At 26.7% G+C, this 57,671-nt stretch carries 55 protein-coding genes (2 of these 55 cut by a window edge); 47 read left to right on the forward strand and 8 right to left on the reverse strand.

Annotation, left to right across the window (positions count from 1 at the left end):
• The 6 genes from BN346_RS07635 to trxA form a co-directional block, all read left to right on the forward strand.
• On the forward strand, positions 1–175 hold the 3' end of the coding sequence (locus tag BN346_RS07635; RefSeq protein WP_040327602.1) for an L-threonine 3-dehydrogenase. The gene continues 776 nt to the left of window position 1, outside the view; the window shows 175 of its 951 coding nt (coding positions 777–951); its start codon lies beyond the left edge, outside the window; it ends in the stop codon at positions 173–175.
• 369 nt (positions 176–544) lie between these two features.
• On the forward strand, positions 545–1,975 hold the full coding sequence (locus tag BN346_RS07640; RefSeq protein ID WP_040327603.1) for a potassium/proton antiporter: 1,431 nt from the start codon (positions 545–547) through the stop codon (positions 1,973–1,975).
• A gap of 114 nt (positions 1,976–2,089) precedes the next feature.
• Entirely contained in the window at positions 2,090–3,133 is a 1,044-nt protein-coding gene (gene citC, locus BN346_RS07645) for a [citrate (pro-3S)-lyase] ligase (protein ID WP_040327604.1), read from the forward strand.
• 5 nt (positions 3,134–3,138) lie between these two features.
• On the forward strand, positions 3,139–3,669 hold the full coding sequence (citX, locus tag BN346_RS07650; protein WP_051540155.1) for a citrate lyase holo-[acyl-carrier protein] synthase: 531 nt from the start codon (positions 3,139–3,141) through the stop codon (positions 3,667–3,669).
• 481 nt (positions 3,670–4,150) lie between these two features.
• Positions 4,151–5,431, forward strand: a complete 1,281-nt coding sequence (locus tag BN346_RS07655) for a hypothetical protein (protein ID WP_040327605.1) — start codon at positions 4,151–4,153, stop codon at positions 5,429–5,431.
• 41 nt (positions 5,432–5,472) lie between these two features.
• Entirely contained in the window at positions 5,473–5,784 is a 312-nt protein-coding gene (gene trxA, locus BN346_RS07660; protein WP_040327606.1) for a thioredoxin, read from the forward strand.
• An 82-nt stretch (positions 5,785–5,866) separates the two neighbouring features.
• On the opposite strand, the gene BN346_RS21580 is transcribed toward trxA, so the two are convergent.
• On the reverse strand, positions 5,867–6,031 hold the full coding sequence (locus tag BN346_RS21580) for a hypothetical protein (protein ID WP_158644463.1): 165 nt from the start codon (positions 6,029–6,031) through the stop codon (positions 5,867–5,869).
• A gap of 119 nt (positions 6,032–6,150) precedes the next feature.
• On the reverse strand, positions 6,151–7,128 hold the full coding sequence (locus tag BN346_RS07665; protein WP_040327607.1) for a hypothetical protein: 978 nt from the start codon (positions 7,126–7,128) through the stop codon (positions 6,151–6,153).
• Between the two features lie 304 nt (positions 7,129–7,432).
• Between BN346_RS07665 and cdaA the strand changes: the two genes are divergently transcribed.
• The 28 genes from cdaA (at position 7,433) to BN346_RS07780 (ending at position 38,878) form a co-directional block, all read left to right on the forward strand.
• Positions 7,433–8,281 (forward strand): diadenylate cyclase CdaA, encoded by an 849-nt coding sequence (gene cdaA, locus BN346_RS07670; RefSeq protein ID WP_040327608.1) that lies wholly within the window; start codon positions 7,433–7,435, stop codon positions 8,279–8,281.
• Positions 8,251–9,498 carry a CdaR family protein gene (locus BN346_RS07675; protein ID WP_040327609.1) on the forward strand — a complete coding sequence of 416 codons (1,248 nt, stop codon included), beginning with the start codon at positions 8,251–8,253 and terminating at the stop codon, positions 9,496–9,498. The genes cdaA and BN346_RS07675 overlap by 31 nt, the downstream gene beginning before the upstream one ends.
• Positions 9,479–11,083: an NAD(P)/FAD-dependent oxidoreductase gene (locus BN346_RS07680; protein WP_040327610.1), complete on the forward strand. Its 1,605-nt coding sequence runs from the start codon at positions 9,479–9,481 to the stop codon at positions 11,081–11,083. The genes BN346_RS07675 and BN346_RS07680 overlap by 20 nt, the downstream gene beginning before the upstream one ends.
• Before the next feature lie 128 nt (positions 11,084–11,211).
• Positions 11,212–12,309 carry a butyrate kinase gene (gene buk / locus BN346_RS07685; protein WP_040327611.1) on the forward strand — a complete coding sequence of 366 codons (1,098 nt, stop codon included), beginning with the start codon at positions 11,212–11,214 and terminating at the stop codon, positions 12,307–12,309.
• A 57-nt stretch (positions 12,310–12,366) separates the two neighbouring features.
• A complete protein-coding gene (gene ptb, locus BN346_RS07690) occupies positions 12,367–13,272 on the forward strand; it encodes a phosphate butyryltransferase (protein ID WP_040327613.1) in 906 nt (301 codons plus the stop codon).
• Positions 13,273–13,290: 18 nt separating this feature from the next.
• Positions 13,291–14,361 (forward strand): butyrate kinase, encoded by a 1,071-nt coding sequence (buk, locus tag BN346_RS07695; protein ID WP_040327615.1) that lies wholly within the window; start codon positions 13,291–13,293, stop codon positions 14,359–14,361.
• A 20-nt stretch (positions 14,362–14,381) separates the two neighbouring features.
• Complete coding sequence (locus tag BN346_RS07700; RefSeq protein ID WP_040327617.1) at positions 14,382–15,065, forward strand: nucleotide-binding protein; 684 nt, start codon at positions 14,382–14,384, stop codon at positions 15,063–15,065.
• A 441-nt stretch (positions 15,066–15,506) separates the two neighbouring features.
• On the forward strand, positions 15,507–15,716 hold the full coding sequence (locus tag BN346_RS07705; RefSeq protein WP_040327618.1) for a 4Fe-4S binding protein: 210 nt from the start codon (positions 15,507–15,509) through the stop codon (positions 15,714–15,716).
• 15 nt (positions 15,717–15,731) lie between these two features.
• On the forward strand, positions 15,732–16,805 hold the full coding sequence (locus BN346_RS07710) for a 3-methyl-2-oxobutanoate dehydrogenase subunit VorB (RefSeq protein ID WP_040327619.1): 1,074 nt from the start codon (positions 15,732–15,734) through the stop codon (positions 16,803–16,805).
• A complete protein-coding gene (locus tag BN346_RS07715) occupies positions 16,805–17,554 on the forward strand; it encodes a thiamine pyrophosphate-dependent enzyme (protein ID WP_040327620.1) in 750 nt (249 codons plus the stop codon). The genes BN346_RS07710 and BN346_RS07715 overlap by 1 nt, the downstream gene beginning before the upstream one ends.
• A 2-nt stretch (positions 17,555–17,556) precedes the next feature.
• Complete coding sequence (locus BN346_RS07720; RefSeq protein WP_040327622.1) at positions 17,557–18,087, forward strand: 2-oxoacid:acceptor oxidoreductase family protein; 531 nt, start codon at positions 17,557–17,559, stop codon at positions 18,085–18,087.
• Between the two features lie 329 nt (positions 18,088–18,416).
• Positions 18,417–19,262 carry a polymer-forming cytoskeletal protein gene (locus tag BN346_RS07725; RefSeq protein WP_040327625.1) on the forward strand — a complete coding sequence of 282 codons (846 nt, stop codon included), beginning with the start codon at positions 18,417–18,419 and terminating at the stop codon, positions 19,260–19,262.
• A 242-nt stretch (positions 19,263–19,504) separates the two neighbouring features.
• Positions 19,505–20,296, forward strand: a complete 792-nt coding sequence (locus tag BN346_RS20475; protein ID WP_051540156.1) for a polymer-forming cytoskeletal protein — start codon at positions 19,505–19,507, stop codon at positions 20,294–20,296.
• A gap of 380 nt (positions 20,297–20,676) precedes the next feature.
• A complete protein-coding gene (glmM, locus tag BN346_RS07735) occupies positions 20,677–22,023 on the forward strand; it encodes a phosphoglucosamine mutase (protein ID WP_040327627.1) in 1,347 nt (448 codons plus the stop codon).
• 1,170 nt (positions 22,024–23,193) lie between these two features.
• A complete protein-coding gene (gene glmS / locus BN346_RS07740; protein ID WP_040327628.1) occupies positions 23,194–25,020 on the forward strand; it encodes a glutamine--fructose-6-phosphate transaminase (isomerizing) in 1,827 nt (608 codons plus the stop codon).
• 1,137 nt (positions 25,021–26,157) lie between these two features.
• Entirely contained in the window at positions 26,158–26,691 is a 534-nt protein-coding gene (locus BN346_RS07745; protein ID WP_040327629.1) for a Tn7-like element transposition protein TnsE, read from the forward strand.
• A 22-nt stretch (positions 26,692–26,713) separates the two neighbouring features.
• The gene (locus BN346_RS07750; RefSeq protein ID WP_040327631.1) at positions 26,714–28,789 is read left to right on the forward strand and encodes an ATP-dependent nuclease; all 2,076 of its coding nucleotides are present in this window, start codon (positions 26,714–26,716) and stop codon (positions 28,787–28,789) included.
• 1 nt (position 28,790) lies between these two features.
• Entirely contained in the window at positions 28,791–30,539 is a 1,749-nt protein-coding gene (locus BN346_RS07755; protein ID WP_040327633.1) for a UvrD-helicase domain-containing protein, read from the forward strand.
• Positions 30,540–30,556: 17 nt separating this feature from the next.
• Entirely contained in the window at positions 30,557–30,928 is a 372-nt protein-coding gene (locus tag BN346_RS20480; RefSeq protein ID WP_051540157.1) for an AbiJ-related protein, read from the forward strand.
• Positions 30,912–31,676, forward strand: a complete 765-nt coding sequence (locus tag BN346_RS07760; protein WP_051540159.1) for a hypothetical protein — start codon at positions 30,912–30,914, stop codon at positions 31,674–31,676. The genes BN346_RS20480 and BN346_RS07760 overlap by 17 nt, the downstream gene beginning before the upstream one ends.
• A gap of 29 nt (positions 31,677–31,705) precedes the next feature.
• A complete protein-coding gene (locus BN346_RS07765; protein ID WP_040327635.1) occupies positions 31,706–32,437 on the forward strand; it encodes a hypothetical protein in 732 nt (243 codons plus the stop codon).
• A complete protein-coding gene (locus BN346_RS07770) occupies positions 32,412–33,467 on the forward strand; it encodes a hypothetical protein (RefSeq protein ID WP_040327636.1) in 1,056 nt (351 codons plus the stop codon). The genes BN346_RS07765 and BN346_RS07770 overlap by 26 nt, the downstream gene beginning before the upstream one ends.
• A gap of 473 nt (positions 33,468–33,940) precedes the next feature.
• On the forward strand, positions 33,941–34,063 hold the full coding sequence (locus BN346_RS22210; RefSeq protein WP_278245506.1) for a hypothetical protein: 123 nt from the start codon (positions 33,941–33,943) through the stop codon (positions 34,061–34,063).
• 297 nt (positions 34,064–34,360) lie between these two features.
• Positions 34,361–34,483: a hypothetical protein gene (locus BN346_RS22215; protein ID WP_278245507.1), complete on the forward strand. Its 123-nt coding sequence runs from the start codon at positions 34,361–34,363 to the stop codon at positions 34,481–34,483.
• A 328-nt stretch (positions 34,484–34,811) separates the two neighbouring features.
• A complete protein-coding gene (locus BN346_RS07775; protein WP_040327639.1) occupies positions 34,812–36,659 on the forward strand; it encodes a radical SAM/SPASM domain-containing protein in 1,848 nt (615 codons plus the stop codon).
• Positions 36,660–36,709: 50 nt separating this feature from the next.
• Positions 36,710–36,835 carry a hypothetical protein gene (locus BN346_RS22220; protein WP_278245508.1) on the forward strand — a complete coding sequence of 42 codons (126 nt, stop codon included), beginning with the start codon at positions 36,710–36,712 and terminating at the stop codon, positions 36,833–36,835.
• 140 nt (positions 36,836–36,975) lie between these two features.
• Entirely contained in the window at positions 36,976–37,101 is a 126-nt protein-coding gene (locus tag BN346_RS22225) for a hypothetical protein (RefSeq protein WP_278245509.1), read from the forward strand.
• 28 nt (positions 37,102–37,129) lie between these two features.
• Positions 37,130–38,878 (forward strand): ABC transporter ATP-binding protein, encoded by a 1,749-nt coding sequence (locus BN346_RS07780; RefSeq protein ID WP_081770956.1) that lies wholly within the window; start codon positions 37,130–37,132, stop codon positions 38,876–38,878.
• Between the two features lie 137 nt (positions 38,879–39,015).
• Here BN346_RS07780 and BN346_RS07785 read toward each other — a convergent pair whose 3' ends face one another.
• Entirely contained in the window at positions 39,016–39,915 is a 900-nt protein-coding gene (locus tag BN346_RS07785; protein WP_040327643.1) for an AraC family transcriptional regulator, read from the reverse strand.
• 206 nt (positions 39,916–40,121) lie between these two features.
• On the opposite strand from BN346_RS07785, the gene BN346_RS07790 reads away from it, so the two are divergent.
• The 6 genes from BN346_RS07790 to BN346_RS07815 all read left to right on the forward strand — a co-directional run bounded on the left by BN346_RS07790 (position 40,122) and on the right by BN346_RS07815 (position 47,177).
• A complete protein-coding gene (locus BN346_RS07790; RefSeq protein ID WP_040327645.1) occupies positions 40,122–41,078 on the forward strand; it encodes an Rpn family recombination-promoting nuclease/putative transposase in 957 nt (318 codons plus the stop codon).
• Positions 41,079–41,241: 163 nt separating this feature from the next.
• Entirely contained in the window at positions 41,242–42,123 is an 882-nt protein-coding gene (locus BN346_RS07795) for an alpha/beta hydrolase (RefSeq protein WP_040327647.1), read from the forward strand.
• Positions 42,124–42,272: 149 nt separating this feature from the next.
• Positions 42,273–43,505, forward strand: a complete 1,233-nt coding sequence (locus BN346_RS07800) for an alpha/beta hydrolase (protein WP_040327648.1) — start codon at positions 42,273–42,275, stop codon at positions 43,503–43,505.
• 159 nt (positions 43,506–43,664) lie between these two features.
• On the forward strand, positions 43,665–44,837 hold the full coding sequence (locus BN346_RS07805) for an AI-2E family transporter (protein WP_040327650.1): 1,173 nt from the start codon (positions 43,665–43,667) through the stop codon (positions 44,835–44,837).
• Between the two features lie 137 nt (positions 44,838–44,974).
• Positions 44,975–46,210, forward strand: a complete 1,236-nt coding sequence (locus BN346_RS07810) for an MFS transporter (RefSeq protein WP_040327651.1) — start codon at positions 44,975–44,977, stop codon at positions 46,208–46,210.
• A 148-nt stretch (positions 46,211–46,358) separates the two neighbouring features.
• On the forward strand, positions 46,359–47,177 hold the full coding sequence (locus BN346_RS07815) for a histidinol-phosphatase HisJ family protein (RefSeq protein WP_040327652.1): 819 nt from the start codon (positions 46,359–46,361) through the stop codon (positions 47,175–47,177).
• A gap of 473 nt (positions 47,178–47,650) precedes the next feature.
• On the opposite strand, the gene BN346_RS07820 is transcribed toward BN346_RS07815, so the two are convergent.
• Positions 47,651–48,076, reverse strand: a complete 426-nt coding sequence (locus BN346_RS07820) for a hypothetical protein (RefSeq protein WP_148361087.1) — start codon at positions 48,074–48,076, stop codon at positions 47,651–47,653.
• Positions 48,077–48,174: 98 nt separating this feature from the next.
• Positions 48,175–48,654, reverse strand: a complete 480-nt coding sequence (locus BN346_RS07825; protein WP_040327656.1) for a hypothetical protein — start codon at positions 48,652–48,654, stop codon at positions 48,175–48,177.
• A gap of 572 nt (positions 48,655–49,226) precedes the next feature.
• Here BN346_RS07825 and BN346_RS07830 point away from each other — a divergent pair.
• From BN346_RS07830 to BN346_RS07840, 3 genes are all read left to right on the forward strand, one after another.
• Positions 49,227–49,718: an NUDIX hydrolase gene (locus BN346_RS07830; protein WP_040327658.1), complete on the forward strand. Its 492-nt coding sequence runs from the start codon at positions 49,227–49,229 to the stop codon at positions 49,716–49,718.
• A 355-nt stretch (positions 49,719–50,073) separates the two neighbouring features.
• A complete protein-coding gene (locus BN346_RS07835; RefSeq protein ID WP_040327660.1) occupies positions 50,074–50,307 on the forward strand; it encodes a DUF6199 family natural product biosynthesis protein in 234 nt (77 codons plus the stop codon).
• A 17-nt stretch (positions 50,308–50,324) separates the two neighbouring features.
• Entirely contained in the window at positions 50,325–50,798 is a 474-nt protein-coding gene (locus BN346_RS07840; RefSeq protein WP_242838405.1) for a GNAT family N-acetyltransferase, read from the forward strand.
• A 217-nt stretch (positions 50,799–51,015) separates the two neighbouring features.
• Here BN346_RS07840 and brnQ read toward each other — a convergent pair whose 3' ends face one another.
• Complete coding sequence (gene brnQ, locus BN346_RS07845; RefSeq protein ID WP_040327664.1) at positions 51,016–52,311, reverse strand: branched-chain amino acid transport system II carrier protein; 1,296 nt, start codon at positions 52,309–52,311, stop codon at positions 51,016–51,018.
• A gap of 486 nt (positions 52,312–52,797) precedes the next feature.
• On the opposite strand from brnQ, the gene BN346_RS07850 reads away from it, so the two are divergent.
• The 4 genes from BN346_RS07850 (at position 52,798) to BN346_RS07865 (ending at position 56,532) form a co-directional block, all read left to right on the forward strand.
• Positions 52,798–53,682 (forward strand): metallophosphoesterase, encoded by an 885-nt coding sequence (locus tag BN346_RS07850; protein ID WP_040327665.1) that lies wholly within the window; start codon positions 52,798–52,800, stop codon positions 53,680–53,682.
• Positions 53,683–53,879: 197 nt separating this feature from the next.
• The gene (locus BN346_RS07855) at positions 53,880–55,082 is read left to right on the forward strand and encodes an HD-GYP domain-containing protein (RefSeq protein WP_040327666.1); all 1,203 of its coding nucleotides are present in this window, start codon (positions 53,880–53,882) and stop codon (positions 55,080–55,082) included.
• A 158-nt stretch (positions 55,083–55,240) separates the two neighbouring features.
• Entirely contained in the window at positions 55,241–56,029 is a 789-nt protein-coding gene (locus tag BN346_RS07860) for a response regulator (protein WP_040327667.1), read from the forward strand.
• A 68-nt stretch (positions 56,030–56,097) separates the two neighbouring features.
• Positions 56,098–56,532, forward strand: a complete 435-nt coding sequence (locus BN346_RS07865; RefSeq protein ID WP_040327669.1) for a hypothetical protein — start codon at positions 56,098–56,100, stop codon at positions 56,530–56,532.
• A gap of 84 nt (positions 56,533–56,616) precedes the next feature.
• On the opposite strand, the gene BN346_RS07870 is transcribed toward BN346_RS07865, so the two are convergent.
• Together BN346_RS07870 and BN346_RS07875 are read right to left on the reverse strand one after the other, a co-directional pair.
• The gene (locus BN346_RS07870) at positions 56,617–57,525 is read right to left on the reverse strand and encodes a polysaccharide deacetylase family protein (RefSeq protein ID WP_051540161.1); all 909 of its coding nucleotides are present in this window, start codon (positions 57,523–57,525) and stop codon (positions 56,617–56,619) included.
• 120 nt (positions 57,526–57,645) lie between these two features.
• Positions 57,646–57,671: the 3' end of a 50S ribosomal protein L11 methyltransferase gene (locus tag BN346_RS07875; RefSeq protein WP_040327670.1), read on the reverse strand. It continues 841 nt past the right edge of the window; only the last 26 of its 867 coding nucleotides appear in the window; the start codon falls outside the window, past its right edge — the gene reads right to left on this strand; its stop codon occupies positions 57,646–57,648.

Below are 57,671 nucleotides of genomic sequence, written 5' to 3' on the forward strand. Positions count from 1 at the left end.
AAAAGATTTCGAGATAACATTTGAAGTTGATCCAGTAAGACAAGCAATAGCAGATTCTTGGCCAGATTGTATAGATTGTACAGCAGCTAAGGAAGAATGGGGATTTAAAGCTGAGTATGATTTAGAGAAAATGACTAAAGATATGTTAGAAAAATTAAAAGAAAAAGGTATATAGCTTATATAACTATAAGTTTATATAAAATAAAAATTCTTCCTAGAATGACTAACTAAGCTAAATGCTTAGTTAGTTTTTCTTCGCCTAAAATAAACTGAAAATTATAAAAACATTGACACAAATGTTTAATTCCAGCTATAATTTATATGTGGGGAATTAAGATATTATTTAAATTTATTTATTGTATCAAAAATTACGTTTGATTATTGAATTTAATATATCTTCCTTTTAAGTATATAAAAAATAAATATACTCATATTAATTTTTATATAAACAGCATACTAAGTAATCAAATTTCAAATCATATTTATAAATGACAATTCAATTATTAAGAAAAAACTAAATTTTAAGAAAGGGATGATAATATTTATGACAGTACCCTTAATTTTATGTTCTCTAGTTTTGCTAATATGCATATTCTTTAGCAAAGCACTTTACAAATTTGGAGTTCCATCATTACTAATATTCTTAGTAATAGGGATGCTTTTTGGTTCAGATGGAATTGTTGGAATTAAATTTGAAAATTATGAATTAGTGCAGCAAATAGGTTCTATTGGATTAATTTTCATTATGTTTTATGGTGGTTTCAGCACAAATTGGAAAGCGGCAAAACCTGTAGCAACAAAATCTGTGCTTATGTCTACACTAGGTGTTATTATAACATCAGTACTAACAGGAGTATTTTGTAAATTTATATTAAAAACGTCTACTCTTGAAGGATTATTAATTGGTGCAGTAGTTGGCTCAACGGATGCAGCATCAGTATTTTCAATTTTACGTTCAAGAAAATTGAACTTAAAGAATGGATTAGCATCATTGCTTGAAGTTGAAAGTGGAAGCAACGATCCAATGTCATATATGCTCACTATAACTATATTAAGTTTTATGAGTAATGAGGCTAAAAAACAGTCTATTTTCATTTTAATATGCTCTCAAATTATTTTTGGAGTTTTAGTTGGTATTGTATTAGCTAAAATTGTTTCTGCTATATTAAAGAAAGTTAATTTTGAAGTTGAGGGAATGTACCCTATATTTGTTATGGCAATAGCTGTATTATCTTATTCGCTTAGTGAATGGATTGGGGGAAATGGCTATTTAAGTGTATATATTTGTGGAATAATTATAGGAAATAGTAAAATAAAACATAAAAGGAGTTTGGTAAGTTTTTTTGATGGTATATCATGGCTTATGCAAATTATGTTGTTTTTCATACTAGGATTGTTATCATTCCCATCAAAAATGCCAGATATAATATTCCCTGCTGTATTAATATCTTTATTTTTAATATTTATTGCTAGACCTATTGCTACATTTGGAATATTAACATGGTTTAAAGTGCCATTAAAGGAGCAAATATTTATATCATGGGTTGGACTGAGAGGTGCCGCATCTATAGTTTTTGCAATCTTTGCAGTTACTCATAAGGCAATTATAGAAACAGATATATTTCATATTGTGTTTTTTATAGCTTTATTTTCGGTTTCAATTCAAGGTACATTAATTCCAGCGTTAGCTAAAAAATTAGATTTAGTAGATGATGATATGCCAGTTTTAAAAACATTTAATGACTATAAAGATGATTTTAATGAAAGATTAGTAGAAGTTAGAGTAACAAAGGAAAATAAATGTGTTAATAAAGCGATAGTTGACTTAGAGATACCTGATGATATTCTTGTAGTTTTAATAAAAAGAAAGAATATGATAGTACATCCGAGAGGATCTACTGTAATTGAAGATGGAGATGTTCTTGTTGTTGGATGTAATAATTTAGATAAAAACTATATGGAATGTTTTGATTAAAAATGTAAGGAGAGTGCAATTTTCTGTGCTCTCCTTAATTTTATTACAATATTTTAAAAATTTAATGTATAATTAAGAGTGAATTTTGAAATTATTATGGTGGTGACTTAGAGAATGTATGAATTAAATGTAGAAAAAGTAAATTTAAATAGAGAACGTGACGTAAAGGAAGTTAAAAAATTTCTAGAAAAGTTTGAGTTGGATTTAGACAAAGATGTTGATTATACAGTAGTGATAAGAGTAGATGATGAAATAAAGGCTACATGTTCTAAATCTAAGAGTGTATTTAAATGCTTTGCAGTAGATGATGATTTAAGAGGCGAAGGGGTCTCAGCCAAGCTTTTAAATGCTTTAAATGATAAATTATTTGATGAAGGAAAATATCATAGCTTTATTTTTACAAAACCTAAAAATGTTGAAATATTTTCAGGTCTTGGATATAAGTTAATAGAAAAAGGTGAGAAAGTTGCACTTTTGGAAAATGGAATTTACAATATAAATTCTAAACTTGATAAAATTATGAAAGAATATAACTTAGATGAAATAAAAAACAGGGCAGCATTAGTAATGAATTGTAATCCATTTACTTTAGGTCATTTATATTTAATAGAGAAAGCTGCTAGTGAAAATGAAGAGGTTTTAGTGTTCATAGTAGAAGAAAATAAATCACTATTCCCAGTAGAAGATAGATATAATTTAGTTAAAAAAGGTTGTGAACATCTTAAAAATGTTAAAGTAATAAAAGGAACAGAATATATAATATCATCAGCTACGTTCCCATCTTACTTTCTACGTAAGAAAGATGATATATTAAGTGCATACACAACTTTAGATGCAACTATTTTTGGAAAGTACTTTGCTAAAAAGTTTAATATAAAGAAAAGATATGTGGGTAGTGAGCCTTATTGTGAAGTTACTAATGCATACAACAAAACTTTAAAAGATATATTACCAGGTTTTGATGTAGAAGTTGTGGAAGTTGAAAGAAAGACAGAAAAAGACAGTGCAATTAGTGCATCAAGAGTTAGGGAACTTATAAAAAATGATAGTATAACTGAGTTTAATGAATTAATACCTAAAGTTACAATAGATTTTTTAAATAGCGAAAAAGGGAAGGAAATAGTGGAGAATATAAAAAATAGCAATTCTGCACACTAAGAGTTATGGATAGAGAAGAAATATTAAAAGCAAATGCAATACTAGAATCAAGAGAAGAACGAGTTAATCTTATAGAAAAGGTAGCAAGTGAGTATAAAGGTACAATTATTGTAGCTAGAGTAAACTATCCAGGTGTAAATAAAGAAAATGATATAAGTGAATTCATTATAAATGAAGGTAGAGAAGAACTTATAAAAATATTTAATAATAGGATAGAATACATATTAGATAAAAAGTCTGCGGAAGGTCCATATATAATTATGGCTATAAATGATGATAATTACGATGTTAAAAGAAAAACTGTATCATTAGAAAATGAACACAAGCTAGGTAGATTTTGGGATATAGATGTATATGAAACTACTGATGGCGAATTTTTAAAATCTATAAGTAGGGAAACTGTAGGATGCGAGAAAAGAAAATGTTTTATATGTGATAACTATGCTCATATTTGTATAAGAAGCAAAAATCATACAGTAAAAGAAGTAGAGGACTTTTTAATAAATAAGGTTAGAGAATATACTGATATTAATTGAAAATGAAAAATTGAAAATGAAAAATTGATAATGGAAAGTGAATGTTAAAGTAGTTCTATTTTAAAATGTCATTACCATCTTTGTAGGCTAGAATTCATTCTTACAAAATATCATTTGGATATATTGCTTTAAAAAATTTATATCCAAAGCAAAGACCGCCAAGGTTAAAACCTCAGCTACGAAGGGGAGAAATTATTAATCACTATGTAGGGTGGAATTTATTCTAACTGGATTTTAGGGGAGCATCAAAACCTAAGATCACCAAGATTGAAATCTCAGCTACAAAGAAAAAGGGGAAAAGTGACAATTTATCTATAGGCGAGGTTTCAACCTTGCCTAGTGGCATTTGAATATAGTACTTTCTAATTTTCAATTTGTTCCAAGAAAAAAGCTAAGAGTTAAATTTAAAACTACTATTATCAATTAGTAATTGTATAAACGAAAATATTAGGTTGAAACACTATAGAAAGGCGGTGAAAGTTTGGAGAAGAGTAGAAAGTATTATGCGAAGGCAATGGATTTTTATAATGATGGATATCTTGATAAGTCTATGGAGTTTTGTGAAAAAAGCTTAAGTGCTAATAGGGCCAATTCTGCAACTTTAAACTTAAAAGGTCTTATTTATTATGTTAAGGGTGATTTAGAATCTGCTAGAAATCAGTGGAAGATGAATTATCGTATGAATAATGATGAAGTTGCTAGAAAATATTTAGACGATAGTAAGAATGATAGGGAAAGTGTATATAAATTCAAAGAAGTTAATAAATTGATAAAAGCTATTAGACCACAAGAAGCGTTAAAACTTTTAGAGCAATTGAAAGCTTCAGACTTTAACTCCATTAATTTAAATAATTTAATGGCAAATTGTTATATAAAATTAGGGGAGTATGAAAAATCGTATTATTATATATTAAAAACAATTGAAATAGATAAACATAATAAGATAGCAGAAGAAATGATTAAGTCTTTAGAAGATATAGGAGCAATAAAACATAAGAAAAATGTTAATAAAAAGGCAATTGCCAGCATAATATGTATAGTAGTAATAGTGTCTTTAGGTTGTATCATAGGTGTAAATAAAGATAAGATTATTACTAGTTTTAAAAATGTAACAAACTTAAAAAAACAATCAGAAAAGGATGTGAAAAAAGAGGAAGAGAAGATTACAACCGAAGAAGTAAAAGAAGATAAAGAAACTGAACAACAAGAACAAGAAGCAAAGCCTAAAGAAGAAGTGAAAGAAAAGAGCACATTTTCAATAGAAAAAGTAAAATCGTATATTGATAGTAAAAACTACGAAGAACTTTTAAAAGTAATAGAAGAATATAAAAATGAGCAATTAGGAATAAATGAAAAGCAAATGTACATTAATGCATATAATCTTGTAAAAGAGGATGCAATTGGAATATATTATGACAAAGCTCAAGAATACATAGGGAAAAAAGAGTATAAAAAAGCAGTAGATGAACTAACTAAAATATATAATATTAGTGATGGGAATTATTTAGAAGAACATATTATATATATGTTAGGTGTTTGTTATGAAGAACAGCATGACATTGTAACTTTATTAAAGTATTATGAAATGTATGTAAACAAGTTCTCTAGTGGAAGTTATACTGAAGGTGTTTTATACAAATTAGCTGTTTTAAATGAAAATATAGACTTAGGGAAAGCTAAGGGGTATGCTGAAAAGTTAAATAATGATTTTCCAGAGTCACAATATAATAATTCAAATATACAACAAATACTAAGTAAGTAATAATAACTATATTTTAATGATATAGGAAATGGGGTGCTTTTATGAATGAGTTAAATAAAAGTAATTTAAATTCAGAACTGTTAGACACAGATAAACCAATAGTACTTGATTTTTGGGCAAATTGGTGTGGTCCATGTGAAAGGTTAGCACCAGTAATAGATGAACTATCTAGTGAAATGACAGATGCAATCTTTGTGAAAATAAACATAGATGATAGCATGGAAATTGCTAAAAAGTTTAAAGTAATGAGTATACCAACTATTAAAATTATTAAAAATGGTGAAGTGGTAGACACATCTATAGGATACAAAGATAAAAATGATTTAAAATCAATAATAGAAAAACATATATAAAAAAAATAAGCCTTATGTAGGGCTTATTTTTTTTATATATTAATAAATATAATCATATTAAAATGGATGAAGATTAAATGGGCTACAAATCAGTAGAGTCAAATATATGATTTTCTTTAAAAACTTCTGTGCATTTACCATTAAATCTTATTAGTGTTTCTTCTGCTAAAGAGCTACCTTCTTGCATAGGAGCTAAACATAAGATTGTTAAAATTATTGCTGCAAACTTTATCATAAGTTTTCTCATATATTATCACCTCTTTATGTAGTTTATTGTTACCTTAATCCAAGAAAAAATACATAATTTTTATAATCTATGTTTAAATCACTCAATATGCCAATTATATATAGGTATAAGAATAAATTTTAAAGATATTTAGACTTATATTCTTTGTAAAAACTCAAGAATTTGGAATAATATTCATTACAATTATCTAAATAACTTTTAGAATTATCATAAAGAGCATTTGACATTTTTTTAGATTTTTTTTCATTTTTAGAATATACTTTTTCCATAGATAGTCCGTGTTTAAAGCTTTCAAGATAATTACCATATTCATCTATTGATAAATTTAATTTTTCATATGATTTAACTGCACCATTAGGAATAGATAACTTTTTTAATTCACTACAAAGTGTGGAAAATTTACTTATATGATTATCCAATTCAGAAAGTGCTAATTCATAAGTCATTTCATTATTTCTAGCTTTAGATACAATCTCTAAAAGGTCTGTAGATTTTAAGTCATTAAAAGAACTTACAAATGTATCTAATGTGGTTACAAAGATTTCATTTTGTTCAGATTGTATTTTATCTACCTTTTTCGTATTAGATTTATCTAGACAATAATTGTTAGTTAATTTAATAGCAGTAGAAAGTTCGCCTAAAATATTAGCATCTTTGACAAGTAATGAATAATTAGAATTAGCTGTGTCATAATAATTTTTAAGATTGGCTACACTAATGCTATTATCTTTAGCCATAGGATTTTTAAGCATAAGTTCAATTTGCTCATAAATAAGTATGTTGTTATTTATGGCATCTGTATAGGCTTGAAGCTGTGTTTCACTAGATATATTAGTAGTTTCTTTTACTTTATTTAAATTTTCCTTTAATGCAGGTATGTTTTTTAGTGCTTTATTATAATCCAAAGTATTATCTTTAATAAATACTTTACAGCTATTATTAATATCTTGAATTTCTTTTAAATAACTTAACATACTGTTTTTAGCCACAGGGGTTTTGAAAATATTGTAACTTAAACAAAAAAGTGATATAGCAGCAAAAGCCACAAGTACATATTTAATGAAATCTGATTTTTTATCCTTTAAAACTATGTTCATAAACTTATCCTCCTTAAAATGTTAAAAAACTTAAAAATTAAACTATGTTTTTATAAACTTATATTAAGAAGTGATAAGAAATATTCATGAAAAGTAATATTACTTTTAAATTATTTATAAAAAATTCTTAATTAATGGAATTTGATTTTATTATTTTTAAGTATATAAAGGTGTTTTTTTACATATAAAAATTAAAAAATAAATATTATTAAATGTATTATAAACATATCCGTTAGTGTATAATTATATGTGTAAAAGTATTTTAAAATAAGAAAATAAAGTAGAAATAAGAGGTGAGGCAACAATGGAGGGTGTAAAGTTACTTCTAAATAGTTTAAAAGGATTTAATTTGTTTGCAGCCATAGATATATTAGTAGTATCCTTTATTTTCTATAAAGGTTATATGCTAATAAAGGAAACAAGGGCAGAGCAACTTTTAAAAGGAGTAATATTTATAATTTTATTAATTCCTATAAGCGAATTATTTAACTTAACTATGCTAAGTTGGATACTTACAAAAACTTTAACAATAGGTGTTATAACAGTAGTTATTATATTTCAACCAGAAGTTAGAAAAGCGCTAGAACATTTAGGGCGAACTTCATTTGTAGATAAGATAATCTATGAAGATGAAGAAGTGATGAACAATGTAGTAAACGAGATAGTAGATGCAGTAGAAGCATTAGCAGCTGAAAAAACAGGTGCATTAATAATAATAGAACAAAAAACAGGTCTTGGAGATATTATTAATACAGGAAATGCTATAGATGCAGTAGTATCATCAGCTTTACTTCAAAACATATTTGTTGTTAACACTCCATTACACGATGGAGCTACAATTATAAGAAATGATAGAATTGTAGCGGCAGGATGCTTCCTTCCTCTTACTAGTAATGATAAATTAAATAAACAATTAGGTACTAGACATAGAGCTGGTATAGGAGTTACAGAATTAACTGATTGTTTGACTATTATAGTTTCAGAAGAAACAGGAATAATTTCATTAGCAGTAAATGGTAGATTACTTAGAAATTATGACGGAGAGAAACTAAAAAATATTCTCGTGCGAATTATGAAAAGTAGACATAATAGTAAAGTAACATTTAAAGAGAGGGTTAGGTTATGGAAAAAGACAAAAAACAAGACATCTTAATTAGAATTTGTTGTGTAATAGCCTCTTTAATATTATGGATATATATAAGAAATGTAGAGAATCCAGTTACTAGTCATGTTATAAAGTATGTGCCAGTAGAAATTCAAAATGTAGAGACTTTAGAAGAACATGGATTAGTTGTAGTTGATGATCAAGATTATAGTATTGACATAACAGTAAAGGGTGCATCACAAGCTGTTTATCAAATAGACAAAATGAAAGATTTTAAAATAGTTTCAGACTTAAGTAAATATGCATTAAAGGTTGGAGAAAATAGAATTCCAGTTGAAATAAAAGAATCGCCATCAGGGGTTACAATAGTTTCAAATGAATCTATGTGGATAAAAGTTAAAATAGATAAATTAAAAGAAAAAGAAATGGAAATAAAACCAGAAATAATAGGGACTTTGCCAGAGGGATATCATATAGATGGAACTACAATATCAGTAGCAAATGTTAAAGTCCATGGTTCTGAAAAGTTGGTAGATCAAGTGGCTAACGTTGTTGCAAGAATTGATGTAACAGGAATTCAAAATGATATAAACAAAAATGTTGACTTAATTGCTGTTAATGAAGATGGAAATGCTGTAGAGGGTGTTAATCTATCAGTTACAAGCGTAAATGCAAAAGTCGACCTAAAAAAAGGAAAGGTAGTTCCAATACAAGTTCAGACTACTGGTAATGTTTTGAAAGGAACACTTCAGGGCATTGAAGTTGAACCTAATAAGGTAGAAATACTAGGAAAAGATGGTGACGTTGGTAAAATAGAAGCTATTTATACTGAAACAGTAGATTTGAGTCAAATAGTTCAAGATACTACATTAACTGTGAAGTTAGTTAATCCATCTAATTTAAAATTATCACTAGGAAGTGTTAATGTTAAAATAAATGTTTTAGAAGAGAAAAAGATAGAAAAAACTATAAAAGTGCCAATAAAACATATAAATGCTTTAGAAGGTGCAACTATTAAAGTAGATACTGAAATAGTTAATGTAACTATTACTGGAGATGAAAGTTTAATAAAAACTATAGCTGACAATAGTATAACAGCTACTATAGATTTAAAAGGGTTAAATGATGGAGATCATGCTGTTAAAATTTCTATAGCTGGTATTCCAGAGGGAGTTACAATATCATCTCAAAGTGCAGATAGCGTAAAAGTAAACATAAAGAAAAAAGTGGAGGAAAACAATACTGATGTGGATAAGAATCAATAATATAAACTTAGATATAGATGAAGATTTAAGTAATTTAAATAAAATAGCAAGTAAAAAATTGAAGATAAAAGATAGTGATATAAAAGAACTTAGAGTTGTCAAAGAGTCTATAGATGCAAGAAAGAAAAACAATATTAAATTTAACTATGCAATAGATGTTAAGTGTGATAATGCTGAGAGAATAGTTAAAAAAATAAACAGTAATGATGTAAAAATAGAAGAGAAAGTTTATGCTCCAGAATTTACATTCGGAACAGAAAAACTACAAAAAAGACCAATTATTATAGGGATGGGGCCAGCAGGACTTTTTGCTGGTCTTATTATGGCTCAAAAAGGGTATAAACCTATAATATTTGAACGTGGAGAAGATGTTGATGCAAGAACTGCATCTGTAGATAATTTTTGGAATCAAGGGAAGTTAAACACTGAATCTAATGTTCAATTTGGAGAAGGTGGAGCTGGTACATTTTCTGATGGAAAATTAACAACAAGAATAAAAGATATTAGATGTGATTATGTACTTAGAGAATTAGTTAATCACGGTGCACCGGAAGAAATTTTATATATGGCAAAACCGCATATAGGAACTGATATATTAAAAGTTGTTGTTAAAAACATTAGAAAAAGAATTATAGAACTAGGTGGAGAAGTAAAATTTAATTCAAAACTAGAAGATATAATTGTAAAAAATAATGAAGTTCAAGAAGTAGTTGTAAATGGTCAAAAAATACCATGTGATGTGTTAATTTTAGCAATAGGACATAGTGCAAGAGATACATATGAGATGTTATTTAGAAGAGGAATATTTATGTCACCAAAGCCATTTGCAATTGGATTTAGAGTAGAGCACAAACAAGATCTTATAAATGAAAATCAATATGGTTCATATAAAAATCATCCAAGACTTAAGGCTGCAGAATATAAACTTACTCACACTGCAAAATGTACAGGTAGAGGCGTGTATAGTTTTTGTATGTGTCCTGGAGGACATGTAGTTGCTTCTGCATCAGAAGAAAACACTGTAGTTGTTAATGGTATGAGTAATTATAAAAGAAATAATATAAATGCAAACTCAGCAATAGTAGCCTCAGTAAGGCCAGAAGATTTTGGAAGTGATTCACCAATTGCAGGAATTGAATTTCAAAGAAAATATGAAAAATTAGCATTTGAATTAGGTGGAAAAAATTACAATGCACCAGTTCAATTAGTAGAAGATTTCTTAAATGATAGAAAAAGCACAAAATTAAAAGGAATAGAACCAAGCTATACACCAGGAGTGGAGTTTAGTGACCTTAGAAATTGTATGCCAAACTATGTAGTAAATTCTATAAAAGAAGCTATGCCTGTATTTAATAGAAGAATACATGGATTTGCAGAAGGTGGAGCTATATTTACAGGAGTAGAAACAAGAACTTCTGCACCAGTAAGAATAAATAGGAATGAAGAAGATGTAAGCATATCAACAAAAGGACTATATCCAGCTGGTGAAGGTGCTGGATATGCTGGTGGTATAATTTCAGCAGCTGTAGATGGTTTAAAAGTAAGTGAAACAATTATGAAAAAATATAATATACCAAATTATTAGACAATTTAGTTGATATTTGTATTAACAGTTTGTTAAAATAAAAAAAGGGAATAAATAAAAAAAATGGTAGCAGATAATATTGGGGAATATTATCTGTTATCTAATATTTGCAATTGGGGGTATATTTTATGGAAGGCAAAAGGTATGTTTTAGTTGTAAATCCAGGCTCAACATCAACTAAGTTAGCTATATTTGAAGGGGAAAAATCAATAGTAGCTACAAATTTAAATCATGATGTGGAAGTTATAAGAAGCTTTGACACAATATATGATCAAAAAGATATGAGAATTAAAGTTATATTAGAATGGCTAGATGAAGTAAATGTTAAATTGAGTGAACTGCTATGTGTAGTTGGCAGAGGTGGACTTTTAAGTTCAATGCCAAGTGGAACATATAAAGTAACAGATAAAATGCTTGAAGACTTAAAAATAGGGGTACAAGGTCAACATGCATCAAATCTAGGTGGAATTATTGCTGATGAAATAGCTAAAAAAGTCAATGTATCAGCATATATAGTTGATCCAGTTGCAGTAGATGAAATATGTGATGAAGCAAGAATATCTGGACTTCCAGAATTGCCAAGAAAATCTTTAGTTCATGCACTTAATATGAAAGCTGTTGCAAGAAGAGTTTGTAAAGAGAAAGGATTAAAACTTTCAGAATGTAGTTTTGTAATAGCACATTTAGGTGGCGGAATATCTGTTTCACCATTTAAATATGGTAAATTACTTGATTGCAATAATGCAAGTCAAGAAGGACCTTTTTCACCAGATAGAACAGGTGGACTACCAGTAGGCGATTTAGTAGATATGGCTTTCAGTGGAAAGTATAGTCAAAAAGAATTGTCAAGAAAGATAATGGGACAAGGTGGTTTAATTGGATATCTTGGAACTAATGACGGCAGAATTATTGATAAAAGAATAGATGAAGGTGACAAAAAAGCTGAAATGATATTCAAGGCAATGGTATATCAAATTTCTAGAGAAATAGGTGCAATGGCTACGGTAATCAATGGCAAAATGGATGGAATAATAGTTACAGGTGGACTAGCTTACAATAAAAAATTAATGAATTGGATAAATGAATATGTTGGCTTTATAGCACCAATAATTGCAGTGCCAGGTGAAGATGAAATGCTTGCATTAGCCGAAGGTGCATTAAGAGTTGAAAATAGGGAAGAAGATTTTAAAATATACGAAAATGAAATTAAAAAATTCGGAAAATAATTTTTATTTAAAATTATATATAAATTCAAAAATAAACAAATCAGGGGGGAAAAAACAATGGTAAAGTCATTTAATGAAGTTATCGAAAAGGTAAAAAACTTATCTACAAAAACAGTAGCAGTAGCAGTGGCTCAAGATGAACCAGTGCTAGAAGCAATAAGAGATGCTAAGAAAAATGGAATAGCTAATGCAATATTAGTTGGAAATAAAGAAGAAATCGTTTCAATTGGAGAAAGAATTGGAATGAATATGGATGAGTTTGAAATAATAGACGAAAAAAATAGTAAAAAAGCTGCATTAAAAGCTGTTGAGCTTGTATCAACAGGAAAAGCAGATATGGTTATGAAGGGACTTGTTGATACAGCAACATTTTTAAGAGCTGTATTAAATAAAGAAATAGGGTTAAGAACAGGAAAACAAATGTCACACATAGCTGTATTTGAAGTACCAGGAATTGATAGAATGTTATTTTTAACTGATGCAGCATTTAATATGTATCCAGAGTTAAAAGAAAAAATAGATATTATAAACAATTCTGTAAACGTTGCAAAAGCAATAGGAATAGAAATGCCTAAAGTAGCACCTATATGTGCTGTTGAAGTTGTAAATCCAGCAATGCAAGCAACACTTGATGCAGCTGCACTAACATCTATGAACCAAAGGGGACAAATAAAAGGTTGTATAGTTGATGGGCCATTAGCACTTGATAATGCTATATCAGAAGAAGCAGCAGCTCATAAAAAAGTATCAGGACCAGTAGCAGGAAAAGCGGATATACTTTTAATGGCTAATATAGAAGCAGGAAATGCAATGTATAAATGTTTAACATATACAACTGAAGCTAAGAATGGTGGATTATTAGCTGGAGCAGCAGCACCAGTAATTGTTACTTCAAGAGCAGATTCACCAGAAACTAAACTAAATTCTATAGCAATAGCAGCTTTAGTAGCAGAAAGCAAATAAAATTAGGGGGATAAAATTATGGCACAAAAATTACTTATTATAAATCCAGGTTCAACTTCAACAAAAATAGGAGTTTATGAGGATACTAATCCTATATTAGTTGAAACATTAAGACATAGCGCTGAAGAAATAGGAAAATTCAATAATATATACGATCAATTTAATTTTAGAAAAGAAGTTATATTAAATGTTTTAAAAGATAAGAACTTTGATATAAAAACATTAGATGGAATTGTTGGTAGAGGTGGACTTTTAAAACCAATAGAAGGTGGAACATATAGAGTAAATGAAAAAATGTTAGAAGATTTAAAAGTTGGAGTACAAGGACAACATGCTTCTAATTTAGGTGGAATAATTGCAAATGAAATAGCAACTAGTTTAGATATACCAGCATTTATAGTTGATCCAGTTGTAGTAGATGAGATGATGGATGTAGCTAGAGTTTCTGGAATGCCAGAAATAGAAAGGAAAAGTATAGTTCATGCATTAAATCAAAAAGCGGTTGCAAGAAGATTTGCAAAAGAACGTAACAAACAATACGATGAATTAAATTTAATAGTTGCACATATGGGTGGAGGAGTATCTGTTGGTGCACATGAAAAAGGAAAAATTGTAGATGTAAATAATGCTTTAGATGGAGATGGTCCATTCTCACCAGAGAGAAGTGGTGGACTTCCAGTAGGACAATTAGTTGAAATGTGCTTTAGTGGAAAATATACTAAAGATGAAATAAAGAAAAAGATAACAGGAAAAGGTGGAATTGTAGCATACTTAAATACTAATGATGCTAAAAAAGTTGATGAAGATGCAGCAGCTGGTTGTGAAAAATCTAAATTAATATATGAAGCTATGGGTTATCAAGTTGCCAAAGAAATTGGTAAATGTGCAGCTACATTAAAAGGAAAAGTTGATGCAATAATATTAACTGGAGGAATTGCATACTCAAAATCAATGGTTAAATATATAAAAGAAAGAGTAGAATTTATATCTGAATTTGTTGTATACCCAGGAGAAGATGAATTGCTTGCTTTAACTGAAGGTGGATTAAGAGTATTAAATGGTGAAGAACAAGCAAAAGAATATAAATAATATGGATAAAAGGTGATATTATGAGTAGAATTAGGGTTTTTACAGGTCATTTTGGTAGTGGAAAGACAGAAATAGCAATAAATTATGCTATAAATTTAGCTAAAGAGGGAAACAAAGTTGCAATAGTCGATTTAGATATTGTAAACCCTTATTTCTGTGTAAGAGATTTAAAAAAGGAATTAGAAGAAAAATATAATATAAGAGTTATATCTTCCAATCCAGAATATGTAAATGCTGAACTGATGGTTGTTCCAGCAGAAGTCATGGCTGTATTTAATGACAAGAGCTATGAAGTAGTTTTTGATGTTGGTGGAGATGATGTAGGTGCAATTGGGCTTGGACAATACAATAAGTATTTTAATGAAGAACCATATGATATGTACTTTGTAATAAACACAACAAGACCATTTACAGCAGATGATGAAGGCATAAAAGAATATATAGGAGCAATACAAAGGTCATCAAGACTTAAAGTTACACACTTAATATCAAACACAAATTTATCATATGAAACAACAAAAGAACATATATTAAAAGGTGATAGGGAAGTAGAAAAAGTTAGTAAAGAATTAAATTTACCACATCCATATACTGTTTGTAGAAAAGATATGGTAAGTGAAGTTGAAAACTTAACTTCAGGGGAATTATTTCCTATAGATATATTTATGTTACCACCTTGGAGAAAAGGTGAATATGAAAAATAATATATAATTATAAAAAATTGTTTCAAAAGTTTAAACAAGAAATAACACATATAATTTGAATTAGAATCATATAACATTATGAGATAAAGGACAGAACTCTAAAGCGAAAAATGCTAGAGTTCTGTTTTATAATGCTAGATTATTTCTAGAAAAATAGTATAAATAAAAGAGTTTATAAAATTTAATAGCTTGTACAGAATATGAATAGATGGAAAAGTCTAATTTAATAGAATTATTAGAATTTTGTTAATAAACTGAATTGACAACGTATTCATTAAAGGAGTAAAATTAAGGTGCAAGCATAATAGAAAAAAATGTATACTATTTAAAAAAATAGGGGATTTGTAAAAATGCCCTTTAGGGGTATTTATGCATGTTAAATGTTAGTAGTATACAAAATGAACTTTTAAAATTACTGCAACATTATAAGGAGGGATAGTTATGGCTAAGGTTAGTTTTAGAGAAGAAAGATGCAAGGGATGCGGAAATTGTATAGTTGTATGTCCTAAAAATATAATTACTTTTTCACAAGAATTAAATGTAAAAGGATATCACCCAGCTATTGTTACTGAAGAGAAACAAGCTGAATGTATTGGATGTGCATCTTGTGCAAAAATGTGTCCAGATCTTGTAATAACAGTTGAAAAATAAAGGGGGGTCAATTTCATGGCAGAAAAAATATTAATGAAGGGTAATGAAGCTATTGGTGAAGCTGCCATCAAAGCTGGATGTAAATGCTTTTTTGGATACCCAATAACACCACAAACAGAAATATCAGCATATCTTTCAAGAAAAATGCCTAAAATAGGCAGAGTTTTCTTACAAGCAGAAAGTGAAGTTGCAGCTATAAATATGGTTTATGGAGCAGCTGGAACTGGAGTAAGATGTATGACATCTTCAAGTTCACCTGGAATAAGCTTAAAAGCAGAAGGAATATCATATATAGCAGGTGCAGAATTACCATGCGTAGTTATAAACATAGTTAGAGGAGGCCCTGGTCTTGGAAGTATCCAACCAGCTCAATCAGATTATTTCCAAGCTACAAAAGGTGGAGCACATGGAGATTTTAATATGCCTGTATTCGCACCATCATCTATTCAAGAGATGGTTGATTTAATACAAGATGCTTTTGATGTTGCAGATTTATATAGAACTCCTGTAATGGTTATGGGAGATGGTATGCTTGGCCAAATGATGGAACCAGTTGAATTTAAAGAAAGAGAAGAAAGAGAGCTTCCAGATAAATCTTCTTGGGCAGCAAATGGATTAAATGGAAGAAAGAAACACAATGTTATAAATTCTCTTTACTTAAAACCAGAAATATTAGAAGAACATAACAAACACTTACAAGAAAAATTTAAAACAATAAAAGAAAATGAAGTTAGATATGAATTATTTAATTGTGATAGAGAAAATGATTTAGTTTTAGTTGCTTATGGAACAACATCAAGAATATGCAAAAATGTTGTTAAAATGGCAGAAAACGAAGGAATTAAATTAGGATTAATAAGACCTATAACATTATGGCCATTCCCAAAAGCAGCTTTTGATAAAACTGTTAATGGAACTAAACATGGTTACTTATCAGTTGAATTAAGCTGTGGACAAATGGTTGAAGATGTTAGATTATCTGTTGAAGGTAAAAAACCAGTAGACTTCTATGGTAGAAGTGGTGGTATGGTACCAACACCAGAAGAAATACTAGATAAAGTAAAAGAAATCGTAGGAGGTGCTAAGTAATGGCTATAGTATTTGAACCAACAAAAGCATTATTAGATGTTCCTACACACTATTGTCCAGGATGTACTCATGGAATTATTCATAGATTAGTAGGAGAAGTTTTAGACGAATTAAATGTTGTTGATAAAACAATAGGAGTTGCTCCTGTTGGATGTTCAGTTTTAGCATATGATTATTTTGCATGTGATATGTTTGAAGCTGCACACGGTAGAGCACCAGCTGTTGCTACTGGAATAAAAAGATCAAATCCAGATAAAGTTGTTTTCACATATCAAGGAGATGGAGACCTTGCAGCTATTGGTACAGCAGAAATAGTACATGCTGCAACTAGAGGAGAAAACATTGTAACTATATTCGTTAATAACTGTATTTATGGTATGACTGGTGGACAAATGGCACCAACTACATTACCAGGACAAGTTACAGAAACAACTCCATATGGTAGAGATGTAAAACTTCAAGGACACCCAGTTAGAGTATCAGAAATGATATCTACATTAAGTGGTGCTTGCTACGTAGAAAGAGTTTCTGTTGATAGTGTACCAAATGTTAATAAAGCTAAAAAAGCTATAAAGAAAGCATTTGAGAATGCTATAGCAGGAAAAGGATTCTCATTAGTTGAAGTTTTATCAATATGCCCAACTAACTGGGGATTAGCTCCAAAAGAATCTATGGAATGGCTAAGAAACAATATGATGCCATACTATACTTTAGGAGTTAAGAAAGATATTACAGGGGAGGTGGAATAATTATGGCATCACAAGATATAATCTTTGCAGGATTCGGTGGACAAGGTATTTTATCAATGGGTAAATTCTTAGCTTACGCTGGAATGGATGCTAATATGAATGTTTCATGGTTACCATCTTATGGTCCAGAAATGAGAGGGGGAACTGCTAACTGTTCAGTAATAGTTAGTGATGATCCAGTAGGCTCTCCAATAGTTACAAGACCAGAAACACTTATAGTTATGAATAGACCATCATTAGATAAATTTGAGAATGATTTAGCTAAAGGTGGATTATTAATAATGGATAGTGACCTTGTAGATAGAGATACTGTAAGAGATGATATAGAAGTAATAAAAATTCCAGCTCAAACAGAAGCTGCAAAAGTTAGCAGTAGTAAAATTGCAAACATGGTTCTTTTAGGAGCATTAGTTGCTAAAACAAACATAGTTACTATGGATGAAATATTAGCATCATTAAAAGCTCATGGTAAAGAAAAATTCTATGAAGCTAACAAAAAAGCATTAGAAGTTGGAGCTTCATACGTTAAATAAATGAAGGTTTAAATAAAATGAGAACTTTAAAATAGGATTTTTCTATTTTAAAGTTCTCATTTTTTATTAAAGACTGTTCACCTTTCACTATTACTTCTTAATTGGTTCCAAATATAAAAAGAGAAATAAATTATAACGCTACTAATGTCATTTGATAAAAACATTACTTTAAGTTTGAGCTTGGAACCCTATACATGTTTTAAACATAATTTATAGTTGAATATTTTGTAAAATATTTATTAAAAAGGATTAAAATGTTATATAACAAATTATAATATTAGATGTGAGGTAAAGTGGCATATAAATGATTAAATTTGGAGGGGAATTTTATGGATAAGAATAAAATTAATGATTTAAAAATCTCAGGAAGTGGAGAAGTTGGTGGGGGACAGTATAAAGATGTAGTTATAAGTGGATCAGGAAAAATTAATGGCAATATAGAATGTGATAACTTTAAGATAAGTGGAAGTGGAAAAGTAGATGGAACTATAAATTGTAAAGATAACTTTTCTATAAGTGGAAGTGGAAAAATAATTGGTGGAATAGTATGTGATAATATTTCATTAAGTGGAAGTTCAAAAATTGAAGGTGATATACAAGCTAGAAGTGGACATATAAGCGGAAGTTCTAAGATCGATGGAAGTATAACTGCTGAGGAATTTAAAGTTAGTGGTGGAGCAAAAATAGCAAACAATCTTTGTATAGATACTTTATATATATCAGGGGGAAGTGCTGTTGGTGGCAAAATTGAAGGTAAAGAATTAAAAATATCTGGCGGAGTTGAAGTAGAAAATAGTATAGAAGTAGAGAAATTTAAAGCAAGTGGTGTTTTTAGAGTAAATGGAATGTTAAATGCAGATTCTGTTAGTATTCAAATGGACGGTAGATGTGAAGCAAAAGAAATCGGTGCAAGTGTAATAGAAGTTAAAGATATATATGAAAAATCAATAATAAAAGGTTTATTAAGTGCTTTTATAAAATTAGCAGAAAGAAAACTTGTAGTAGATGTTATAGAAGCCGATGAAATTTACTTAGAAAATACAGAGGCAAAAGTTGTTAGAGGAAATAAAGTTGTTATAGGACCTAACTGCAATATAGAGCTACTAGAATATAGTGGTAAATTAGAGAAAAATGAAAATAGCATTATAAAAAATAGCAATAAAATAAATAAATAATTAATTAATAGGAGGGCAACCTCCTATTTTTGTATAGGAAATTTAACTTCTTCAACAAAATAAATATTCACACTTATGTTGAATATGAAGATAAATTTTATTTGTTGAAACTTTAGGGAGAATTTTAATAAAGAATAATATGCTAAATTTAGCTAATAATAAAAACAGGAAATATTAAGGTTAATGTCAAATAATAAAAGTAGAATTAACATTAATAAATAAAAAATAGGGGGTACTAGTCTATGGAAGAAACTAAGTCACTAAAAAGTATTACAGCAAAAGAGAGTGAAAAAATTGTTGGTGGGACTTTTAACAAAGTTGTCATAAGAGGAAAAAATATAATAGAAAAAGATATTAAGTGTAAAAGTTTTTTAGTGGATGGCGTTTGTAAACTAAAGGGGAATTTAGAAGCTAAAAGCATAGTAATTAAAGGACAAATGAGCATAGATAAAAGTGTGAGTGGAAAAAACGTTAGATTTGGCGGAATTGTTAATGTTAAAGAAAATTGTAATATAGAAGATTTAATAATTAGTGGTAAAGCTCTATTAGAAAAAGATATTATATGTAAGGAATTAAATATAGCTGGTTCAGCAAGCATAGATGGAAATGTTGAGAGCAGTTACATGTATGTATCAGGTGTTAGTTATTTAAAAGGAAATTTAAACGTTGATAAACTTGCACTAAGTGGTGGAATAATTGCAGAAAAATCAATAAAGGGTAGTAACATAAATATAACATTAGGTACAGAATCTAAAATAAACAATTTAAAAGGAAAAAATATAACAATAAAAAATCCAGAGAATACTGCAAAGCTTTTTTCTAAAATGTTGAAAAAATTAGTTAAAAATAAAGTTCAGTTGTCTTGTAAAAAAATAGAGGGAGATAAAATTTATTTAGAAAACACTACAGCCGATTTAGTCAGAGGAAATGTAGTTATAATTGGAGAAGGATGTAACATAAAAAAAGTAGAATACATAGAAGAACTTAAAGTTATTGAAAATGGAAAAGTTATAAAGAATATAAAGGTAGATTAAGATTATATAAATTAAAATTAGTGCGTAATTTTAAAGTGGTACAAATTAATAAAAATTGTGCTACTTTTTTTATTAGTAGTATAAAATCCTTCGTTTATTGTAGATTACAAACATTTATATTATAATATAAGTTATGTATTTATATTTTAGTATAGAATAAATTCTAGAGTATTGTAATTTATTTGTTACTAATTAAACTGAAGATTAAATTACATTAATAATATAAAAATATATTCATTTAATATAGGGATTTTATTTAAAGTTCATATATATGAATATATTTAATTTATGTTATCCAAATTTTTCATAGAATAAATTGTGAGAGTGCTTTGAAAAATATAATAAATGAATAAGAATATAAAGAGGAGAGGTTTCTTATTATGAGTAGAATATTTGGTACTGATGGAGTTAGAGGAATAGCTAACAGTGAGTTAACTGTTGAACTTGCATATAAGTTAGGAAAAGCAGGTGCATATGTATTAACAAATACATTACATAGACCTAAAATATTAGTTGGTATGGACACAAGAATTTCAGGAGATATGCTTGAAAGTGCATTAGTAGCTGGAATATTATCTAGTGGTGCAGAAGCTATATGTGTGGGAGTAGTTCCAACACCAGCAGTAGCGTATTTAACTAGAAAATATGGAGCAGATGCAGGAGTTGTTATATCAGCATCACATAATCCAGTTGAGTACAATGGAATAAAATTCTTTAATAAAGATGGATTTAAATTAAGTGATGAATTAGAAGATAATATACAAGCATTAATAGAAAAGAATTTTGAAGGAATAGAAGTTGTTACAGGCGAAAAGTTAGGTAAAAAAGTAGTTGTTGATAATGCAACACAAGACTATGTTGATTTTGCGGTATCAACTGTAAAGGGCGATTTAAAAGGATTAAAGATAGCTATAGATTGTGCAAATGGAGCATCATATAAAACTTCAGAATTAGCACTAAAGAAATTAGGTGCTGAAGTACTAGCTATAAATAATATACCAGATGGATGTAACATAAATAAAAATTGTGGATCAACTCATCCAGAAGGACTTATGAAATTTGTAGTAGAAAATAAATGTGATTTAGGACTTGCTTTTGATGGTGATGCAGATAGATGCTTAGCTGTAGATGAAAATGGAAAGTTAATAAACGGAGATTTCATGATGGTTATAGCAGCTAAACACTTAAAAGCTCAAGGGAAATTACATAAAGACACTGTAGTTGTTACAGTTATGAGTAATTTAGGTCTTGATATAGCATTAAAAGAAGATAATATAAAAACTGTTAAAACTAAAGTTGGAGATAGATATGTTTTAGAAGAAATGAAAAAAGAAGGATATAGCATAGGTGGAGAGCAATCAGGACACGTTATATTCCTTGACTATAATACAACTGGTGATGGACTTGTTTCAGGACTTCAATTAGCAGCAACAGTTAAAGAAAGTGGAAAAACAGTAAGTGAACTTGCATCAGCAATGACAGAACTTCCACAAGTATTAGTTAATGCAAAGGTTCCAAATTCAATGAAAAACATTCATAATGAAGATGAAGAAATAAAAGTTGAAATTTCAAAAATGGAAAAGAAACTTGAAGGTGAAGGTCGTGTGTTAATAAGACCATCAGGTACAGAACCACTAGTTAGAGTAATGCTAGAGGGAAAAAATCAAAATGAATTAGATGAAATGGCACATGCTTTAGCTAAATTAATAGAACAAAAAGCAAATTAATATAAAAAAACCTTGCAGTAGTTTGCAAGGTTTTTTATATTGCAAGAAAATCTAAGATTTATGAATTTACAGCAACATATGATTACTATTTGTTACAAATTAGATGTTATTATAGGAAAACAAGTTGAAACTTTAAGTTATTTATGTTTCAGTTGAGAAAGTGCTATACAAAATTAACAATTAACGATGAACAATTAACAATGAATGATAAAACTGATGTCTCAGTTTTTAAAAATCAAATTTTATAATAATTTGCAGAGCAAATTAGTGAAAAACAATATAAAAACGTAGTTTTTAAGTATTTCTAGTTTAAAATATTAGGAACAAAGTGAGTAATATTTACCATAACTATTAACTTTTCACTCTTACTTTTTACTTGGTTCTCAACATGATATCATAATAAACTGTAATATCGTTAGTATCATTTGATAAATATATTATTTTTGATCCGAGCTTGGAACCTTATATTAGAAAATGACAAAGTTTACAAAGGGTTATATTAGAAAAATAGAAGAGGTGTGTTAGAAGTTATAGGAGATGAGAAAAGTTTAATAAATTTTCTTATATTGTTTTATTAAGAATTAAATAAATGATATAATGTGTACAATTAATGAGTTATCCACAAAGTTATGCACATTATATATAAAATAGTATGCATTAATGCTTTAATAATTAAAAGTATTAATATTATAAAATAATATTAATACAGAATATTTATAAATATAAGATATAAATAAAAATATAACAATTACTCTAAAAAACTTTATGGTAAAAAATAACATTGACCATTATATTGACGTTGAATATAATAAATTGAGGTTTAGTTATGTTAAATAAGCCTAATTAAAGCGCCAGGACTTATTTTTTTATAAATTTTTTTTATCATGACATACTTGGAAGTGTTTACGATAAGGTATGTTTTAAATGAAATTATAAATAATCTAAGTTGACGAGGATGGGGAGAATCGAATCTTCGGCGGGTGCCCCACGGTATCGCACTACCGTTAAAGATTGGTAAAAGCAAGAAGTGATTTTTGTGACAACATCAATCAGGTGTTAAAACCTTTTTTATATAGGTAGTTTTTTTGTTATTTTTCATGTTTTGTGTAAATAATAAATCTAAACACCTATGAGATTAATAATATTAGATATAATTGGAGGAAGAAAATTATGTGCGGAATAGTAGGTTATTTTGGAAATCGAGAAGCAGCACCATTATTAGTTCAAGGACTAAGTAAGTTAGAGTATAGAGGATATGACTCAGCAGGTGTGGCTATAATAGAAAATGGAGATATAAAAGTTACTAAATGTAAAGGTAGACTTAAAAATCTTGAAAATAAATTAGAGGAGAATCCTATACACGGATTAGTTGGTATAGGTCATACAAGATGGGCAACACATGGACAGCCATCAGATGTAAATTCTCATCCACATTCAAATAAAACAGAAACAATAAGCGTTGTTCACAACGGAATTATAGAAAACTACTTAGAACTAAGAGAGTGGTTAACTAGTGAAGGATACGAGTTTAAATCTCAAACAGATACAGAGGTAATACCAAACTTAGTAGATTACTTCTATGAAGGAGATTTATTAAAAGCTGTTATAAAAGCTACTGAAAAAATGGAAGGAAGTTATGCTATAGGAGTTATAGCTAAAAATGAACCAGATAAGTTAGTAGCAGTAAGAAAAGACAGCCCACTTATAGTTGGACTTGGAAAAGAAGAAAGCTTTGTAGCTTCTGATATACCAGCAGTATTAGCTGAAACTAGAGATGTTTATTTATTAAATGATAAAGAGTTTGTTATTTTAACAAAAGAAGGCGTTAAAATAGTAGATGCTAATGAAACTGAAATTAAAAAGGACATATATAAAGTAACTTGGGATGCAGATGCAGCTGAAAAAGGTGGATTTGAACATTTCATGTTAAAAGAAATACACGAACAGCCAAAAGCTGTAAAAGATACTATGGCTTCAAGAATAGCTGTAGGTCAGCCAATAAAATTAGATGATATAAATATAACAAAAGAGCAAATACAAAAATTAAATAAAGTTTATATAGTTGCTTGCGGAACAGCATATTATGCTGGAGTAGTAGGAAAGTATGCTATAGAAAAATTAGCAAGAATACCAGTAGAAGTTGATATAGCTTCTGAATTTAAATATAGAGATCCAATCATTGATGAAAACTCATTAATGATAATAGTAAGCCAATCAGGAGAAACAGCAGATACATTATCAGCATTAAGACTTGCAAAAGAAAAAGGTGCTAGAGTAATAGCTGTTACAAATGTAGTTGGAAGTACAGCTTCAAGAGAAGCAGATGATATATTATACACATTAGCAGGACCAGAAATAGCTGTTGCATCAACAAAAGCTTATTTAACTCAATTAACTGCAATGTATATAATCGCATTATTCTTTGCTGAGCAAAAAGGAACTGTATCTACTGAGAAACTAGAAGAAATAAAAACAGAAATGTTAAACCTTCCAGATAAAGTTGAAACAGCATTAAGCTGCAAAGAAGAAGTTAAGGCATTAGCAGAAGCTACTAAAAATGAAAAAGACATGTTCTTCTTAGGTAGAGGAGTAGACTATGCAGTAGCATTAGAAGGTGCTTTAAAATTAAAAGAAATATCTTATATTCATGCTGAAGCTTATGCAGCTGGAGAATTAAAACATGGTCCAATAGCATTAATAGAAGATGGAACAGTTGTAATAGCATTAGGAACTCAAGAAGAGTTATTTGATAAAATGGTAAGCAACGTGCAAGAAGTTGTTTCAAGAGGAGCTAAAGTTTATGCTGTAGCTCAAATGGGACACGAAGAAGTTAAGAAAACAGCAGACAGCGTAGTATATGTACCAAAAGTAATGGACTTATTAGCTCCAATCGTAGCAGTAATTCCACTACAACTATTCTCATACTACATGGCAATAGCAAAAGGCTGTGACGTTGACAAACCAAGAAACTTAGCAAAATCAGTAACAGTTGAATAATATTAAATCATATATAAAACTGACTAAGATAAATTTTAGTTTATCTTAGTCAGTTTTTTTATATAGTATTCAACTAATTTGAATTGTAAATTTAATGAAAAATCATTAAATAAACTGGAAATCTAGTTTTAATATTTACTTTCAAGTACACTAACTATATAGGGTTCCAAGTTCATCTTCATAATTATTAGTTCCCAAAATTGGATACCCTTAAGAGTGAGACTAGCTCTGAATAATTTTAAAGTGAGTATTACTTTTGAAAGCAATATATTTACAGCTAAAAAAATAGTTTTGAATTCGAGCTTGTTTCCCTATAACTTTAAACTGAAACAGCAATAACTTAACTTTTAACTTTGAAAATATATAAATAATGATGAAGAAATTTAAAACGCTAATCTGTAAAAATTTCAAAGAAACTCTAAATATCTTTTTCTTTAATTTTATGACTACCCACTGAAGCGACGTCATGTCTGGTGCAGTGGCTAATCCGTCCTTGGATTAGGTCCTAAAAATTAAATAAAAATCCATAAGATTTTCTAATTCAATTTTTAATGAATAGCTTATTTAAATTCTTCAACAATATAAGATTAAAAGTGATAAAATAATTCAAAATATTTACAAAAATGCGATTTTAAAGTAGTATATAGATAATAATAAGTTTTTAATTATGGCAGCGAGGACATTTAATTTTAGTTTTGTTCATTGTTCTTCTCTTCTTTTCTATGAGGATAATTGTTTTTAATCAAACTTATTGTATTTTCTTATGGAAAAAGAAAAATTACATTAGATTGGGTTATTATCAAAAGACAAATATTATATACATTTTAATTTAAATAATAATTAGGATGAAGAGATACTTATATTTAAGGGATTAAATTAAGCAAAGACAATATAAAGTATAGTTAATTAGATTAGAAGATTTAGTATGGTAAAAATAAGAAAATAATAGATTTTTAAAAATAGGATTGTATAAATGTCTTCTTAGAAAGTTACTTTATATACGAAATAATAATTATGTACTAAACATATTATTTAGGGAGAAAAGTACAGAAATACTAGGTGTAGATAAGAAAATAATTAATATATATAAAGAAATAGTTATCATCCATCTTACTAAATATATAAAAAGTAAAAAGTGTGAGAAAATCGCAAAGAAAAGGAGAAGATGTAAATACAAAGAAATGCTTGATTAATAATAACAGTCTTAGGACTATTGCAGATGAAGGTGGACAAGCATTATTAAAAAGACTTGAATTTAGTTCTTTAGATAAAACAAGTATTAAGGGAGACCTTGAAAATTTTATAGAAATGCTAAAGCAGCTTAAAAAAGAACCTAATGTTGAAATTATTGTTGGTGAGTTACCAGGTTATAGAGCTTTTTCAACATTGAGTGATGGAGAGACAAGAAGAAAGTATGCAATAGGAAAAATTACTATGATTGATGGTACAGAAAGAAGCATTATTGATATTGAAAGAGAAGGAAGATCATTATCTATATTAGTTTTAAAGGTACAAGATAAGGTCAATTGGAAATGGATTTATAACAGATTACTTTATGGAGTTGTAAATGAGAGTGGGATATGGAGTAACAATGTTATAAATAATGTTTGTAGAATGGGGATTAAGGTTAATAGAAAGAGACATAGCAAATCTACCTATTTAGAAAAATAATTATGATAACTTGGAGGTTAGAATGTATATAGCTAATGTAAAAGTAAAAAATTATAGAAATTTAAAAGAAGCATCAATAGATTTTCATGAAGGCACTAATGTAATTATTGGTCATAATAATGCAGGAAAGTCTAATTTATTATCTTCAATTGGTTTAATATTCGACAAATCATCAAGGAAACAATTGGATGTAGAAGATTTTTCTAATGAAATTCAATTAGACGAGTTGAAAGAAAAGTCTCCAACAATACAGATAACAGTATTACTTAAACAGTCCCAAAATGAAAATTTAATGGGTGATGAGTTAGTAACAGTAAGTGATTGGTTGGTATCACTAAAGGAACCATATGAAGCTCAGATTCAGTATGAATTTTTTTTGCCAACGACAGAAGATAATTATTATATGGAAAGAGTTAAATCATTAACAAGTGTAGATGATGTGTGGAAAATGATAAATGCTGATTTTATACGTTTTTATACATATAAAATTTTGGTTGGTAATCCTGCAAATCAGATTAGCATAGGCAATGAAAGTATTAATAAATTTGATTATCAATTTCTAAATGCTATACGTGATGTTGAAAGAGATATGTTTAGTGGAAAAAATACTTTATTGAAAAGTGTAATAGACTTTTTTATGGATTATGAAATTAAGGCTAATAAAGGAATGACTGAGGAAGACCAAAGAAGTCAAATACAATTAAGAAAAAGAGAATTCTCGAATACTGCAGATGATTTAATTGAAAAGCTTAAGATTAGGTTAGCATCAGGAAATAAAGAAATATTATCATATGCTTCTGATATAGGGGCTTCATTTGATAAATCAGAGCCAAGTTTTTCAGGTAAAATAACAGAAAGTGAGATATATTCTGTATTGCAACTTATTGTAAAACAAGAAACAGGAATGACAATTCCAGTATCTAGAAATGGGTTGGGATATAATAATTTAATTTTTATGTCTTTGTTGTTGGCAAAAATGCAAGTGGATTCAGATGGAAAGTATTTAGGAAGTAATGCAAAGGTTTTTCCAATGCTAATTATTGAAGAACCTGAGGCTCATTTGCATCCAACTATGCAGGATAAGTTTATGAAGTTTTTGAAAAAGAATATACATGATGGAAAAGTAAAACAGATTTTTATAACTACTCATTCTACTTTTATTACTGCTGCATCTGAATTAGATGATTTAATTTGCATGTATAAGAAAGAGAATAAATCTAATGTATCATATCCAGGAAAAGCTTTTATTAATATAGTAGATGGAGTAGAGATTACTAATGAAAAAAGCAAAAAGTATGTACAACGATTTTTTGATGCAACAAAGTCAAATATGTTATTTGCAGAAAAAATTATTTTAGTTGAAGGAATAGCAGAATTGCTTTTGATACCTATTTTTGCGGAATATATGGGAATTTCTTTAGAGGATCACCATGTTGCAGTAATTGATGTTGGAGGAAGGTATTTTGAACATTTCTTGAATTTATTTGATGGAAGAAATGAGACTGCAATTAATCGTAAAGTAGCATGTATAACGGATATTGATCCAATTAGAAAGGATAAAGTTGTTAAGGGATCTTCCTTTAAAAAATGTTATCCCTATGAATATGGACAAGATGAAAATCAATATGATTATAAACATAATGATGATCTAATAAATAAATATGGGAAAAATAAACATCCTAATATTCAAGCGTTTTCGCAAGATATTAAATATGGAAAAACATTAGAATATCAACTTGCACATGATAATCCCGAATGCACTATGCTGGTAACAGATTCAACTTCTAATAATGATAGTTTAAAAAAATTAATGAAATCTTTATTGTCAAAATCAGTAGATGAGTTGATTTCTAGTTTAAATAAAAGTGATGAAAATAAGAGAATAAAGAGTGGAATAATTGCGTCGTCATGGGATGAAGAAGAAAAAAAGAAAGCAATTATTGCTTCAAGGTATTTGAATTCTGTAGGAAAAGGAGAAAATGCGTTGGAATTAGCAGCTGATTTGAAAGATAACTTATTACTTAAGGGGAAAAACCAATATCAGGAATTTCATGTTCCTGAATATATAGCAAAAGCTATTAAGTGGGTGCGTGAGTAATATGATAATTAATGCAGATATGTATTTAGATATAGAAAAAGAATTTAAAATTGAAGCTGGTCCAGGAGCAGGGAAAACACGTTTTTTAGTAAATCATATAAATAATGTTATGAAAAATTCGGAAAGGTTATATTCTTCAAGGAAGGTTGCTTGTATTACTTATACAAATACAGCAGTTGAAACGATACTAGAACGTCTTGGAGAAGGAGCATCATTAAAAACAGAAGTTTCTACAATACACAGTTTTCTTTATAATAACATTGTTAAACCGTACAGTTCGTTTATTCCTGAGGAATATGAAGTATCTTCAGAAAAACTGAATGGTCATGATGATCCTATGGTTAATGGTTCTATTGCTAGAAAGTGGATAGAAAATGGGGAGTTTGATGATTTGAAAAATCCTAATACTAAAAATCAGATTTTGAAATTACCACAATGTTTTGCTGCACTGAAAAGTTGGCTTATTACTGCTAAATGTACTGAAAGTAAAGGAAATATTGAATGGGTATTTGATAATACAAAAGCAGTAGATTATGAGAATGATAAAGGAACAGGTATTAAAAAGAGTAATTTGGATATTCTTAAGAGTAAATTTATTGAATATAAAAAGTTTTATTGGAGAAGCGGAATATTAGACCATGAAGATGTATTATTTTTTTCTGCAGTCTTAATTCAGAAATATCCATTTATATTATCGGTATTACGTGCAAAATATCCATATTTTTTCATAGATGAATTTCAAGATACTAGTCCAATTCAATCATACATTATCAATGAGATAAGAAAAGATGAAAGTATAATTGGAATAATAGGTGATAAAGCACAGTCAATATATGGATTTTCAGGAGCTGAAGTAAAGCTTTTCAATGGTTTTAAAATAAAAAAAGATTGTAAGCATACTATAAAGGAAAATCATAGAAGTGATAAAATGATTGTAGATTTATTAAATAAGATACGTAGTGATTTAGAACAAGTTCCTCAAAGATCATATGTAGGTTCGGTTATTAAATTGTATATAGGCGATAGAAATAAAGCTTTTAATAGAGCACAGGCATTGTGTGGAGAAGAAACATTATATTCGCTTTCACGTGATAATATAACATCTAATATAATGAAGGCTAGGTTAGAAGGAACTGCATCTAATAATAAGTTATTTGATAAGCTTGATAGGATTGATAGTAATAGTCAGCGTAAAGAATATATAATTTCATTTATTAAATCTGTAGAATTAGCTAGAAATCAAAATTTTAAAGAGGCTTTAAAGAAAATAGAATGGATATATAAAAGTAAGCCAGATACTAAAAAAATAGCTTTAGAAATGTTGAGTTATGCATTGAATTACTATACTTTATACTCTCAGAAATCACTTATGGAGTTTTACTTAATACTTAGCAAGCATGAAAACTGTTTTAAATTATCAGGATTTAGAAATGGTGCAATAAAAGATTTATATAATGATACGCCATATATGGACATGGCACTTTGTGTAAATATTATAGAAGATAAGAGCAAAAATATAACTATTCATAAGGCAAAGGGAGCAGAATATGAGAATGTGTTTATAATTGGTAATAAACAATTATTATCAATGCTTGTTAATCCGGATTTGGAAAGTGAAGAGGAACAGAGAATTTTTTATGTTGCTTTAAGTCGAGCTGAAAAAAGATTATTTTTTCAATTAGACGAGTTGTCAGATGAAGATGAAAAAATAATTCATAAAAAATATAGATTTAGTATTGAAAGAATTTGATTGAAGGGGAGATGTATATGCTAGGTTTATCAGATGTTACCAAAGGAAAAATTATAGATAAATTAATAAAAGAATTAGGCTATGGTATTTTTGGGAAAATAGATATGATTGATTTTTTGAAGCGTATTTGGGATTTAGATAATATGTCATCATCAGATTGGAGATTTAAAAATGCGTCTGGTGATATATGGCAACATATGGAGAATAACGATGATTGGGATTTATATTATTTACTTAACACATATATTGGGTTAAATCGTTGTGATATAAGTATTTTCCTTAAGTTTTTAGAGCAAATAGTTCATCCTATTGTTAGAGAAGAAGATGAGCAATTGCAAATAATTAATGAAATAGATAGTTATCTAATAAGAGATGGTTATAAATTATGAAAAGGTAGATGAGATTTCAGGATGTGGAGTATACGAAATTAAATGTGTTAATAGAGGAGTTGAAGGAAAAATAAAAAATCTTATTTTTTCCGCAGATGGACCTAAGCCTGAGATAATTATTGAAGATGCCTTAACAAACAATATTAGGATTATTAAAAACGAAGAATATTGTTTGGTTTATGATAAAGCTATAACTAGTAAAGGATTGACGTGGAATAAATTGATAGATTGGTGGGGGGGAAGAGAACAACTTAGTGTTTTATTTGATAATCATGATATTGAAAAAAGTTTATATGAAAGATTAAATAAGTCATTGAATGATATTGAAAAGAAATTTTTTAGTTGCTACTATAATATTTATCATCCAATTTTAAATGAAAAATTACCAGCATTAATTCCGCAAGTATATTTACATTATGATCCATATACTTTAATAGAACTAAAAGGACAAAAAAGAATAGAAAGACAACGTATGGATTTTTTAATTTTATTATCAAATAAAGAGAGAATTGTTATTGAGTTAGACGGAAAACAACATTATTCAGAAGGAGATATTTCTTCACCAAGGTTATATTCTGACATGGTGAAGATGGATAGAAAATTAAAGCTTTTAGGATATGATATATATAGATTTGGTGGGTATGAATTTTTTAAGGGTAATATGTCAGAAGAAGACTACAATAATAAAATTAGTATGTTAGTAAAAGATTTTTTTGATAAGTTATTTACTAAACATAATGTATTATAAAATCAAATTTACTGTTGAGGGGAGATAATATGACTTATTGTGTGGCATGGACGAAAGATAAAACTATTTACATGATTGCAGATGCTGCAATATCTGCAAAAATTGATAAAGTAGAATCAAAAATTAATACATTTGGTGAAGTGCAGGGGCTATATGGTAATTATAATGTTCAGGAAGGTATTTTGAAGATTTACAAGATAACCTCAAATTTTGCTATAGCATATGCAGGAAATATTAGTCAATGTAAAGAGATAATAGAAAATATATACAGTCTTGCTAGTGAATTGAATATAAAGGAATTAATGAATGTCATAGAAAATAGTTATAATGAATATGATGTTGAGATGATTTTTATTTTCTCAGATGCTATAGATAATCATATATATAAGTTTGCAAAAGGAAGCTTTAAAGAAGATAATTATATTGAGATTGGAATAGGTAAGGATATACCATATTTATCTCAAGATATTCAATCTATTGCTAATAAGTTTTATAGGGATCAAATGGACAAGCAATACTATTTGGCAGGAGTTATTAGTATTATTCAATGTTATATGTTAAGGAATAAAACATTTGGACTTGGGGTTGGAGGAGTAATAAGTGGAATTCTTCTTGATAAACAATTGAAATGGTTTAGAGATATTGAATATTGTTTGTTAGAGGATGACATTAGAGAGATTAAATCAATGTCTGTTATAAATAGATTTAATAGTGTTTTTTCTTCTTCTGATTTAGATGGAACAACAAGAGGAATTATTTAAAGATATTGAAATATGGAATGATTTATATCAAAGGAGAGGAATTATAAAAGCCCTTAATACCAAAAATGCATTTTACTATGTGTTTTATTCTTTTAAGTATAATGTAATGTATTTTATGGAGACTAATGGATATTTACATAACATTCATTTTAGAAGATATGTAAGAAGAGATGAAAAAAAATCAGATTATGCGTATCTTTTCAGACCAGACTTTAATAATCATTTTATAAAGTATGATAGTCATGATGCAAGAATGCTTTCAGTAGTAGAAATGGAAGTCAAATCCTTAGGTTATATTCCTCATGAAGAAATGTTAAAACAATGTAACAATCAAGATGTTATTGATAGATGTAAGTATATGGAATATGATTTCGAATTTAGTGAATCAGAATTTAGAGATTTTAATAAATCACTAGTTAAGGATATAAAGGAAATAATAGAAGATTATCATAATATTGTTTTAGTAGATTATCAGTATTTTTGTGATGCAGTTGAAGAGAAAATAAATCAATACAAAGAATTTAGGACATTTACTATAGACAACATAAACTTAAAAGCGATTGTAGATCAATTTATGAAACAGATGGTTGGAGATTCTTTTGAAAAGTATGTATTTTATGCAATTAAGCCATTTAATTATAAAAAAAATATCTCAGGTGATGATATTGATAAATACTTTAAAAAATACAATAATTTTAAAATACTAGACACGGAGAATTATGAAAATGATTTTCTGGGAGTAGTGTTTCAAATAATGAAAAATTACTATATTAATGAGAAATTTTTTCATATAGATAAATATATTATAATTGCAGATAACATAAAAGTTAGGGAGTTGTTAGATATTATAACTCCAAAGTTTAATTTTGGTAGTGAAAATCCGGATATATTACTTGTGAGAAATTTGAATGGCTTAACAGAAATGAATGGCCTATTAAGATATATGGTTATAGATTATGTAGTAGCAGCGATTTTAGGTTTAACTATTGAAGAGTTTGGGCAATTAGAAGCACTTTCATATGATATTTAGAATAATGTATGCATCGTAAATTAAAGATAATTCTTAAAAATGATCAAACTTTATTTCAAAAATATAATTACAAAAATTATAGAAGATAAATATTATAATCAAACTTTATTTTAAACCAACATGCCTAAGATAAATTAAAATTTATCTTAGGCAGTTTTTTTATATAGTATTCAACTAATTTGTCCTGAAAATTTAATAAAAATCATTAAATGAACTGGAAATCTAGTTTTAATATTTACTTTCAAGTACACTAACTATAGGATTCCAAGCTGAAAAATGAAATTATTCAAATATTAAATGAGAATAGCAGTATTCCAAGAAACAGGAATTATTTAAAAAGTTATTCATAAAAATCTCAAAGAAATATTAATTTAAATAATTCCTGTTTCTTGATAATGAATAGAGAGAGGATCAAATGATATTCTGTAAAGATTTCAAAGAAAAATCCATGAAATTCTCTAATAAAACTTTAAATGAATAGATTATTAGATTTTAATAAAAAACTTGTATTACATATCAAAAATCATGATAAAAATAAAGATAAAAACTTATTAAATATTGAATGTATTTTATTTGAAGCACAAACATTTGAGTGAAAATATTAAAATTGAAAATTAGTGTTAAGCCTAATTTTTTACAACTTTATTATGACTGGAGGATTAAGGAAATAGGTGGGATGAATTTATGGATAAGTTGCTGGAAAGGATTTTGGAGTAATATGAATTTTTATGAGTATACAACTGTATCAAAATTATGAGGTCTTTTAGTATATATTTATATAGATTAATGTTATAAAATACAAAATAAGGATGTATTGGTAAATAATTCATAGAATAGATATAAGGTTATAAATAGGAAATGAGGTGGAATAATTTGTGCTTAGCAGAAAATAAATGGGATATGTTTTGTTAGATTTTATTAAAATTACTGAAAAAGAAATGTTAGAAAATGATTTATATAGGCCAATTACAGATTTGTTAATAAATAGTTCTTTATTTACAATATTGTACAAATAATCTACATAATAGACTTTTATATGTTGCATATTATAATTATTATATCCATATTTGTTAATAACTTGTAACTATTTGAATATAGGAATTGAAAAAAAAGAAACAATAACATATAATAAATGTAACATAATTATAAAAATACAAATTTATTATAAATATTACAGATATTACAATTAAATAATGTTAAAAGAAACCATATTTTATAATCTAGTAAACAAACGTATTAAAAAGCTAATTTTATAGTGTTCCAATATAGTATGTTAATTTTATTCTATAAAAAGTTTATTATCTGTCTATAAAATTTAGACAAAATTAGATGAGGGGGATAGTTATGTATAAAATATTTGATCCGCATAAATATATAATTGAAATTGGTAAATCAGTTGACAAAGATTGTTTAGAAAAAGCCTATTTGATAAAAGGTGTTTTAAATAAAGATTATCAAATAGAATTTTGTGAGTGTTTAAAGTTAGAGTTGGAGTCTACTAAAGATAGTGATTATCAATTAAAATTTGATAAAAAAATGTTATTAGCTAGTTTGAAATATTTTATAGAAAATGACTATGTATATATTTTAGTACATACACATTTAGTTTGCAATGATGAAAGAGTTTTAGCATTTTCTAATATAGATGATGATTTTCAAGAACAACTTTTTGAGGTGGCTTGTAAGTTAGGGTATAAACATCCAATGCTATTTATAGTTATTGATTCTAGGTCTTATTTGTGCAGATGTTACAATGAAGGAGAATTAGAAAAAGATGTTAAAATAACTTATGATAGTGATTGTATGAAATGTGATGATGGTAATTTGCATATTGTTACTGCTGGAAATAAAGCAGTATTATATTATGCGCCAACTGGAACAGTTGCTAATATTGATTATGATAAAGCAATAAAATTAAGAGAATTGCAGTTAAAATATTACGAAAAAAATGAACATAAACTATATGGTATTATTTTGAGAGAGTTTCTATTTAAGTACTTTGGATCAAAATTACAATATAATGTTATTAATTATAATAAATACACAGAAAATAGAATCATTAAAAGACTAGAAATTATAATACAAAATGGTTGTAACTTAAAATGTAAATATTGTTATGCGGATGAAGGTACATATGGAAATAGTATTTCTCATATGGTACCAGAGGATGCTATAAACTATTTGAATGCACTTATTATAGGACAAGGTATTTATAGTATAGAAGAAATATTATTTTTTGGAGGTGAACCTAGTATATATCCTAAAACAATTAAAATAATATGTGATTTAGTTTTAAAATTATATGAAACAAAAGTTTTGGATATAATGCCAGAATTTTATATGGTTACCAATTGTACTTATATAACTGAGGAATTAATAAATATAATTAAACAATATAATATAACTCTTACAGTAAGTATTGATGGACCTAAACTTATTAATGATATGTTAAGAGTTGATAAAAATAATAAGGGTACATTTGATTTAGTTTATAAGAATGTAAAAAGATTAAAAGAGAATGGAATTAATGTAGGAATGGCAGAATCAACATATACTTCTATACATCAAAAGAATGGAGTTACTAGAAATGATGTGCAAAATTCTATAATGGAAAATTTTAAAATTAATTCTGTTTACATTGCCGATTGTGAAGATTGTAGCTCAAGTGAGTTAATTCCTTCTAGAAAGGGGTTTGGTGATTATATACATAAGATTATTAATGATGTAAGAGAGTTTCAAGAAGATAAAAGCAAATTAAATTCATCAGAAGTAAGTATCATATACAATATTATAGAAAAAATTATTAATTCTAATAAGGAAATGGAAAATAGTTGTGTAGCTGGATATACTAGTATAACTATGACTCCAGATGGAGCATTATATCCATGCCACAGATTCATATATAAAGATAAATTTTGTTTGGCTAAATATAGTAATAATAAATATGAGAATAATTTATATGATTTATGTGTATTTGAATTGTCAAAATTAAAAAAGACTGAAAATTGTGAATGTAATCATTGTTGGGTAAGAATGTTTTGTAAACCATGTAGTTGGAATTTAGCAACCAAAAAAAATAATAGAGATACATGTAATGAATTAAAAGAAGTTGTTGATATTATTCTAACTGATATTATTGCTAAAGGATGTTTAAAGGATGTTTATAATAAAATTTTCAATATATATAGCTAGTATTTTGAATATTTTATTTATTATATAAAAATATGAAAGGAGGATTTTGAATGTTAGAAGAAATTTTAAATATTGATATATCTGAAATTGATTTAGATATATTGGAATCAACCCCTAAAGAACTAAAGATGAGAGTAGCCTGTGGTATAAATAAAGGTAGCGGAAGTTGTGGTTAACAAACAATAAAAAAGCAAAGTATATTTATTAAAATCTTAATAGCTACTTAAATAATTTTTATAATAAAAGTTTCAATAGTATACAAGAAATATTTTTTTATTTATATCTATTAAATAAAAGTATGAAAGGAGGATTTTGAATGTTAGAAGAAATTTTAAATATTGATATATCTGAAATTGATTTAGATATATTAGAATCAACCCCTGAAGAACTAAAGATGAGGGTAGCATGTGGTATAACTAAAGGCGGCGGAAGTTGTGGCTAAAAAATCATAAGACATTAAAGTATACAAAATGCAAATAGCATTTTGTATACTTCTAAAATTTATATTAATTTTGGAGAAAAAGGTTATGTGTGTGAATGAATACTTTAAAAAGAATAAATATTTACTTATAAAATGGATGATGTATGAATTTTTTTGTTCTGTAGCTATAGTATTATGGTCATTTTTTATGAAAAGTTTATATGATGTTTTAGTTAATGAAGGTCTTGGTAGTATTAAAAATTTATTTATATATGGTCTATTTTTTGTTATATTTTATTTTATATCAAGTTATTATAGTGAAAGATCAAAGGCAAAGTATTTAAATGGATGTAATAATATGTTAAAGAATGATTTGTATTCTTGTATTATGAATAAAAATATTAATTCATTTAATGAAGACAATAGTGCAAAATATATTTCTATCCTAAATAATGATGTGAAATTAATAGAAGAAAAATACTTTTGTTTATTGCCAACTATTTTTGCATCTTATATGCTAGCTTTCATAGCTGGTGTAACAATGATATTTTATGATGCTTTATTAGGAACGGCTACTCTTTTTATCAATCTTCTTCCAATAGTTGTTTCTTATTTTATAGGAAACAATTTGTCACAAAAGAGAAAGATATATATGGATCACTTAGAAAAATTCAATTTAAATATAAAAGATATTTTTAATGGATTTGATATAATAAAAACATTTAATGCAGAAGAGAGGGTTGGGGAAAAGTTTAGAGAAATCAATTGTAAAACAGAGGGGAAACTGTTAGAGTTAAGGAAAAGTGAATCGTTAGTACAAGCAGTAATGAGTACTTTAAATTATTTGACAGCAGTTATTCAATTAGTTTTATCAGTGTATTTAATTTATAAAAATTATATAAATATGGGTATTTTATTAGGAATCATGCAAATATCTAATTATGTATCAAACCCAATAGAACATTTATCGCAATACATGGTTCAATATAAATCTGTAAAAAGTATAAAAAATAGAATAAATGACATTTTGAATATAGATAATGATATAGCTATTAACAAGGTAAATATAAATGGAATAAATACGATTAGTTTGAAAGATATAAGTTATAGTTATAATGAGAAAAATGATGTTATAAAAAATTTTAGTTTTGATTTTGAGTCAGGAAAAAAATATGCCATAGTTGGAAGAAGTGGATGTGGAAAGTCTACTTTAATAAAATTAATTATGCATTATTATGAAAATTATAGCGGGCATATACTAATAGATGATAATGAATTAAGAAATATAGATAAGAAAAGTTTATATAATAATGTGTGCTTGATTGGGCAAAATATTATGTTGTTTGATGATAATATTAGAAATAATATAACAATGTTTCAAGAATTTGAAGATAAAGAAGTTATAGATGTGACAAATTTAGTTGGGCTAAATAGTATAGTTAATAATTCTGAAGAAGGAATATATTCTAAGGTTTTAGAAAGTGGTATGAATTTTTCAGGAGGAGAGAAGCAGAGAATAGCAATAGCCAGAGCATTAATAAGAAATACACCTATTATCATATTAGATGAAGCTACATCAAATTTAGACAATGAAAATACCTGCAATATTGAAAATTTAATTTTAGAAATTGATAAACTGACAAGTATTGTAGTTACCCATAAATTAAATGCAACACTGTTAAAGAAGTATGATGAAATAATAGTAATGTCAGATGGAATTATTGCTGAATATGATAGTTTTGATAATTTAATAAATAAAAAAGGATTATTTTATAATTTATATAAGTATGGATTATAAAATTAAATGATATAAAGAATGAAATTTAAAACATTTATTAGTTGTTTTAATAGAAGTTATTAAATATATTTAAAGAATATACTTTTGAAGAACAATTGAAAGAACCTTCTGAGCAAGAAGGTTCTTTTTATAACTTTTTATTTTCTTATAATGGGTGCGTAAATTTGAATTTTGGATGTTTCATCTTTAAAGTTAACATCATAGACTTCAAAGTTAGGAAGTTTTGTATAGATATTTTTATTTTTGGTACAAATAGATTGAGGTTGTTTTAGATTTTGTTCAGATAACCATGTTTTATAAAAGTATCTCCAAAATTCTCCGCTAGTTTCCATATCTAGGGTAGTTTCAAATACAGCATATTCGCAGGTGTCAAATTTACGAGCAATGAAGCCAGAAGGTAAGTTTTTTAATGTGGAAACTTCTACACCAATCATATATTTTGCTGTGTCATTTTCATCTGATTCATGAGTCATTCCATATACTACTGGATAGTTTATTTGATCAGGAATTAGTTCTACTAAATTTTCATTATTCCATTTATCATATAAATTTCCTATATTATTAGTACCTAGATTATAGTCAATGTCAGTTTCAATTCCTACTACTAGGAAACTTTCCTTTGTGATAAATTTTACATTTTCAAAGCAGTGTTTTAAATCCATAATTATACCTCTTTCCATGAATATATTTTCAGGAGGAAATGGATTAATAGGTGGATTTATTTTTCTGAAATGTGCTGGTGGAAGTTTGTATTGTTTTACAAATTTTTTTGTAAGTGATTGTTGAGATGAAAATCCCGACTCAAAGGCTATAAAGATGATTTTTTTATCAGTTTCTTTGAGTGCAATTGCTGCTTTGTATAAACGATATTGATTTAAATACTCTTTCACAGTATAACCTGTAATAATTCTAAAAACCATTGAAAAATAAGATGGTGAAAGATATACATATTCAGCTATATCAGCAACTAAAATATTTTCAGTATAATTTTGATGAATAAACTCTGTTGCTTCAAGTATAGTATTTAGATAATCCATGTTAATCCCTCCTTCCAATATTATATTACTATATTTTGTATCAAGAAGTTTTGTCAAAATCAACTAACTTATAAGTTAAAATTTAGCATAAAGCATTAAACACTAGCTTAGTGACAGTCATTATGTATATTTTATTTATTGTTATAAAAATATATTTTAGGATATAATATATTTAAGTATATAATAATTTAAAGGACGTGAAAAATTTGAATAAACAACATGATTTTGATGCCGCATGGAAATCTATACTAGAAGCATTCGAGGTAGAAATCACAGAGTTATTATTTCCAGAACTATTTGATAAGATAGCATGGGAATTAGGCACAGAATCTTTAGATAAGGAATTACTAGAAATACAAAAAGAAATTTTTGATAAAGATAGTAGTGAAAAAATAATATCAGATAAAATAATAAAAGTAAGATTAAAAAACAATGAAAATAAAATAATATTTATTCATGTAGAAGTACAAAGTTATAGTAGTGACAAGGAAGTATTTGGAGAACGAATGTTTAGATATTTCTACAGAATATGGGATAAGTTTAGATATAAATACAACGATAAATCAGAAATAATAGCAGCAGCTATTTATACATATAAAGGTAGTAGAGGAAAAGATAAAAGTTACATATATAAACTACCAGAGATAGAAAAAGAAATATTAACATATAATTTTAAAACTATAGATGTAGAAACATTAGATTTAAATAAGATAAGTGAAGAAAATCCATTAAAATTAGTTTTTAAAATGGCAAAAATTTTACTTGAAACAGGTGCAAAAGATGAGGACATATTTAATGCAAAAATAAACTTGGCAGAAGAATTAAAGGATTATGATAAAGTTAAAAATAATGAGCAAATAAAAGCACTGGTAGATTTTCTAGAATATTTATTTCTAATCAATGATGAAGAATTAGATGAAAAATATAATGAATATAAAAGAATAAGTGGGGGTGTATATAAAATGACAATAGAAGAAATAAGAAAGAAATATTATACACAAAAAGGAAGAGAAGAAGGAATAGAAAAAGGGAGAGAAGAAGAAAAATTAGAGTTAGCTAGAAATTTATTAGATATTTTAGATGATGAAACTATAGCTTTAAAAGTGGGGTTAGATATAAAAGACGTTAAAAAAATAAGAAAAGAAACCGAGGCAGGTAATTAACCTGTCTTATTTTTATATCAAATAAAGATTAATAATAAATTACATTTAAAGAACAATTTCATCATACATATATTTACAAAAATAAGTAAAAGAGTATGATAAAATAAATAAGAGATTTTAGAAGAGGGAATTGAGTTTAGAATATAAGATAGGGGACAATGATATGGAAAAAATAATCGATATTGGAGAAGGAAAAATAGAAGCTTGTATTAAAGGAAGTGGAGAAGTTACAGTAGTTATTGAATTGGGGATATGTACTCATTTTAGTGATTGGGATATTGTAATAGATGAACTTTCTAAAAAAATTAGAGTAATTGCTTATCATAGAGCAGGATATGGAAATAGCAGAAGTGAATGTAAAAAACGTACGGGTAGACAAATTGTAAAAGAATTAAATATGTTGTTAGAAAAAGAAAATATTGAAAAAAACATTATATTAATTGGTCATTCTTTTGGTGGTTTATGTGTTCAACATTTTGCTCAATTATATCCTGAAAAAGTAATTGGAATGATTTTAGTAGATCCAAATACAATTTATCAGAAAGAAATGGACAAGTTACCAACAATTAAAGAAAAATTTTCAAGAAGCAAAGATATTAAAAATTGGGAGCAATTATCAAAGAAAAACAAAGAAGAACTTATATTAGAAATTAATCCTAAAATAAGCAAAGAGCAAATGATGTTATCAAAAGAATCAAAACAAAGAATTTTGGATTTTTTAGTGGAGCCACAAACATACAAAACAATGATGTTAGAATACTCTAGCCTTGATGAAACTATTAATGATATAAGAGCGTTAGACAGAAGGTATAAATGTCCAATGATAGTAATGACAAGAGATAAGGAATTAATGATTTCAAATTTAATAAAATGTGGAATTGAAAAAGAAGAAGCTGGAACCATGGAGAATACATGGCAGAAGATAATTAAGGAAATTGCGGAAGTATCACAAAATGGAAAATTCATAGAAGTTAAAGGGGCTACACATTGTATATATCGTTTTAAACCAGAATTGATAGTAAATGAAGCAATTAAATTAATATAGCAAAGAACGTTAGTAATTAAATGTATTAATATATAAACAAATGACTGTTACTTAGAATTATTTTAAAAGTGACAGTCATTATATATTCACAAAAGGATTTAAGGATTCAATGAGATATCTTATATTAAAAACAAAGGGGCTATTTTATTATGGAAAAATATTTATTAAAAAGTAATACTATTATTGATTTAGAAGAAAAAATTAGAATTAATGGATTATATGAAGTGGAAAAATTTTTGCATAGGCTAAATAGTATAGGAACTCCTATATTAGAAAGATTAGAAAAGGATGATGAAAATAGCTTATTAACATTCATATATGAAAGTGATAAAGAATGTGAAAGTGTTTTGTTTGTACCTAATATAGGTGAAGATAGATATAAAGATAAATATAAAGATTTTCAAATGAAAAGATTAAAGAAAACAAATATATGGTATATCACGTATAAAGTAAAAAATGATATAAGATTAATGTATTATTTTTCACCTAATGACCCATTAGATGACGATTGGGATGATAGATTTGATAATAGAGTTACATATGATAAATTTAATAAAAATATATTGAATTTTAAAGGAAAAAATGGAATTGAGGATAGTAAAGCATCATATATAATAATGCCAAACTCACCAAGAGACATTTGGGCTAATAAAATAATTGGTGTACCAACAGGAAATATAGATGAATATATATTTAAAAGCAATATATTAAATGATGAAAGAAAAATTAGAGTTTATACACCATATGGTTATGATAATAATAAAAAAAAGAAATACGCATTTATGATTTTAACAGATGGTAATGAATACATAGATAATCTTTATGCAATAGAAACTTTAAATAATCTTATATATTATAAAAAAATTGCTCCAATAGTTTCAATATTCATTGATTCAACAGAAAAGAGAGATGAAGAATTAACTTGTGATGATGAGTTTGGGAAATATGTTACAACTGAGTTAATTCCTTGGATTAGGAGAAATTATAATATTTCTAATAAATCACAAGATGCGATAATTGGCGGTTTAAGTTATGGTGGATTAACAGCAACTTATTTTGGATTGAAATATCCAGATGTGTTTGGAAATATTCTTTCAGAATCAGGGTCATATTGGTATAAACCTAATGATTTTATTTGTGATAATAACAATTGTTATATGAGTATGCAATTTAAAAAAATAAATAAGTTACCCCTTAAATTTTATTTAAATATAGGAATATTAGAAGATAAATATATGATAGATTCTAATATAAATTTAAAGAATACATTAAAAGCTAAAGGATATGATATTAAATTTCAGTGGTTTAACAGTGGTCATGATTATTTATATTGGGGGGAGACTATGGCATATGGATTAATTTATCTTATAGGAGATAGATAGCATATGGTATATAAGATACAACTAAAAAATCAATTATTATTAATTAGAGGATAGTTCAGTGAATATAATTAAATTTACCTTAAGTATTTGTTTATAATTTTATTAAATAATGGGAACTTTAAAATTAAAGATATAGACAAAGATGGATAGGTGAATGAGATGATTGAAAGATTAAAGAAAGATAATAGATATATAAAATATGGAATGATTATATTCATAGCTATTGTTGTTGTTGTAACAGTTAAAGCTATTGCATATGGTGATGATATTTTGGCATGGTTATTTTTTCAGTTAAGAAGATTTATTAAGGTTATATCACCAATAATATATGCAATAATAATTTCATATTTGTTATATAAACCAATTAAATGGATTGAAGGTTTGATTTATAGAGGCTTAAATTATGTGTTAAAGAAGAATGATGCAGATAAGTATAGTAAAACAGTTAGAGTTATTAGTATATTTATTTTATTTTTTATGATTATATTAGGACTTATAATCATATATAAATTTTTAGTGCCACCACTTATGGAGAACTTTAACGATATAATAGATGCATTACCAATGTTTCAAGCAAAGCTAAAACAGTGGGCAATTAACATAGCTGAGAAGTTTGATATTAAAAGTATACACTTTGAAAATACTAATAAGATATCAATAGATATTATGAATAAGTTAAAAAATGTACTAGAAGGATTGTTAGCAAAAATTATAATAACACTTAGCAATATATCTTCATTTTTATTGAATTTTATAATGACAATGATATTAACAGCATATTTTCTAATTGATAAGGAGAGAATTGTAAAACAGGTAAAAGAAATTATAGATGTGTTATTACCTAAAAAGGCATCAAGGGCTTTAAAAACATTTTTTTATGATGTAGATTATGTAGTTGGTGGATATATAGTTGGTGAATTGCTGGACTGTATTATTGTAGGAATAGCATCAACAATATTATTAATGATAGTTAAGCACCCTTATGCAGTAATAATAGGAGTTATAGCAGGTGTAACAAATATAATTCCATATGTAGGTCCAATAATTGGGGCTGTCTTAGCTTTTTTCTTTGGAATGTTTACAAGTCTTTCTTTAGCAATAACAGGAACAATACTGTTATTAATATACCAACAAGTGGATGGAAATTTTATTCAACCTAAAATAGTTGGAGATAAAATAGGTCTTTCAGCGGTTTGGGTGTTTATTGCAGTTCTTATTGGTGGAAGTTATTTTGGAGCATTAGGAATGGTAATATCAATACCGGTAGCTGGACTTGTAAGAGTATATTTTAATAGATATAAAGAATATAAAAAATTGAAAAATGACATATGATAGAAATAGGTAGGCTCTTAAGCCTACCTATTTTTATATAATTAGTACTCAAAATTAAGTAGTAACTGTTTATGGGATATAAGGAGTGCTGTAATAATGATAAGATTTATATAAGGATATTAAATGAGGTGATTTATATGAAGATACATAAAAATAAGGACTTCATATTACTTGTAGTAGCAAGGTTATTAATTAATTTTGCAGATAGTCTTTTTTATATTGTAGCTATTTGGTATACATCAAAAACTTTAGAATCTACTTATTACACAAGCATAGCAACATTTTTATTCTTATTACCAGAGACTGTTTTAATATTTATAGGACCTATAGTTGATAGGGTAAATCCTAAAAAAATTTTACTTAATTCATTATGCACACAACTGGGACTTTTAATGATAGTAGTTGTATTTTGGAATAAATTAAGTATAGTAATGTTGTTAATTGCAATTTTTATATCATCATTTATGAGTAATATAACATATCCAATTGAAGAGAGTATAATACCACAGATTGTAAAAACTGAAGAGTTAGTAACAGCAAATTCTATATTATCTGTAACTTACAAAATTTTTGATTCAATATTTAATGGAACATCAGGATTTTTATTAGTTGCATTTTCAACAGTTTCACTTTTAAAAATTAATTTAATAGCATTTCTTTTACCTTTATTTGTAGTTTGGTTCATTAAATTTACTTATGAAAAAAGTGATGAAGAATACAATATTAAAAATTATTTTAAAGATTTAAAAGAAGGTGCTGTTTTTATAAAAAGTAGTGAATTAATTTATATTTTAGCACCTTTAATTTTTGTTAATTTCTTTAATGCTGTTAATGGGGTAGTTTTACCATTTTTTTCGCAACAATATATAAATGCAGCTGAAACATTTGGAATGATTATGGCAATTAAAGGTGTAGGTGGAATAGTTGGAGCAATTATAATTAATCATGTAAAAAAAGTATTACCAACAGGAAAACTTCTTTCAGTGCTTCTAATATTGAATGGTGTGTTTTGGATATGCTTCATTTTTACTGGTGGAACTTTTATATCTTATTTATTTGTCTTTGTATCTTATATGTTTTTTGGAATGTACAACATAATTTATTCTTCATTATTTCAAGCAATTACACCTATTAAATTAATGGGAAGAGTATTATCATCAGTTGATACAATAATTGCAATTGCTATGCCAATAGGAGCTTTATTTGGTGGCGTAATTTTAAAAGTTTTGCCGTGCAATATATCTATGATGTTTTCAGCAATATCAGTTATTATAACAGGCATTTTTTATTATAAGGTTAAAATTATTAACTCATTACCGTATATTGATGATATAAATAGGTTAAATATAGATAAGGTTAATGCAAAGATCTAACTTTTATGGGTTGGATCTTTTATTTAATAGATTTATAAGAAACATATAGAAAATACTTTACGTGGATTTTACATGACCTTAATTTAAGCATTACAAATATGTATTAATATATAAATATAAGATAAATAAGAAAAAGGGAGGAAAAAATATGAATATATTAGACAATCATGTACACACACATTTCTCAAGTGATGGGAAGGATAATATGGAGGATGTTATAAAAAGAGCTATACAAATAGGTGTTAAGCATATTACATTTACAGATCACTTAGAGTATAATACAGACAGATTTAGTCTTAATTGCAAGGAGTACTGTGACACTATCTATAGATATAAAGAAAAATATAAAAAGGATATAGAAATATTACTAGGTGTGGAAGTTGGATATCAAAACCATGTGAAAGATGAAATTGAAGAGATAGTAAATTCTAATCCATTTGATTTTGTATTATGTTCAACACATTCAGTAGATAAAATAAATGTACCAGATAAAAAATACTTTGAAGGATACACTAAAAAAGAAGCATATACAAGATATTTTGAAAGTATGTTAGAAACTACTAAGAACTTTAAAAACTTCAATTCTTATGGACATTTAGATTACATTATAAGATATGGAAACTTTGAAAACAATAAAGTAATATATAGTGATTATAAATGTATTTTAGATGAGATACTAAAGAATATTATAAACAATGGAAGTGGAATAGAGCTAAACACATCAGGATATAGATATGGTTTAGATACAATACACCCTAATATGGATATTTTAAAAAGATATAAAGAATTAGGTGGAGAAGTTATAACAATTGGTTCAGATTCTCACAGAGCAAATGATGTGTGTAAGGATTTTGATAAAGCATATGAAATGTTAGAATATGTAGGATTTAAATATGTATGTATATTCAGAGATAGAAAGCCCGAATTCATATGTATAGATGAAAAACAATTTAAAAAAGTTATATAATTAATGTTAAGACTCATTGAAATATAAAGCATATTCAATGAGATTTTGTGCTTTCAGTGTTTATAAAGTTGTACATATATTTAATTTTCAGCTTAGGAATACAGTAATATAAAGTATAATTAAAATTTAAAAAAAGTAAATGTGTATAACTTTATGAATATATATGACAAAGTTTTAAATATATTTGTGACAAATAGTATTTGTTTGCAAGTCATAAAAATAAAAGTCTAAATAAAATTTTTGCAACTTTGAAGAAATTAAATTAAATAGAATTTGTGCTAAACATAATGTTGATAATGTAGCATCTGGAAGGGTAATGCAAAAGTGTGGAATGACATATGAAGTAACTTTAAGAGAAGTTCAAATTAAAAATAATAGAGTTTGTAGTCTAGCAGTATATTCAATTTTAAAAAGAGAATGGATTGATAATGAAAAGTAAAAAGGATGCTATTAGGCATCCTTTTTTACTAGTATTATTTGTTAAATAAAGAATTTATATAGTCATAGTCTATTGAACCATTAACAACTTCATAAGTACATGAATTTACACGTCTATGAGGTGAATCACGATGTTCTGTTGTAATTAAAATATGTGTATTATCAAAAAAATTTATAACTATAGAATTAGCATAGGTAAAGTTTTCAAGAAATATAGAATCAAAAGGATTATCATCTGCATATGAATAAGAAGTTTTACTTTCAACTAATTTTAAGCTATTCATGTATTTAATAAACTTATCAAGCTTAATATCATCTTCAATAAGATTTCTAGAATAATCACAATTATGCATTGAATATATAGAAATATATTCAATGCTTTTATTATCACCAAAAGCTTTATAAACTATATCATCAAATGATTTTTTATAGGTGGATAAATGATATATTGAAAATAACATTAATAGTATTATAATAATAAAAACAAGCCATTTTTCATTTTTCTTATTAAATAAATCTTTAAAAATTAAAAACACCTCCAATTAGAATAATAAGAAGTCTAATTAAATAAAGAATTGATGTACTCATAATCGATAGATCCATTAACAACTTCATAAGTACATGAATTGACACGTTGATGAGGTGGATCACGATGTTCCGTATTAATTAGAATATGAGTAGAATCAGAAAAGTCTATAAAAACTGAATCAGAATTTGCATCATTCATTAGTAGAATAGAATCAAATGGCAGATTATTTGAGTGAGTAGAAGATTCACTGTTTTTATGTAGTTCAAGATTATTCATATATTTAATAAAGTCATTAATTTTATTTTCATCGTCAATAGAATATTTAAAATTATGTAAATCATGAATAGAGCCTATTGAAATAGAAGTAAATGTTATATTGTCATCAAAAAAATTTGAAATTATATCATCAAATGATGTTTTGAAGCTATGTAATTTGTAGATAACACAAATTGATAAAATGATTATAGCAATAGAAATAATCCACTTTTTCTTACTTTTTATTAATATCATTTTAATTCCTCCATATAAATACTATTTATACAATATTATACACTAAGATGCAAAAACAGTGTATATCAAAAAGTATAATGGTGATGATATATATGATAAAATTAAGATAAATATAGAAAATAAAGAAGCTTTAAGTAAAAAAGAAATATTAGAACTAACATTTCTTACTATAATGTAAAATAGTGTAGATAAAGAACTGAGAAGTCTTGAAATTATAGAATTAGAAGAGAAGATGATAATGAAAAGTTGAAAGTGAATGTAAAAATTGGATTTCCAATTTAAAAAATATAAAAGCGTAGTTTTTATATATTTCCATTTCAAATATTAGTAATGAAATGAGTAATATTAACCATAACTATTCACTTTTCACTCTTAGTTCTTAATTGGTTTCAATCATGCTATCAGAATAAACTGTAAGATTAGTAGTATCATTTGAGAAAGCTAGTATTTAAAATTTTAGCTTGGAACCCTATAGAAGGATATTTTAAAATTGATTATTATTTTAGAATATCTTTTTTATAGAATAAATTATTAGAAGTATAAAAAATGTGTAATTGAGGTGTAATAATAAAATGGAATATTGGGATATATATGATTTAAATGGTAATAAAACTAATAAGATAAGAAAAAAAGGAGATAAATTAGAACAAGGTGAGTATCATTTAGCAATGGAAGCATGGATTGTTAATTCTAATGGAAATATATTAATTCAAAAACGTTCAGAAAAATGCGAAATTTTACCTGGTGTGTGGGGATTAACAACAGGAAGAATGATATCTGGGGAAAATACAATTGAGGGATGTATACGTGAAGTTAAAGAAGAGATAGGTTTAAACATTTCAAAAGAAGATTTAAATTTTGTAAGAAGAATTTTTAGAACAGATTTAATTTGGGATATTTACTTAATAAAAAAGGATGCTCAAATAAATGAATTAAATCTTCAGGAAAATGAAGTTTCAGAAGTTAAATGGGTTTCAATTGATGAATTTAATAAAATGTTAGATGAAAAATTATTATTCAAATACCCTGAGATACAAGAAATACTTTTACATATTCAAAAATAGAAAATAAGCAGATGTTACAAATTTACTTTTGTAATATCTGCTTATTTTTTATAGGAATAATAACTATAATACCTAATTCAATTAAAACATATTTTTACAAGAAATAAAGGAGGTACATGTGTAAAGATAGAAAATATTAATTTATGTAAGATTAATATAAATATATTAGAAAGGTGTTATTATAGGCAAAATTATATTTTGGGATTTTCAAGGAGTGCTAGCATATAATAATTTTATGTTTAGTAAATTGTTATATAATCTTATGAATAAATTGAATATTGGTTATAAATGAAAATAAATATAACATAAAGAATTAGAGGTTTTTTATAAGTATAGTGTAGGAGGAGATGAATATATGATTATGGAGTTAATTATCATAATTATAATTATGATACCACTAATAGCATATTGTATATATGCTATTAAAAATCCAGAAGAAACATTAAGGCAAAGCTTGAGAGAAACATTAAAAGATAGAAATGCAGAAATCAGTGATTTTGCAATAAAACGTCAAAAGTTTGGAGCTATAGGCAGTTTAGTAATTATTATAATAACAATATTAATAATTGTATTAGAAATATTGTTATAACTTATGGAGGAATAATAGTGAAGATAGTTAGTATAGATGAATTTTCAAGAAATGCAATAATGAAATTCATAATAAAAAGTTGGGAATCAGATATAATTGTAGTAAAAGGAAAAGTTCATAACATGAGTAAGCTTTCAGGTTATGTAGCCATAGAAAATAATGAAATAGTAGGACTTATAACATATTGTATAGAAAATAATGAGTGTGAAATTGTTTCACTTGATAGTATAAATGAGAACAATGGAATTGGTAGTAATTTGATAGATAAAGTTTATGATATGGCTGTTGATAAAAAGCTACAGAGAATATGGCTTATAACAACTAATGACAATATAAGAGCTTTAAAATTTTATCAAAGAAGAGGATTTAATATGAAACAAATATATATAAATGCTGTGAATGATGCTAGAAAAATAAAGCCTAATATATCACTTGTAGGATATTATGATATTCCTATATTACATGAAATAGAATTTGAAAAAGAGTTGTAGTTTAAAAGCACATGATAAATTTCATGTGCTTTTATTATATATTTAAATAGTAAAAATGTGACAATTATCTTTGTCACATTTTCGGGAATTTTAAGGAAAAAGTATAATTTTTAATGAGATGTGTGAGTTAATTTAAATATATCATAAAATTAAGAAAAATTAAACAAAATAATTGTAAAATTTATAAACAATTTGTCAACAATTTAAATTACACAAATCATTGTTTAGATGGCTTTCTTTCAAAGAAAATCATACCAAGTACAAAGGCTATAATGGATGGTAAAATCCATGCGAAGCCAGCATCATTTAGTGGTATAAATGATAAAATCTTATTTACAGCTGTTATGTTTCCGTTAGTTTGAGTGTCAACAGTAGTAAAGAAGCTAACAAAGAATGTAGTATATACAGTAAGTCTTACAACAGTATTATTTTTTACTAAATTACCTAATAGTGTAATTATTATTAATACTATTACAATAGGATATAAAACATTTAAGATTGGTACAGCAAGTTTAACTAAATCATCAACACCACCAGTTGCAAGTAATGCACTTACTACACTTATGATAATTGCAAAGGTACCATATGATACTTTTCCACGAGATAGTTTATTAAAATAAGAAGCACCTGTTGATATAAGTCCTATAGCAGTTGTTAAACAAGCAAGACCTACTGAGATTCCAAGAATGACAGTTCCTATGTTACCAAAAATACTTTTTACTATTTCAACAACTAAAGCAGATCTGCCTATATCACTAGAAATTACTGTAGAAGTTTGACTTCCAAGAATCATAAGCCCACCATAAACGAAGGCTAAACCTACTACAGAAACAAGTCCTGATTTAATTGTTAGAGATATTATGTCTTTTCTTGATGTATAGCCCTTATCCTTTATAGATGAAAGAACTATTGAAGAAAATATAACGGATGCCATAACATCCATTGTTTGATAACCTTCTAGGAGTGCACTTGGAAATACACCTTTAAATCCTGTATTTACTACAGGTCCAATTGGAGATATAATTCCTTTAATTATTATAGTTCCAAGAGTTAAAAACAAAATAGGAGTTAAAATTTTTCCTATGTTATCAATAATAGATGAAGGTCTCAAAACAAAAATCAAACATATAAGGAAATATATTGCTACAGATAATGATGGACCGACACTTGGAAAAATAGGGTGTACGGCTAATTCATAAGTTGTAGCAGCAGTTCTAGGAATGGCAAGCATAGGGCCAATTGCTAAAACTAGTATAGTTGTAGCAAATACAGAAAATACTTTTCCAACTCTTTTAGAAATATCTGAAAAGCTGCCATTGATTTTAGCGCAAGCAATTATTCCTGTAAGTGGTAAACCTACACCAGTGATTAAAAAACCGAGTATAGCTATGGGTGTTTTATCACCGACCAAGTTTCCCATGTAGGGAGGAAAAATTAAGTTGCCAGCACCGAAAAACATTGCAAAAAGTGCAAAACCAATAACTATAAAATCTTTTGCATTATTTTTTTTCATTCATTCATCCCCTTAATTTTTATTGGTATGTATACAATTAGTATTGTAATTATTAGAAATTTAATACGTAACAATGAATTATTTTAATAAATAAAATTAATTCTATGAATAGTGTTTTTCTACAATGTAATAATTGTAAAAAATATGAAAAATGTGGATTTGGAATAGGATAAAAATGTATTTGATTTCATATTATTATATTATAAATTTTATGGAAAAACAGTAGGTTACTTAGTATGTTCACATTTAATTAATTTTTTTATAAATTTACAAGTTCATAAAATAAATAAATTAATTTAATAACTTCGCTATATTCAAGATATAGACTAGCTTAGAATAATATTTGTAGCATTTCATGTTTAAATAATTTTAGAAATATAGTTATTTATCAAAGGTTTTGTCAAATAGAAAAAAATATATAGGTAATAACAATTTTAATGTAGATTTATATAATAAATATAGGTTAGAAATTTTAGGAGTAAGTATATGACTGTAAGTATATTAAATAAAATATTTAATAATGTTCCAGAACTTTATATTGATGATAAATCTAAATTTGTATTTATAAGTGATTGTCATAGAGGAGATGGAACTTGGAAAGATGATTTATTACCTAATTTAAATATTTATACAGCTGCATTAAAGTATTACTATAAAAGAGATTTTACACAAATAGAAATTGGTGATGGAGATGAACTTTGGAAAGTATCAAAGATAGGTACTATATATGATATATATCCAGAAGTTTTCAATATTTTGCTTAAGTTCAAAAGAAAAGACAGATTTTATATGATAGTTGGCAATCATGATGAAATAAAACATAGTAGAAAATTTAGGCGAGAAATAGAAAAATATAAATTTGATAATTCAAGAAAAGATTTATATGATTTATTTCATGAATTAACTATGTATGAAGGATTAAAATTAGTTTATAAGCCTAATTGTACTAAACTTTTTATTATACATGGACACCAAGTAGATTTTATAAATTATCAATTAGGAAAAGTAGCATGCTTTTTAGTAAGATATATATGGTCTACTATGGAACAAGTATTTGGATTTAGAAATCCAACAAGTCCAGCAAAAAAACACTCTAAGCGAACTAAAGTAGATAAGAAATTAGAAAAATGGGTAAAGGAAAACAATCAACCAATGATAGCAGGTCATACACATAGATCCATATTAAGTGTTGAAAAAAATTTAAAATATTTTAATGATGGTTGCTGTGTATATCCATATTCAATAACATGCATAGAATTAGAAAAAGGAGAGTTAAAATTAATAAAATGGCAAACAACTTCTTTAGAAAATGGAGTTCTATGCGTTAGACGTGATATTATAGGTGGACCAGTAAAAATTGAATTACTTTAACTGATATATTTTTTATGGTTTTCATGGTAATCATAAGAATAATTTATTAACTGATAATTATTAAAACTTGAAATAGAAATGATAATAAAGTAAAATTTAACTATAAATGAGCATTATTCACAAAGATATTCATTTATAACTGTAATGTGTAAAAGTATTAGATATATAAATATTTTAGTTGTGGGATGGAGAAAAATATGATATTTAACTTAAATGAATTTTTAACATCAGTATCGTTTGCATTAGATTTTATGGAAATGGACGTTTTAGGGGCACCATCAAATCATGGTAGAAGAATAGCATATATTTCATTAAAGATTGGACAAGAATTAGGAATGAGCTTAGAAGAACTTCATGATATTGTTGCTCTTGCTATTTTACATGATAATGGTGTAGGAGAAAAAAGCTTATATGAAAAATTAAGAGTAAATGGAGAAGTATCATTAACTAACTTAGAAAAATCTAGAGTTCATTGTTCAATTGGAGAAGAGAATATTGCAAATTACCCATTTTTAACAGATGTAAAAAATGTAATAAAGTATCATCATGAGAAGTATGATGGTACAGGTTTTTTTAAATTGAAGAAGGATGAGATTCCTATAATGTCACAAATAATACAATTTGCAAATGTTGTTGAGATGAATTGTAACTTGATACAATGTGATAGAAATAAAATCTACAAATTTGTAGATGAAAATGATGGAATAGCTTTTTCATCTAAAATAGTTATGGCATTTAAAAATGTTTCTAATTGTGATGAATTTTGGAGTGAGATTGCTAGTAACGATATAGGTGAGATATTAAAAAGGGATATGCCTAAATATAGCTTTGATATATCATTTGAGAAAATACATGAAATAACAAGTGTATTATCAAAGATAATAGATAGTAAATCTGAATATACACAGAGACATTCAACAGGATTATCAAAAAAAGTTGAAATAATGTGTGAGTTTTATAAAATAACTGATGATGAAAAGATGAAATTAATAATTGCAGCAGATTTACATGATATAGGTAAGTTGGCAGTTCCTAATGAAATATTAGATAGTCCTAAGAAGCTTACAAAAGAAGAGTTTGAAATTATAAAGAAACATCCATATTATACAAGAACAACATTAGAAAGTATTAGTGGATTTGAAGAAATTACTGAATGGGCATCTAATCATCATGAGAAACTTAATGGAAAAGGATATCCTCTTGGATTATATGCAGAGGAATTAGACTTTAACTCTAGACTTATGGCATGTCTTGATATATATCAGGCTATAACAGAAGATAGGCCATATAGAAAAGCATTAAGTCATGGTGAGGCTATGGAAATACTAAATACAATGAAGCATAATGGATATATAGATGGAAAAATAGTTTCAGATATTGATTATGTTTTTAAGGATTAAAATTTTACTATCATAAAGTAGAAAATGAATTCTATTTTATGATAGTTTTTTTATATAAAAATATTTTTTACATTTAGTAACATCAAAATAACTGAAAATCATTTAAAAATTTCTGAATAATACGATAATACAAATAAAAAACTAGGGAGCGTGTATAGATGTTTAAGATTTTGCATATAGAACAAAGTGATTTTTTTTGTAAAATAGTAAAACAAATGTTAGTGGAAAAAGGATTTTCATATATATGTACAGATAGTTTTGAAGATGCATATGAAATTTTAGAAAATGAAGGTATAGATTTAGTTATAAGTGCTTTAGTAGGTAAGGTTGGAACTATTGAAGAGTTTTTAAAAAAAATAAATGTAAGTAATAAAAGTGAAATACCTATATTTGTAGTTAGTGGGAATAATATAGATGACAAAAAGAAAGAATTATTTGATTTAGGTGTAACTGATTATATTTTAAAAGAAAATTTAGAGAAAGATATAATGAAAAACATATCTATAGCACTTAAAGAAGATGAAAATTTATTGAATCTTAGACATATACAAATAGCAGTTGTTGATGATAGTCAGCTTGAAAAAGAAGTTCAAAAAGGTTTATTTGGAAAATATAATATAAATAATGTGGATTTTTATAATTCAGGTAATGAACTTTTTAATAGTAAAAAAAGATATGATATGTATTTAGTAGATATAGTTCTTCAAAATGAATTTGGAAAAGACTTAATAGAAGAAATAAGAAAAAGCAATAGAAATTCTATAATAATTGCAGTCACATCTTTAAATAATTCTAAAACATTATCAAGCATATTAAATAGTGGTGCTGATGATATAATAAATAAGCCTATAGACGAAGAATTGTTTATATCAAAGCTAAAATCTAATGCTAGAATTTACATATTAAATGAAAAAATGAAAAAGGTTATAAAAGAAATGAAAAAATAATTTTTTTAAATATCATGGTATTTAAAAAATGAGATTTATTGGATATAATGGGTAAAAGGGGGAAGGTAATGGAGATGTTTATGATAATATATTCTATATTTTTAGCTATATATTTAGCAAGAATATTCATTAAGGACTTTTTTATACATTATAACTTAAGCGAAAATGGATTTAAAAATGTATTGTATGCAGTATTTATTGTGGCTGGATTATTTTGCTCAATGGTAATGTATAAGGCATCTGATAATATTGATGATTTAAAGGCTAGGAAAGAAGCAATAAATTTAAGCCAAAGTATATCTGATGAACAAAAAGATGAAGAAAATGATTGGATATATGAGGAAGTTGAATTTTATAAAAATGAGTGTAAAAAAGCAACTATCTACAGTTTTATTGATTTGGGACTGATTTTAATTATAAGAAAAAATATAAAAAGAGAACATAAAGATTTTAAAAATAAACATAGGAAGAGATGGAGTGATAAAAAAGTAGAAAAATTATAACTTGAAAATTTTAAATTATAAATATACAGTAAAAAAATAAATAGCTCAAAATACTTTTAAGCGTATTTTGAGCTATTTATTTTTTTATTCATAATTAGGATTTGTAACTCTATTTATGAATTCATCTAAACTATAAAAATCACTCATGTATACTCTTGGTACAGCATAAAGTGGCGACTTGCCAGTAGCAAATCCACTATCAGTAGATAAACCAAGTTTATATCCAGCTTTCTCAGAAAGCAATTTAGTTTCTGTGTTATAAGAACCATAAGGGTATGCTATGTATTCTACGGGTCTTTTAACTATGGCTTCTAAATTAGACTTTGAACTTTTAAGTTCATTTTCTTGTTGCTGATTTGTAAGTGTTGCCAGTTCAGGATGAGTTGAACTATGACTTTCAACAAATAAATTACCTTCATCGCATTGAGTTAATAGATCGTTAGTTAAGAAATTTTCATTTCCTAAATAATCAGAAATCATAAATACAGTTCCATCATAACCATATTCCTTTAGTATTGGAAGTGCATTCTTAAAATTATCTATATAACCATCATCAAAAGTTAATACTATAGAATTTTTAGGAACTGGTTTATTAAATTTTAGATGATTATATAATTCATCCATAGTTAATGATACATAATTATTATCTTTAAGCCATTTTAGATGACTTCTAAATGTATCTGGATTTAACATAAGCTCATTTGTTCCACTAAGTTGAATTGAATGATAATATACAACAGGAACACCAATAGAATTATCTTTTAGTTCATGACCCTTATATTTTTCATCTATATTGATTTTAGAATAGATACTACTAACTTGAGGAGCTTCTTCTTTATTATCATTTTTTGTATCATTTTTATTTTCCACTGTTGAAGATACATCGACTTTAGTTGATGTTGGATTGTTAAACAATTTAGATTTAAATGCTATAGTTGAAAATAGAATTAGTGCTAAAACAACTAATATAATATAAAACTTTTTATTTTTCATTATGATTACACCTTTTCAATTTATTTTTTTATATAAAAAAAGCAATATTAAGAATCAATTTCAATATTGCTTTGTCTTATAATTATATCAAAGATTTACTATAATTTTAATAAGAAAGTATTAAATTTTTCTAAGTAATGCTGTAC

The organism is Clostridium ihumii AP5, from assembly GCF_000612845.1.
GTDB classification, from domain to species: domain Bacteria; phylum Bacillota; class Clostridia; order Clostridiales; family Clostridiaceae; genus Clostridium_J; species Clostridium_J ihumii.

Coding starts and splice junctions, on each gene's coding strand:
- BN346_RS07765 (WP_040327635.1), top strand. CDS start 31,706: ATGACTTATTGTGTGGCATGGACGAAAGATAAAACTATTTACATGATT.
- BN346_RS07805 (WP_040327650.1), top strand. CDS start 43,665: ATGATTGAAAGATTAAAGAAAGATAATAGATATATAAAATATGGAATG.
- BN346_RS07870 (WP_051540161.1), bottom strand. CDS start 57,525: ATGAAAAATAAAAAGTTTTATATTATATTAGTTGTTTTAGCACTAATT.
- BN346_RS21580 (WP_158644463.1), bottom strand. CDS start 6,031: ATGAGAAAACTTATGATAAAGTTTGCAGCAATAATTTTAACAATCTTA.
- BN346_RS07640 (WP_040327603.1), top strand. CDS start 545: ATGACAGTACCCTTAATTTTATGTTCTCTAGTTTTGCTAATATGCATA.
- BN346_RS07720 (WP_040327622.1), top strand. CDS start 17,557: ATGGCATCACAAGATATAATCTTTGCAGGATTCGGTGGACAAGGTATT.
- trxA (WP_040327606.1), top strand. CDS start 5,473: ATGAATGAGTTAAATAAAAGTAATTTAAATTCAGAACTGTTAGACACA.
- BN346_RS22225 (WP_278245509.1), top strand. CDS start 36,976: ATGTTAGAAGAAATTTTAAATATTGATATATCTGAAATTGATTTAGAT.
- brnQ (WP_040327664.1), bottom strand. CDS start 52,311: ATGAAAAAAAATAATGCAAAAGATTTTATAGTTATTGGTTTTGCACTT.
- BN346_RS07725 (WP_040327625.1), top strand. CDS start 18,417: ATGGATAAGAATAAAATTAATGATTTAAAAATCTCAGGAAGTGGAGAA.
- BN346_RS07815 (WP_040327652.1), top strand. CDS start 46,359: ATGAATATATTAGACAATCATGTACACACACATTTCTCAAGTGATGGG.
- BN346_RS07680 (WP_040327610.1), top strand. CDS start 9,479: ATGTGGATAAGAATCAATAATATAAACTTAGATATAGATGAAGATTTA.
- BN346_RS07830 (WP_040327658.1), top strand. CDS start 49,227: ATGGAATATTGGGATATATATGATTTAAATGGTAATAAAACTAATAAG.
- BN346_RS07785 (WP_040327643.1), bottom strand. CDS start 39,915: ATGGATTATCTAAATACTATACTTGAAGCAACAGAGTTTATTCATCAA.
- BN346_RS07760 (WP_051540159.1), top strand. CDS start 30,912: ATGGTTATAAATTATGAAAAGGTAGATGAGATTTCAGGATGTGGAGTA.
- BN346_RS22215 (WP_278245507.1), top strand. CDS start 34,361: ATGGGATATGTTTTGTTAGATTTTATTAAAATTACTGAAAAAGAAATG.
- BN346_RS07770 (WP_040327636.1), top strand. CDS start 32,412: ATGGAACAACAAGAGGAATTATTTAAAGATATTGAAATATGGAATGAT.
- BN346_RS07675 (WP_040327609.1), top strand. CDS start 8,251: ATGGAAAAAGACAAAAAACAAGACATCTTAATTAGAATTTGTTGTGTA.
- BN346_RS07710 (WP_040327619.1), top strand. CDS start 15,732: ATGGCAGAAAAAATATTAATGAAGGGTAATGAAGCTATTGGTGAAGCT.
- buk (WP_040327615.1), top strand. CDS start 13,291: ATGGCACAAAAATTACTTATTATAAATCCAGGTTCAACTTCAACAAAA.
- citC (WP_040327604.1), top strand. CDS start 2,090: ATGTATGAATTAAATGTAGAAAAAGTAAATTTAAATAGAGAACGTGAC.
- BN346_RS07865 (WP_040327669.1), top strand. CDS start 56,098: ATGGAGATGTTTATGATAATATATTCTATATTTTTAGCTATATATTTA.
- ptb (WP_040327613.1), top strand. CDS start 12,367: ATGGTAAAGTCATTTAATGAAGTTATCGAAAAGGTAAAAAACTTATCT.
- BN346_RS20480 (WP_051540157.1), top strand. CDS start 30,557: ATGCTAGGTTTATCAGATGTTACCAAAGGAAAAATTATAGATAAATTA.
- BN346_RS07705 (WP_040327618.1), top strand. CDS start 15,507: ATGGCTAAGGTTAGTTTTAGAGAAGAAAGATGCAAGGGATGCGGAAAT.
- BN346_RS07665 (WP_040327607.1), bottom strand. CDS start 7,128: ATGAACATAGTTTTAAAGGATAAAAAATCAGATTTCATTAAATATGTA.
- BN346_RS07715 (WP_040327620.1), top strand. CDS start 16,805: ATGGCTATAGTATTTGAACCAACAAAAGCATTATTAGATGTTCCTACA.
- glmM (WP_040327627.1), top strand. CDS start 20,677: ATGAGTAGAATATTTGGTACTGATGGAGTTAGAGGAATAGCTAACAGT.
- BN346_RS07755 (WP_040327633.1), top strand. CDS start 28,791: ATGATAATTAATGCAGATATGTATTTAGATATAGAAAAAGAATTTAAA.
- BN346_RS07855 (WP_040327666.1), top strand. CDS start 53,880: ATGATATTTAACTTAAATGAATTTTTAACATCAGTATCGTTTGCATTA.
- BN346_RS07700 (WP_040327617.1), top strand. CDS start 14,382: ATGAGTAGAATTAGGGTTTTTACAGGTCATTTTGGTAGTGGAAAGACA.
- BN346_RS07825 (WP_040327656.1), bottom strand. CDS start 48,654: ATGATATTAATAAAAAGTAAGAAAAAGTGGATTATTTCTATTGCTATA.
- BN346_RS07820 (WP_148361087.1), bottom strand. CDS start 48,076: ATGTTATTTTCAATATATCATTTATCCACCTATAAAAAATCATTTGAT.
- BN346_RS07835 (WP_040327660.1), top strand. CDS start 50,074: ATGATTATGGAGTTAATTATCATAATTATAATTATGATACCACTAATA.
- BN346_RS20475 (WP_051540156.1), top strand. CDS start 19,505: ATGGAAGAAACTAAGTCACTAAAAAGTATTACAGCAAAAGAGAGTGAA.
- BN346_RS07780 (WP_081770956.1), top strand. CDS start 37,130: ATGCAAATAGCATTTTGTATACTTCTAAAATTTATATTAATTTTGGAG.
- BN346_RS07750 (WP_040327631.1), top strand. CDS start 26,714: ATGTATATAGCTAATGTAAAAGTAAAAAATTATAGAAATTTAAAAGAA.
- BN346_RS07810 (WP_040327651.1), top strand. CDS start 44,975: ATGAAGATACATAAAAATAAGGACTTCATATTACTTGTAGTAGCAAGG.
- BN346_RS22210 (WP_278245506.1), top strand. CDS start 33,941: ATGAATAGATTATTAGATTTTAATAAAAAACTTGTATTACATATCAAA.
- buk (WP_040327611.1), top strand. CDS start 11,212: ATGGAAGGCAAAAGGTATGTTTTAGTTGTAAATCCAGGCTCAACATCA.
- BN346_RS07860 (WP_040327667.1), top strand. CDS start 55,241: ATGTTTAAGATTTTGCATATAGAACAAAGTGATTTTTTTTGTAAAATA.
- BN346_RS07800 (WP_040327648.1), top strand. CDS start 42,273: ATGGAAAAATATTTATTAAAAAGTAATACTATTATTGATTTAGAAGAA.
- BN346_RS22220 (WP_278245508.1), top strand. CDS start 36,710: ATGTTAGAAGAAATTTTAAATATTGATATATCTGAAATTGATTTAGAT.
- BN346_RS07850 (WP_040327665.1), top strand. CDS start 52,798: ATGACTGTAAGTATATTAAATAAAATATTTAATAATGTTCCAGAACTT.
- BN346_RS07775 (WP_040327639.1), top strand. CDS start 34,812: ATGTATAAAATATTTGATCCGCATAAATATATAATTGAAATTGGTAAA.
- cdaA (WP_040327608.1), top strand. CDS start 7,433: ATGGAGGGTGTAAAGTTACTTCTAAATAGTTTAAAAGGATTTAATTTG.
- citX (WP_051540155.1), top strand. CDS start 3,139: ATGGATAGAGAAGAAATATTAAAAGCAAATGCAATACTAGAATCAAGA.
- glmS (WP_040327628.1), top strand. CDS start 23,194: ATGTGCGGAATAGTAGGTTATTTTGGAAATCGAGAAGCAGCACCATTA.
- BN346_RS07795 (WP_040327647.1), top strand. CDS start 41,242: ATGGAAAAAATAATCGATATTGGAGAAGGAAAAATAGAAGCTTGTATT.